Genomic DNA, 57,671 nt, shown 5'->3' on the forward strand with positions numbered 1-57,671 from the left:
AAGTCGTAACAAGGTAGCCGTATCGGAAGGTGCGGCTGGATCACCTCCTTTCTAAGGAGAATCCAATCTGCTCGCCGAACGCGTTTTCGAACCCGTTCGCAGTTGTGGCAGACGGATATGGTCGAAGGCCTTTTAGACTCCGTGGCGGAACCTCTCAGATCGCACATTTCCTATTAGAATTTTGAAGACGGACAAAGCAGCTTTAGTATAGCTGCACCTTGATCGGCAATTGGCCGGTCAAGGTCGTTCTCCGTCGTTCACTTTTGTTCGGGCCTGTAGCTCAGTTGGTTAGAGCGCACGGCTGATAACCGTGAGGTCACAAGTTCAAATCTTGTCAGGCCCACTCATGCGCGGGCTTGACTGAGTCGGACTTGGGGCGTTAGCTCAGCTGGGAGAGCGCCGGCTTTGCAAGCCGGAGGTCATCGGTTCGATCCCGATACGCTCCACAATGCTGTGGGGCGGCATCAATTTTTTGTTCTTTGCTTAAGTCTCCGTCGCGACAACCACTCCTGCCGAGTAGCGCGTCGTTAGAATGGAGAGCCGGAAGTGATTCCGGTCAACATCCTCCGGTGGATAATGAAGCCGGTGAGTTCCTACCCTGCGCAAGGGTAGTCATTCGATCTTTGACAATTGGAAGGAAAAATGTAACTTCGTTGAGAAGTACGTTTTCTCGAGCATAATCTAAACCGAGGATAGCGATTCAAATCCGGAAGTTTTGGGTAGCGGTTGGCATTCAACGGCAATACAAAGCTCTAAAAGGATTTTGATTAAGCTACTAAGGGCGTTAGGTGGATGCCTTGGCACAAGAAGGCGATGAAGGACGTGGTAAGCTGCGATAAGCGTCGGAGAGGAGCAAACATCCTTAGACCCGGCGATGTCCGAATGGGGAAACCTGATCAGGGTCATGCCTGATCGCATATGCGCCAACCCAGGGAACTGAAACATCTAAGTACCTGGTGGAAAAGAAATCAACCGAGATTTCCAAAGTAGCGGCGAGCGAAATGGAAAGAGCCTAAACCCGCGTTGTGTGAAAGCGTTGTGGCGTTGCAGCGTGGGGGTCATGGGACGTGACAGGACTGCACAATCAGTCTGAAAGAGTTACCAAGCTAATAAATAGTCGAACTGTCTGGGAAGTCAGAGCGTAGAGGGTGAAACTCCCGTAGGCGAAATTTATTAGTCTCTTGTCAATGTTCCCGAGTAGGGCGGGGCACGTGAAACCCTGTTTGAAGTTGGGTGGACCATCATCCAAGGCTAAATACTCTCTTGTGACCGATAGTGAACCAGTACCGTGAGGGAAAGGTGAAAAGCACCCCGGGAGGGGAGTGAAATAGTACCTGAAACCTAACGCTTACAAGCTGTAGGAGCTCCGCAAGGAGTGACTGCGTACCTTTTGCATAATGGTCTGGCGAGTTACTCGTCACTGGCAAGGTTAAGTGTCTCAGACACGGAGCCGCAGCGAAAGCGAGTCTTAATAGGGCGAAGAGTCAGTGGCGGTAGACGCGAAGCCGAGTGAGCTACGCATGGCCAGGATGAAGTCAGGGTAACACCTGATGGAGGTCCGAACTATTTGGGGTTGAAAACCCATTGGATGAGCTGTGCGTAGGGGTGAAAGGCCAAACAAACTCGGAGATAGCTCGTACTCCCCGAAATATATTGAGGTATAGCCTCAGGATCTGTGACTACTGGAGGTAGAGCACTGGAAGGGTTAGGGCCGTCACCACGGTACCGTCCCCTACCAAACTCCGAATGCCAGCTAGTTGAATCCTGGGAGTCAGCCTATGTGGGATAAGCTGTATGGGCGAGAGGGGAAGAACCCAGACCGCCAATTAAGGCCCCCAAGTGATACCTAAGTGATTAAAGAGGTGGGTCCGCAAAAACAACCAGGATGTTGGCTTAGAGGCAGCCACCATTTAAAGAGTGCGTAATAGCTCACTGGTCGAGTAGATCTGCGCTGAAAATCCACGGGACTCAAGGTATCCGCCGAAATTGCGGGATCAATTTATTGATCGGTAGGGGAGCATTCCAGTTGCCGACGAAGCGGCCGTGTGAACTGCCGTGGAGGTCCTGGAAGAGATTATGCCAGAATGAGTAGTGAGAAAACAGGTGAGAAACCTGTTCACCGTAAGCCCAAGGGTTCCTGGGTAAAGTTAATCTTCCCAGGGTTAGTCGGTCCCTAAGTCGTAGCCGATAGGCGAAGACGATGGAAACCATGTTAATATTCATGGACCGCCAAAAGTTCGTTTGTACGATGGGGTGACGCAGGAGTGAAAGGACAGCCGGGTGTTGGATATCCCGGTTCAAGGTCGTAGGCTGGTCTGTAGGCAAATCCGCAGGCCAAGGCTGAAAGCCGAATACGAGGGCTCAGCCCACAAAGTGTCCCTAATCATGCTGCCAGGAAAAACCTCTAAGGAGAATTGAGGCGACCGTACCCGAAACCGACTCAGGTGGGCGAGGAGAGTATCCTCAGGTGCTCGAGAGAACCAAGTTAAAGGAACTCGGCCAACTAACTCCGTAACTTCGGAAGAAGGAGTGCCCGCGCAAGCGGGCCGCAGTGAAGAGGCCCAGGCGACTGTTTACCAAAAACACAGGACTCTGCGAAGTCGTAAGACGACGTATAGGGTCTGACACCTGCCCGGTGCTGGAAGGTTAAGGGGATCTGTCATGGCGCAAGCCGGCAGCAGTGAACCGAAGCCCCAGTAAACGGCGGCCGTAACTATAACGGTCCTAAGGTAGCGAAATTCCTTGTCGGGTAAGTTCCGACCTGCACGAATGGTGTAACGATCTGGGCGCTGTCTCTAACTTGGACTCGACGAAATTGCAATCTCAGTGAAGATACTGGGTTCCCGCGGCAGGACGGAGAGACCCCGTGGACCTTTACTATACCCTGACACTGACATCTAGCTTCGGATGTGTAGGATAGGTGGGAGGCTTTGAAGCTGGCGCGCTAGCGTCGGTGGAGCCAACGTTGAAATACCACCCTTTCGCTGTTGGATGTCTAACCTAGGCCAAGCCAGAGACACTGTCAGGCGGGTAGTTTGACTGGGGCGGTCGCCTCCCAAAATGTAACGGAGGCGCCCAAAGGTTCCCTCAGCACGGTCGGCAATCGTGCATAGAGTGCAAAGGCATAAGGGAGCTTGACTGCAAGACATACAAGTCAAGCAGGTAGGAAACTAGGGCTTAGTGATCCGGCGGTAGTGAATGGAAATGCCGTCGCTCATCGGACAAAAGGTACCCCGGGGATAACAGGCTTATCGCCGCCAAGAGTTCACATCGACGCGGCGGTTTGGCACCTCGATGTCGGCTCGTCACATCCTGGGGCTGGAGAAGGTCCCAAGGGTTTGGCTGTTCGCCAATTAAAGTGGCACGCGAGCTGGGTTCAGAACGTCGTGAGACAGTTCGGTCCCTATCCGCCGTGGGCGTAGGAATCTTGAGGAGTGCTGTACTTAGTACGAGAGGACCGGTATGGACGAACCTCTGGTGTACCAGTTGTGGCGCCAGCTGCAGCGCTGGGTAGCTAGGTTCGGATCGGATAAACGCTGAAAGCATCTAAGTGTGAAACCGACTCCAAGATTAGGATTCCCTGAAGATCCCTTGAAGATGACAAGGTTGATAGGCTACAGGTGTAAGCGCAGTAATGTGTTCAGCCGAGTAGTACTAATAGATCGTTCGGCTTAATCAATTAAATTGTCTTCGGAAGCCAACCGCTTCCCGAAGCTTCCACTGAGAATCGCAGACCTCGGAATGCTTGAGAAATCGGCTTCCGACGAAGTTGCATCCTTCCAATTGTCAACGTTTTTTTCCGCTGGTCATAGAGAAAGGGCCACACCTCTTCCCATTCCGAACAGAGTCGTTAAGCCTTTCTTCGCCGATGGTACTTGCTGGGCAACTGGCTGGGAGAGTAGGGCATCAGCGGGAATTTTCTTGAAGCCTCGCAGCACTTGCTGCGAGGCTTTTTGTTTGCTGCCGTAAACCCATGTAAATTAAATGTCCAATTCTGCCCTGTAGCAATATCGCTTGACAAAAACTATAGAAATCAGTAAATTACGGCGGTTCTGGAACATCCCTAAAGCAAATGAGGTATTTAGAGAGGTTGCCAGAGCAGAATAAACGTAGAGAGGGTATGATGAAGAAGCTTTTGATTCTGATGCTTGCGCTGACCGTTGTTGCACTTCCCGCGCTGGCAGGTGAAGGTCACGACCATGCGATAGTTAAGCCTGCAGCCGACGATGTCCAATTGGGCACTCTGCATGTGGCTAATAACGTCGTGTCGCTGCATGACGGCCAGAAGACCGCTTTGTGCGCCTGTGGATCGAACTTTGACGTTACTGAGAAGTCACCGTCTTTTAGCTTTAACGGTGGGACATACTATCTTTGTGGCGAAGGCTGCAAGGCGAAAATTGAAGCGATGGACGAGGAGACAAAAGCGGGGGAAATGCCGGGACTCCAGAAGGCAGTGCTGACTTCGGAGCATCTGATGTCCAACGAGATGATCAAGGACGGAAAGAAAATGGCGACCTGCGCATGCGGTCAGACGTTTGAAGTCAAGGCCGAGACTCCCAGGGTGATTGCCGACGGGATGTGCATGGGCGCCTGCTGTGGCGGCTGTGCCCAACATGTCCTGAAAGCAAGCGCAGAAGAGCGTGCGGCCATGATGAAGAAAGTCATGCACACAGATCATTCCCATTGAAACTTGCTTCAAAAGTAGTAAGAGCCTCCCAGCGGGAGGCTCTTTTGTTAGATGGTGGTTGAAATTGGAGCACGGAATGGGTAGATTCGGGATATGAGACAGCTAATTCTGGTGTTTGCCCTGTGCTCGATTGTCATCTCGGCCGAGGCGAGTGGCCCTCTGGCTGGATTTCCATTGTCAAGCCACCCTTGGTACGAATTCATGGAGAGAAGGGAGACTTCGGGAAAGATTCGAATCCAATCGTCGACGCGACCCTATTCCGTCCTCGGGTCTTCAGGGTCTGACTTGATTGGCTTCGTCAGTGACAGTGGTTCCTATGACGACGAAGAGAAACTGACAAGGGAAGTCGGGCGCTTTGCGTGGGAGTTGAATTCGCACCTGCGGATCGCGCGTGGTGGCTATGCCCTGCCGGAATTCACAGATACGACGAGTCACCAATATCCCAAGTGGCCGCGCGTTCTGGGAGTGTTATTCGAAGATGGCACCCACACATACACCTATGTAGCTCCCGAGGATTCCGTCGCCTTCAGCTTTCAGCCCGTCTATGGCCTTGAGATCATTGAAACTGACGATGAGCGAGGCAAAGTTTCACGATTCACCGGCGGCTTTCGTGTGACGGCCGGATATGGCCGACGGCTTTACGGCTTCGTGGATTTTCGCGATCACACGGAATCGGGGAATGGTCCGTATGATTCGCGGGAACGACTCTACGAGGATCGTTGGGCCGCCGCAGATCTGAAGGGTAACAGCAGTACGTCGTACGACGTCTCGGAATCGATGCTACAGTACTATGGCAGGCATCTCTCTGTTTCTGCGGGTCGGGGGCGACATAGATGGGGGCCAAGTTACTTCGGAGGATTGCTGCTGAATGACTTCGCTCCTCCATTCGATTACGCACGATTCGACTTGAATGTCTCACGAGTAAGCTACACATTCCTGCACGGCTTCCTACACTCCATGCAGACCGGAGACAGTTTATACGTGAATCCGGACGGTCGGCCGCGCACGTTGGGTGCAGAGAAGTATCTGTCCGCACAGCGAATCGAAGTTACGCCTCGTGACAATGTCCTGCTGGGATTTTCGCAGTCGGTCGTATACGGCGATCGTGGTCTGCAGTTGGGATATCTGACTCCGCTGAACTTTCTCTACAGCGTACAGCACTCGAATGACGACAAGGACAATCTGTTGCTGGCACTGGATGGCAAGTGGCGGCCGATTCCAGGGCTTAAGCTCTATGGTGAGCTGCTGCTCGACGACGTTTTGGTTGGAGATCTCTTCTCCGGCACGGGGAACAGCAAGAATGCCTATACTCTTGGAGTGCATGGAATGATCCCGAGCAACTTCTGGAATCACTTTGACGCTCGGTTCGAGTATACCAAGATTCGCCCGTTTGTATATTCGCACTTCTTCGACGTGAACACATATTCGCACTGGACTTCTCCACTTGGCTTCACGCGCGAACCGAATAGTGAGTTTATGACTGCGCGGCTTGGTGGAAGCTTTTATCCGTTTTTCTGTTCGTTGACATACTCGCGTCAGAATCACGGCGCAAACACTGAAACAGAAAACGTCGGCGGATCGATTGACGCACCCAATTACGCCGGCAATGACAAGGAATTCCCGTTTCTCGCGGGCCTCTTTGAGCGAAGCGAGGAGTTGATCTTGAGTGCCCGCTACGAGATTCTGCCGAACCTGAATGTGATCGCACAAATCGCGGAAGTCAAGAAAAGCCGCGCGCAGGACCGCACAGAGTGGCGGGCGGGATTTAGTTGGAATCTCTAACGGACTATCCGGCAACAACGCTAATCGTTGGCGCGTCAGGCGATTTAGTCGAAGTTGGCCGGGAACTTGGTGCCCGTGGCGAAAGAATTGCCTTGTTGTCCCGTGATGCTGCGATGCTCAATGGCTTCAGAGAGCGACTGGAGCATCGCGGGGTGGAGTGCGCTGTGATTGAAGCGGACGTGACAGAGTCGGAATCCGTTTTGACCGCTTTTATGCGTTTAGGCAAGTGGTCTGTGCGTTTGGATCGCATGATTTACAACGTAGGAGCAGTTTCCAATGAGCGTGCGGTGGAAGTCAGTGAGTCAGAATTGGCTCGTGTGATGGGAGTGAATTTCTTCGGGTTCGTGAATTGTTTTCAGCTCGCATTGCCCATGTTTCAGCGACTGGGCCGTGGCCACGTTGTGACGATATCGAGAGTAACAGAGAGTGACGAGAGTGCAGTGTCTGTTGCGTATGCGGCAAGCAGGGCATCACTCCAAATCTATGTCAACGCCTTGCGCAATGAGCTTGCCGAGAGACACATCGATTTCACAGATGTTCTGCTTGGTCGAGGTCTTGTTGCAGGCGAGACTCAAGAATTGAGGTGCGAAGAAATTGTCGCTGGGTTGATGCGCGTAACGGAAGAGCGACCTGCGCGATTTATCATTGGCAAGATTGGTTAGGAAATATTGAATTAACAGAGTATTAGAGATGAATTGGTCAATTGAGTACTGTGTAGTTTGAAACTACGGTCCCAAGGCGGTCAGTTTGGCCGAATTTGTTCAGAAACAAGGATTTCCTGCCCCAGAACTTATCAAGTCAGGAGGCGGTGCGTTCGAGATAAGAAGAGACGGACGCCTCCTTTTCTCCAAGTTCAAAGAGCACCGTTTCCCAGATCCAGAGGAAGTGCTTAAATTACTTGCAAGTAAGTGAAACCATCGGCACCTGTGATTCTCAAGAAATGTGTCAGGAGCAATTGACAAGTCCTCTCTTGAGCAATATATTGTGTTTGATGGCGTGTGAAGCACACATTACGAAGTTTTATAACCTTTCGCGGGTCGTTGTAGATCGATTAGGAACAGAAGGTTAACCCCAAATCACTCCGTTCTTCAAGTAGGATGACCATGCAGTTGGTAACCACTTTTCGGGTGCTGGTGTTTGTTGCCTTAGCCTCCGTGGCTTCGGCAGGGGTGATGTATGTTCCTGCAGGCCCAGTAAGCGGTAAATGGAGTGGCGGTGACTCAGTCGTCGTTGCATCCGGAGCATATGTCCCTCAAGGCGAAGAGCTTGCAATTGAACCCGGTGTTCGAGCGTTCTTTGAAGGGTTGGGACGCTTTGAGGTTCAGGGACGCCTCGTCATTCGCGGGGTCGCCGATGACCCTGTGATCATCTACTGCGTGAATGGTTGGCGCGGGATGCGCTTCTCCGGCAGTCCGGTCAACAACGTATTGCAATACGTGCATTTCTCGCCACAGGCCGGGTTGGCACGACAGGCAATTGAAGTGAACGGCATGGCCGGCTCGAAATTGACGATTGAGAATTGCGATGTCAGCGCGAATAACGGCTGTCTGCGGGTAAACGGCGGCGAGCTGTCTGCACTTGACAATCATTTCACGACGCACGGACTGGCCTCTAAAGTTGTCGAGCTGTCAGCGCTGCATGGACAGATCTCGCCGGACTGTGAATATGCGCCAGGCAACATTTTTCGCGGAAACTTCATCAAGGCAAGTGTGGCTGGAGCAAATCCGGGTGAACCACACGATCCGTTGTCTATGACCACCGGGTTGTTAGTGGATCAGTCCACAAACATCTGCTTGTCGGAAAACGACATCGTGGTAATCGCTCCGTTTATCGTTGTGGGCGCGCGATTCCTGAATCGCCCGACCGCAGGAGCGCAGATTTGGAGAATGCATCAGTTTGTGATTTATTCCGAAAGCACGACAGAGACGGCGCTCGGAATCGTCAATGAAGTAGACGGGGACCTCGAAGTCACCAAGTCAACGCTTGCTGTAAGGGGAAGCGGCGGCTATATCTCGACGTGCTATTTTGTGTCACGTACTGCTCACATACTTGTGAATTCCAGCACTGCAGTTTTGGGTAGCGAGCGCGATGTGTATTTTAACACCAGCGGCGTGGGCCAGATAGATGCGGACTATGTGATCAAGTGGGCGATCGATGAACCGAGTTTGGACGACATCACTGGCGATACTGTGCCCGGCGCAGCGGACGAATTCTACCATCTCAATAACAATCCCAATATTCGGGAAGGGGATTCGGTCTGGACTGTTAATCCGTTGTTTGCAATGATCGGAGACTGGCGGAACTGGAACAGCAGCGATGATATTCGCAGGTTCTTTGGTTTGACGCAGGCTTCTCCGTGTATCGATCGCGGGGACCCGCAACGCGGTCAGGACCCTGATCTTACGCGTTGGGATATCGGGCACGGCTATTATGACCAGAGTACGTCATCCGCTGATCCACTGCCCGGAATAGTCGAAAGTTCACGTTTGCTGGCGGCCTATCCGAATCCGTTCAATCCAGCAACGGTTTTGCCAATCGAGGTTGCAAGGCCGGGGATTCTTCGTGTCATCGTATGGGACATCTTGGGTCGTGTGGTCCAGCAGCGCGAGATAGCTGTCTACCAGCCCGGCTTGCAAAACGTGCATTTTAACGGTGAATCCCTGGCATCAGGGATGTATCTGGCTCAAGCGGAGTTTGATGGGAGAGTCTTGGGGAGCCAGCGATTAGTCCTTATTAAGTAGCTGTTCCGATAGTGTTTATGCGGATCGTTGGGTTTCCTGACGATCCGCTTTTTTTGCTCGGCCATCGTGCAAATCATGTGCACAGATAGTTGACTTGCACGCAAATTGTTGATACCTTCAAAGTATGAAAACGTTGTTCGCAATAGCGATAATCACAGGATTGATTTCGAGCTGCGGCTGGACGCCGGAACGTTCAAATCCCTATGACCCGCAGTCAGACCGTTATGTGGAACCGCCGATGGCAAACCGTCAGCCGAAAATTGACACTTTGATCGTGAATACGGAGTGCATCAATCTGCCGATTGACGATGACTGCGGAGTGATTATCAAGGCTGCCATCAGTGATGCGGATGGAAACCTCAATATTGACTCAGTCATTGCTTCCATCAATGGCCGGCGATTCGGCAAACTTGCCTATGATGCCACTGGACAATTCTGGCAATTGAAGCGGCGCGAAACGGAACTTGATTCAGCGGCGGAAACATACGTGGGAAGCAATGTTCTTGTCACCGCGATAGACGACTCCGGTGCGGTCGCGCAACGTTCCTTGACCTTCCCGAACCTCTTCGTGGACTATCCCACCACAAATTGGCCGCGTGATCTTGAATGCGTCTGTCCTGACTATCTCGATTTCTCGTGGATTCGCTGGAACGGTCAGGGTCAGCCGCGCAACTACGAGTTGAGATTTTATTACGCGAATATCGTCGAGATTCCGCAGATTACGATTAGCAACATCGCAATTGCCGATACGTTCAGGCACGTGGATCCACGCTTTGAACCCGCAGACAATAACCCGCTCGTATTCTACGGATGGCGACTTTTCATTTACGACCAGCTCGGTAACAGCGCAGGCTCGGAACCCAAGACATTCAAGTACTTCAACATTTGCACAGACAGTTGTACCGGCCCATAAGCGGCAGGTAACCTTACTAACTACTCTCATGGAAAGTTCAGCACGACTTCCCGGTCCCGCGGGATTGGCGTCACATCCGGCGCTGCAGCGCGAACAGCTGCAGGCGCTCTACGATATCTCACAGGTGCTAAACACGATATGGGATATCGATTCCCTGCTCGAGCGGATCATGGATATTGCTTTGCAAACGGTCGCCGCGGAGCGCGGTTTTCTTGTGCTGCGCGAAGAGGGTGAAGGCAATAAGTTGTCGGTCAGAACGGCAAGAAATATTGCGCCGGAGGCAGCTTTGTCCGTGACCGAGATCAGCAGCTCGATCGTAACCGGTGCAATTGAATCGCAGCAGGGTGTGTTGACAGTTGACGCGCAAACCGATCCTCGATTTGCAGGAGCGGAGTCGGTGATCTTCCACCAAATCCGTGCGGTGATGGCCGTACCTTTTGTGCTGCGCGGCAAGATCGTCGGGGCAATTTATCTCGACAGCCGGAAGAACCGCGAAGGTTTTACGGATGAGTCCCTTGCTTTTCTGAAGGCGTTTTCCAATCTGTGCGCGATCGCAATTGAGAATGCGCGTTTGATGGGCAGTCTGCGGGATGAGAATTACCAACTCCGCAGTGAAGTTCAGCGGACCTATCAGTTTAAGGAAATCATCGGCAACAGCCCAAAGATGCAGGAAGTCTTTGAGTTGTTGAATAAGATCATTCACGCGGACATATCGGTCTTGCTCGAAGGAGAGTCGGGGACCGGCAAAGAACTTGTTGCCCGCGCCCTGCACTACAATGGCCCGCGCCGAGATCGAGCTTTCATGGCCCAGTTTTGCGGGAACTTGTCAGAGACTTTGCTCGAAAGCGAGTTGTTCGGCCACAAGCGGGGAGCATTTACAGGTGCGGTGTCTGACAAAAAGGGTTTGCTCGAAATTGCTGACGGCGGGACGTTCTTTCTCGACGAGATTGCCGATATTCCGGCTTCGATTCAGTCAAAGCTTCTGCGATTCCTGCAGGACGGCGAGTTTCGCAGAGTGGGGGATACGGAAACACGCAGAGTGAATGTGCGCGTGATTTCCGCCACAAATAAGCCGTTGGCGAAAGAAGTGGAGAAGGGGAATTTCCGTGAAGATCTGTTTTATCGCCTAAATGTCATTACGATTAACATGCCTCCTCTCCGCGATAGGGATGGCGATTTGCCTGTATTGGTGAGGCATTTCCTTCACAAATATGCGGTGAAGACCGGTACGCAAGAGAAGAAAATTATGCACGAAGCGATGCGAATGCTTGCCAGCTACCATTGGCCCGGCAATGTCCGTGAACTTGAGAATGCGGTGGAACGCGCGATCGTGCTGGCGGGTGATCGAGACATTTCTCCTGAAGAGTTGATCATTCCGCGGGTGATTAAGGCGCCTGGCGGCTCCCGCTCGCTCCGCGAACACGAACGCGAATACGTGTTGCGCACACTTGAAGAAATGGGCGGGAACAAGACGAAAACCGCGGCGGCACTTGGCGTCTCCTTGAGATGGCTGCACTATAAGCTTGCAGAATGGAAAGATGGGGGCAACTAAGGGTTGGCTCGTTACCCGATAGCCCGGTAAGATGTTAGAAGAGCGTCTGAAGCTTGTCCGAGAACTCTCCCGAAGCGGTGTCGCCACGGTTTGGGAGGCATGGGACAACAGCCTCGACCGTAAAGTCCTGGTTAAGTCAATTCATCCGCAGTTTGCGCGAGATGCCGATCTGCGGATTCGTTTTGAGCGAGAAGCACGGGCGATTGCGCGGCTTTCCCACCCGAACGTAGTGCAGATCTATGATATTCAGTCGGATGAGGATGCGCTCTCGCTGTTGCTGGAGTTTGTGGAAGGTGAAACTCTTGGCAGTCTGCTCAAGCGTCGTGGCGCCCTTCCGTTCTCGATCGCTCTGCGAATAACTACGGACGTTCTCGCGGGTCTTGAACAGGCGCATGCACAAGGGATCATTCACCGCGACCTGAAACCGGACAATATCCTCATTGCGCGCACCGGAGTCGTAAAGATCACAGATTTCGGCTTAGCGAGTCTACAGGATTTGCCCGGTGTAACGATGGAAGGCGCGGTTGTGGGTACTCCCTCGTACATGGCGCCGGAACAGGCGCTGGGAGGGGAAACCAGCGCTCAGACAGACTTGTTTACGTGCGGTGCGGTGTTCTTTGAGATGTTGACAGGCCAACGGTTGATTCCCGGTGAGAGTCTTGGAGAAGCGTTTCAAAGTGTCATGAAGTATCGCTCCCCGGACTTGACAGTTCTCGGTTCAGTGATACCTCCGGCAGTTCGACCACTGATGGATGCGTTGCTGGAGCGCGACCCGACGCGCAGGCCAGAAAGTGCCGGTGAAGCGCGGAGGCGGCTCTTCGTGCAGTCCCCTGAGCCTCCGGCCGATCAGAGCGCACTGATTAGTTTTATGGCCGGCACAGATTGGACGCGCCCGGCCAATGAGATTCTTTTGAAAGCAGGCCGTCATTCGCGCTATTGGGCCTTCATTGGAGCTGGAGCGCTGGTGCTCATCCTCGCAGGAATCTGGGCACTAACATTTCGAAGTAGTCAGATGATTACTGAGAGGCCGCCGATAAGTGTTTCTCAGGATACAGCCGTAGCGGGGAAGGTTTCCACGCCGGACTCAATATCCTCTCCACCGCAGGATCCAACGCGTGAAGAGCCTCGTCCTGAGTTTCGTGCGATCCCAGTGGAAACGACGATTGCCAAGCCCCCCAAACCGGTCGTGACGGAAGCTGCAAGGCCTGCCTTTGCCACTATCACCAGCAATCCTTGGGCGCGGGTGTTCTATGGCGACTCTTTGCTTGGTACGACGCCGCTTGCCGCACCGATCGAGCTTCCATCGGGTCGCGGAACGTTCCTTTTCTTGAATGACGAAATAGGGCTACCTGTCTCTCAGCAGTTGGAACTGAAAGCTGGAGACACTCTGCACATCTCAGTCAGGTTGCATGATTACTTGGGACGCGTGCGAGTGGTTTCTGTTCAGCCGTGGGCAGATGTGTATGTCGACGGGCAATTCATCTTCAAGACACCGTCCTCCAGAGTGCTCTTTCTTCCATTGGGTAAACACTCTCTCGAACTCCGCCATCCAACTCTGCCGACATATCAGACGGATATTGTCTTTGAACCTCGCGACCCCGTGTTCGAGGTTCGCGTGGACCTCACTCAACTGTAAATTTTCCTCCTAAGAAACCTACCTTGTTGCATAAGAAATTATAAATTAATATCTTATGTTATCTGCAAACTGGGAACCTTGCTTGCCTCGATTGCGTATATTGGGGCGTAACTGCTATATAATTCACCTCTAAGCAACTGTTTTCGTAATCCATGATTGAACTTCAGGATGTGACGAAATCCTACAGCGGCGTCAAGGCTGTGGACGGCGTATCGCTGCAGGTCCCTAAGGGCCAAATACTTGGGTTCTTGGGGCCAAATGGCGCGGGCAAGACCACGACGATGCGCATGATTACCGGATTCATGCCTCCGACATCCGGCGCCATAACCGTGGATGGGCAATCCATGGAGGACCATTCTCTCGCGATTCGGGAGAAGATTGGGTATTTGCCGGAAATGGCGCCTGTCTATCAGGACATGAACGTATTGGACTATCTTCAGTACGTATGTGCCCTTCGACGAATTCCGCCCGAGCGTCGGCGCGATCGCATCAAGGGTGTCATCGCGCGTTGCGGATTGGACAGTGTTCTAAGTAAAGACGTCGGACAGCTGTCCAAAGGATATCGCCAGCGTGTTGGATTGGCACAGGCGATTATTCACGATCCGCAATACCTGATTCTTGATGAGCCTACTGCAGGACTCGATCCCAATCAGATCGTGGAGATCAGAGCGCTCATCAAAGAATTGGGACGGGAAAAGACCATCATCCTGTCCACGCACATACTCTCTGAGGTGCAAGCGACCTGCTCCCGAGTGATTATCATCAGCGGGGGCAGGCTTGTTGCAGACAACACGCCGGACGGTTTGCAGGCTGGATTGTCCGGCAGGACAGTATTGATGCTGACGCTGAAAGGTAGCGCGGACGGCGCTGCAAATAAACTGAAGTCGCTTCCCGTCGTCGAAGAGGTTCGTCCTGTGCCGACCGGAAAGTCCGGCGAGACCCGACTTCGGGTGGAGAGTGCTCCGAACGCGGACATTCGTGAAGAGGTCTTCAAGCTCGCTGTCCGTGAACAATGGGTTGTGCTCGAGATGATTCCGGAAACCCAGAGCCTCGAAGAAGTCTTCCACAAGCTGACGGCAGCCTAAGCAATCGAAAACTAAACCGCACCTTGATCATGCACAACATTATGGTCATCGCCCGCAGGGAATTCAAGTCATACTTCGATTCGCCGGTCGCGTATATCGTGCTGATGTTCTTTCTGACCATCACGGGCTATTTCTTTACGAGCAATTTGTTTTTGGCCAATCAGGCCGATTTAAGAACGCTGTGGGGCATTATTCCCCTGCTATTCGTGTTCTTTATTCCCGCGATTTCCATGAAGCTCCTGGCCGATGAAAAGAAGACCGGGACGATCGAATTGCTCTATACCTACCCGATTCGCGATTCGGAGATTGTACTGGGCAAGTACTTTGCCGCGCTCGCGCTGCTGGGTGTGCTGTTGCTGTTTACGATAATCTATGCGATTACCGTGAATAGCTTGGGGAACATGGATGTCGGTCAGGCATTTGCTGGCTATGTAGGGCTGATTCTAATGGCTGCCGCCTACCTCGCAATCGGGGTATTTGCCTCGTCGGTCACTGACAATCAGATCATCGCCTTCATTCTCGCACTCTTCATCTCCTTTTTCTTCTTCATTGCCGACAAGATTCTCTTCTTTTTGCCGAGCGGCATTGCCGGAATCTTTGAATATCTCGGCATAGAGTACCACTTTCAGAATATCGCCCGTGGCGTTATAGACAGCCGCAACGTACTGTATTTTCTGTCGGTGATCTTCTTTGGCCTGTTAATGGCAAGCCACTCTCTCTCTCGCCGTCGCGGGGATTAGCTACAAGTATTGATTTGCAACTCTTCAACCACAAACCGCAAGCCGTCGGAACTGCGTTGAAATGAAAAAAACCTGGTCAATCGGAAATGTATCCACTTTGCTGGTCATCGCTGCAATTCTTGTTGTGGTGAACTTGATCGGTATGAGGCTGTTTGCCCGTGCCGACCTGACCGAGCAATCCATCTACACATTGAGCGACGCGTCGCGTCGCGTGGTCGGCGGCCTTCAGGACCGACTGACCGTGAAGGCGTACTTTACCAAGGATCTGCCGCCGCCGTACAATGCAAACTCACGGTACGTGCGCGATATTCTGGAAGACTATCGCACCTATGGTCGCGGCAATTTCCATTACGAGTTTGTTGATCCGGCGGATGAAGCTGAGCTTGAAAAGGAAGCTCAGCAGTATCGAGTGCAGCCGGCGCAGGTGAACGTCATGGAGAAAGACGCGCTGCAGTTGAAGCGCGTTTATATGGGCCTTGTGCTGATCTACGGGGACAAGCACGAAACTATCCCGCTCGTGCAATCCGTCGAGAATTTCGAATACGAAATGACTTCGACAATTAAGCGGCTGGTAGCAGAGAAATTGCCGAAGGTTGGTTTCTTGACGGGCTTCGGGTCACCGGAGCTAAGTGATGCGTTGCGCACGATCTCGACTGGTCTGTCCAAACATTTTGAAGTTGTTCCGATCAGCACAAAGTCGGGAGCCGAGTTGATCCCGGAGGATGTCAACGTCCTGTGCGTCGTTCAACCAAAGGAGCCGTTTGACGACTGGACAAAGTTTGTCATCGATCAGTTTATCATGCGCGGCGGCAGCGTTGGATGGTTTATCAACAAAGTGAATGGCGATGCCTCCGCCTCGCAAGCGTCCGACATTCCACTTGATATTGACGATTGGACACGCCGCTACGGGTTCACCATTGCAAACAATCTCGTTTTGGATGCCAATGGCGCGATGATCAACATCCAGCGTCAGCAGGGCATGTTTATCATGACAAATCTGGTGCGCTATCCCGCGTTCCCTGAAGTTGTCAACTTCAATGACAAGAGTCCGATCACGAAAGGCTTGAGCACAGCTACCCTGTTCTTCCCGAGTTCCGTAGATACCGTCGCGCCTTCTGAAGGTTCGGTCGAAACCGTGCCGCTGATGTGGTCTTCAGAGTTCACGATGCTTCAGGTCGGGCAGTTCGACATTTCGCCGGACACGAGGCGCGAACGAGCGCAGTTCTCCGGCGGTAAGAAGATGCTGAGCGTCGCGTTGCAGGGAACGTTCCCCTCTTATTTCAGAGGCAGAAGTGTTCCCGCGCCGGCAGATGGAGTCTCGATGGCTCCTGCACTAAACATTTTAACGGAAAGCTCCAATGCCCGCATGGTTGTTGTCGGGGATGGCAATTTCCTTCAGGGACAATATATGCAGCAGGGCGGACCGAATCTCGTATTGTTCCTCAATATGATCGACTGGCTTTCTCAGGATACAGACTTGCTTGCAATTCGGTCTCGTGAAGCCGCCGTTCGTCCGCTGGATCCGAACATCACGGATGAGACAAAACAGCGGGTGAAGCTGGCGAATCTGATCGGTCCGCCGGCACTTGTGCTATTGATCGGCGTTTGGCGATGGAATCGCCGCCGTAATCGGAAAGAGGTGACGCTATGAACCGAGGTCTCCTTCTGATTGTGGTGCTGGCCGGATTGCTGGGCATCTACTGGTTTGTAAGCTCGAAGGAGCCAATTGCGAAAACGAATGTCCCGATCATTCAGGCGGATAGCGCGGCAGTGACGTACCTTAAGATCATCTCCGCACAAGATACCGTCGAGTTGCGAAAGGAGGGGGATGGGTGGAAAGTCTGGGGCGCGAATCCCTATCCGGCGAACGAGCAGAATGTGGGGCGAGCGCTGGCCCGCTTCGCCCAAATGAGCAAGAAAGCAATGATCACGGACAAGCCCGACCGTTACGAAGAGTTTGAGGTTGCCGGAGACAACGCAGTCCACTTGACGGTAACGAGTAACGGTAAGGAACAAGTGCTTCACCTTGGCAAACCCGGCCCGACGTTTCAGACCAGTTATGCTCGAGTCGAGGGCGACAAGTCCGTATGGGAGATAGGCGGCAATCACACTTCCTCATTCCGGCGACCTGCTGCCGATTGGCGAGACAAGACGATCACTACGTTTGCGATGGACAGTGTGAGCAAAGTCACCATCACCTATCCTACTACACAACTTGTGCTCGTGAAGAGTGATACCGCGTGGACGGCAACGGAGAACGGCAGCGCGTTTGAAGCGTCAAAACCTCAAATTGAGCGAATAACGCGGTTGCTTTCTCGGATGAGCACGGTTGAGTTTGCCGATACCCTGAGCGAGGCGACGTTTGCAAATCCCGAATGTAGCTTGAATGTGGAATTGCAGGATGGCAGCAGGATTGAACTGAAGTTGGTCAAGCGCGATGACAAGCAGTATTACATCCGCAAGACAGGCGCAAAGTCCGACTTTGTCATATATAACAGCACGGCTGAAGTCTTGATGAAGAAGAAAGACGACTTGATTGAGAAACCTAAAGCAACGAGCTAAGCTCCGATTTCGACAGAGCGAGCAGAAAGTTGCGACGCCTCCGGTTTGCGCCGGAGGCTTTGTCTTTTCTGGTGAGGAGAGGTTCCGGAAGTGAAATCTCTGCTTGGTCTCCTGCCGTACTTGCGCGTCTACCGGACACAGATTGCGTGGGGCTGTGCCGCTGCGCTTCTCTCGACCGGTATCGGTGCCCTCGCTCCCTGGATTCTGAAACTCGCAGTTGACGATTTAAAAGTCGGAATCACCTCCGGCAAGCTTGCTTTGTACGCAGGTCTATTCGTGGGGACAGCTTTGGTTGGCGGCGTGTTTCGCTATTATATGCGCATGCTACTGATTGGCATGTCTCGTCGCGTAGAGCAGGATTTGCGGGACAAGGTCTTCGCACACTTGCAGTCCCAATCGATGCTGTTTTATACACGCCATAGGACCGGCGACTTGATGGCGCGCATGACGAATGATCTGGACAGCGTTAGGAATGTATTGGGGCCGGGATTCATGTATCCTATCGACACGACGCTGACTGCAGTTTTCTCCTTGATTCTGATGATCATGATTTCACCGAAATTGACTCTGTTGACCCTTCTGATCATGCCGCTGGTCAGTTGGTCGGTGTTCAAACTCGGCAAAGTGACACATCGCCTGACGACTGCTATTCAGGAACAGTACTCCAGACTTTCTGATCAGGCTCAAGAAAATCTTTCCGGCGCACGTGTAGTTCGCGCTTTTTCGCAGGAAGATCAGGAGATTCGAAAGTTCGACGAATTGAATCGGGAATACGTGCAGCGAAATCTTGCGATGACACGTGTTCAGGCGCTGTTCTTTCCGCTGATGGGATTCCTCTTCGAACTGGGAGCGGCGGCAATACTGCTCGTCGGTGGCTACGGAATCATCCGCGGCGAAATGACTCTTGGTGATTTTGTCGCCTTCGTGGGGTATTTGGGTATGCTGGCGTGGCCGATGATCGCAGTCGGCTGGGTTGCCAACCTGCTTCAGAGGGGAGCGGCGTCCATGAAGCGAATTCAGGAGTTGCTGGATACGAAACCAGATATTGCTTCACCATCGATTGTCAAAGTTCCGAAGTTGCGTCGCGGTGCAATTCAATTTGATCATGTAAGTCTCTCTTACGGTTCAAGCGAGTCCGTGCTGAAGGACATCAATTTCACAATTGAGTCAGGGCAGACGGTGGCGTTTGTCGGGGCGACAGGGGCAGGAAAGACCACACTGATCAACTTGATCCCGCGTCTTATTGATCCATCGGAAGGTCGCGTGCTGATTGATGGAATCCCGACGACAGAGTGGGACTTGGCCGATTTGAGGAAAATGGTTGCCATGGTGCCTCAAGACGCGTTCCTGTTTTCGGAGACCGTTTTCAACAATCTCGTTTTTGGAAATCCGTCGGCAACATTCGAGCAAGCCATGGCTTCCGCGCGAGTGTCACGGATTGACAAGGACGTCGAAACTTTCGTCAAAGGCTACGAAACAATGGTCGGTGAGCGCGGAGTAACCTTGTCAGGTGGACAAAAAGGCCGCTTGGCGTTAGCGCGAGCGCTGGTGCGTGATCCATTGATTCTCATCCTCGATGACGCCTTGTCTGCCGTCGATACCCACACCGAGGAAGAGATTCTCTCGGGGTTGCGCGAGTTCATGAGGAACCGCACATCGCTCTTGATATCGCATCGCATCTCAACTGTTCGGGACGCCGACCAGATCTACGTCCTTGATGGCGGTGTCATTGTGGAAAGAGGGACGCACGCGGAACTACTATCCTCAAACGGTTATTATGCAGACATGGAACGCCGTCAGCGGTTGGAAGAGGAATTGGAGTTGACGACGTGAGTGAGCCGAGGAAGTCAATGGCGGAAGATCGCGATGTTATGGGGAAGGCCTACGACTCGGTGCTTGTGCGCAGACTCTGGGGTTACGTCGGCGATCAGAAGGGAAAACTGTTTCTTGCAGTCTTGTTGCTGTTATTGGGAGCCGCAGCCGAACTTGCAGGTCCCTGGCTGTCCAAAATTGCGATTGACAAGTATATCGCGAATGCCGATGTCCCCGGGCTGCTGAAGATCGTCATCCTGTTTGTCTTTGTGGCTGCCGTGGCAGGCGCCCTGCGCTGGAGTCAGGTTTACCTGACGGGCGAGGCCGGGCAGCTGATCATGTATCGTATGCGTCGCGATGTCTTCGATAAACTGCAGCGGTTGTCGGTGCCATACTTTGACCGGAATCCGGTGGGTCGTTTGATGACCAGGCTTACCTCTGATGTCCAAGCGCTCTACGAACTCTTTGGCTCCGGCATGGTGGCGATTTTTGGAGATGTGTTCACACTCATCGGTATCACAGTCGTGATGTTTGTGATCAACTGGAAACTCGCTCTGATCACCCTTGCTGTAGTTCCGCTCTTGCTGATTGTGACGTTTGCTTTCCGCAAAGTTGTCCGCGACCTCTACCGGCAAACTCGGTCTCAGATCTCATCTCTGAACAGCTATCTGCAAGAGAACATCACAGGCATGCGCGTTGTTCAACTTTTTGGACGGGAGCAGCACAATTTTAACCGTTTTCAGGAGCAAAACGTTGCTCTCAAAGAGACATACCTGAAGACGATCTTCTTCTACGCGCTGTTTTTCCCCGGTGTCGAACTAATCTCGGCGCTTGCTGTGGGAGTGATCATTTGGGGTGGGGGGACTATGATGATTTCGGGAACTGTTACAGTCGGCACACTTGTGGCGTTCCTGCAGTATGTTGAGCGGTTCTACCGCCCCGTACGGGACCTTGCCGAAAAGTACAACATTCTTCAGGCGGCAATGGCGGCGTCCGAGCGGGTCTTTCAAGTGCTTGATGAGCCGATCGAAGTGTCGGACAGCAGCTCCTTGCCGATAGCATCCGAGCTTTCAAGGCAATCTCATTTTATTGAGTTTCGCAATGTGTGGTTTGCCTATAAGGACGAGGAGTGGGTGCTGCAGGATCTAAGTTTCGTCGTGAAAGAAAGTGAATCTATTGCGGTGGTCGGGGCGACTGGCGCGGGCAAGACGACCATCATCTCGCTTTTGCAGCGCTTCTACGACGTGCAGCGAGGGGTGATACTGATTCACGGACGGGACATCAGGGACTATCCTCTGGCAGAGCTTCGGGCTAAGCTTGGCATTGTCCTTCAGGACGTGTTCATATTTGCAGGAACTGTTGCAGACAATATCAGATACGGCAAACCTGATGCCACAGACGAAGACGTTGTTGAGTCCGCTCGTTTGGCATACGCCAATCGCTTCATTGAGAAGCTCCCGAATGCTTATCAAGAGCCGATGGTTGAGCGCGGTGCCACACTTTCAACGGGACAGAGACAACTATTGGCATTTGCTCGAGCGTTGCTCCGGAGACCGGAGCTCCTGATCCTCGACGAAGCGACCGCTTCTATCGATACGGAAACTGAGCAGCTCATCCAACAGGCTATCCGTCGCGTGCTGGAGGGCCGCACGTCGATCATCATCGCACATAGATTGTCCACGATTCAAAGCTGCAACCGTATTCTTGTAATGCATCATGGCCGTCTGCGGGAACAGGGGACGCATGAAGAGCTGCTGGGAATCGGCGGCATTTATCATCGACTTTATCGCCTTCAATTTGGCCACATTGCAGAGGCACCTGCTGCATAGCGGCTCCCTTGACTTTTGGGTGATTTTGCGCTAACTTGATAAGATTGCACCAGCCTTATCAATCTCTTTGTTTTTTCTGAATTAGCGCAATGTCTATTACCCACTCTCAGCTCGAGCATTTGGCAAAACTGGCACGCCTTCGGTTGTCCGAAGAGGAGCTTCTTGGGTTAGAAAAAGACCTGAATGCGATGCTGGCATACTTTGACCAGCTTCAGGAGGTTGATACGTCTGAGGTTGAGCCGATGGACCATGCCGGCGAGGGGGGGCATTTGTTAGAGGATGATACTCCTCACGAGTGCTTGCCTCGTGAGCTTGCGTTACGGGATGCCCCTGACCGCACCGAGGAGTTCTTTCGCCTCCCCCGCGTGCTCGGCAAATGAGCAGGGTCTTGGCAGTTATTCCGGCACGTTACGGCGCAACGAGGTTCCCCGGCAAGCCGCTGGCATTGCTGCACGACAAGCCGATGGTACAACACGTCTGGGAACGCTGCCGCGCGGCCAGCGGTGTCGACCATGTGGTCGTTGCGACAGACGATAGCCGAATCATGGATGCCTGTCGCGCGTTTGGAGGCGAATCAGTGATGACTGACTCGTCATTGCCGTCCGGCACAGATCGAGTTGCTGCTGCGGCGCAGCACTTTGTCGGCTACGATCTTGTTTTGAATGTGCAGGGGGATGAGCCGGCGATCGAACCGCAAGTCGTGTCGGCAGTCGCCAATCTGATGAGGAGTCCGGGTGTAACTATCGGTACCGCAGTTGTTCCTCATTCTCTCGAAGTGATCAGTGAATTAGACAGCGCGCACGTGGTCAAGGCCGTCTTGGCGGAAGATGGACGTGCCCTGTACTTCAGTCGCTCGATGGTGCCCTTCGTTCGCAACAGGCTGGAAACAACGGTTCACTTCAGACATCTCGGTATCTATGGATTTCAGCGGGATGTTTTAAACAAGCTAATCTCCCTGCGTCCCTCTCCTCTCGAAAGAGTCGAGTCACTCGAGCAGCTTCGATGGCTGGAATCCGGTTACACTATTCATACTGTCTCCGTTCAGAGTAATTCAGCAGGAATCGATACCCCCGAAGACCTCATCCGCCTCGTTCATAGAAATCCTCATTGATTATGTCGCCGTCAAAAGTCTTGCGTAAGAGAAGTCACACTAAGTACGTCTTCATAACGGGCGGAGTCGTCTCGTCCCTCGGCAAAGGCATTGCCTCAGCATCGATCGGCAGGTTGCTCAAGGCACGCGGACTGAAAGTTTCCATGATGAAGCTGGACCCCTACATCAATGTTGATCCGGGAACAATGAATCCGTTTCAGCATGGCGAAGTCTACGTGACAGAAGATGGAGCGGAAACTGATCTTGATTTGGGGCACTACGAGCGCTTCATTGATGAAGACATGTCCCGCGCTAACAACGCGACGACCGGCCAAATCTATCATACGGTGATTTCCAAGGAGCGCAGAGGCGACTACCTCGGTGCGACCGTACAGGTGATTCCGCATATCACCGGCGAAATTATCGAACGCATGCTGGCTGTGGCGCGCAGTTCGAAACCCTATGATGTCGTGCTTGTTGAAGTTGGCGGAACGGTGGGCGATATTGAAAGTCTGCCGTATATCGAAGCCATTCGCCAATTCGGTTTGGAGCTTGGCCACAAGAACTGCGTCTACATTCACCTGACGCTTGTGCCGTTCATCCAGACTGCTCAGGAAGTAAAGACCAAGCCGACGCAGCACTCCGTCAAAGAGTTGCGGGAGATCGGCGTTCAACCCGACTTCCTGCTCTGTCGCACGGACAGGCCGCTGGATCGCAAGGTCAAAGAGAAGATCGCTCTCTTTTGTAATGTTGGAAAGGACGATGTCTTCGACGTTCCTGACGTGGACACGGTTTACGAGCTGCCGCTGATTTTGGAGCGTGAAGGTCTCGGTCGGCGACTGTTGGACAGTTTGGGTCTGCGCGCCAAGGAGCCCGACTTCTCACATTGGCAGTCGGTGGTTAGGAAGATTAAGCACCCGAGCGGGCATGTTAAGATCGCGATTGCGGGGAAGTACGTTGAAGTACGCGATTCGTATAAATCCATTATTGAATCGTTCGTGCATGCCGGTGCGCATCACGGTGTGCACGTTGATCTCCAGTGGGTCGAAGCTGAAGAATTTGAGACTGGAGATGCGGAGAAGTTGATGGCCGGGTGCTCAGGTCTTTTGATTCCCGGCGGATTTGGCGAACGCGGCATTGAAGGGAAAGTGCTTTCTGTCCAATATGCTCGGATCAATAAGATCCCGTTTTTTGGAATCTGTCTGGGGATGCAGGCCGCTGTAATTGAGTTTGCCCGAAATGTCTGCGGTATGCGCCGCGCACATTCGACAGAGTTCGCGCCGACGACAAAGTATCCGGTCATAGATCTCTTGCCGGAGCAGCGCGGCATGAAGCAAAAAGGTGCCACGATGAGGCTCGGCAGTTATCCTTGCTTCCTGCAAAGGGGGTCGCTTGCGCACGCGGCATTTGGAGCGGATGCAATTACGGAGCGGCACCGCCATCGATTCGAGGTGAACAATCGCTTTCGTGAGCAGTTGGATCAAAAGGGATTGCGTTTCACAGGCATATGGCCCGGAGGGGATTTGGTTGAGATAATTGAGTTGCCAGACCACCCTTGGTTTCTGGCCGTTCAATTTCACCCTGAATTGAAAAGCCGTCCGACGCAACCTCATCCGTTGTTCCGCGACTTTGTCGGGGCCTGTATCAACTACGCGAAGCCGAGCTTGAAAGATAACAATTCGGCAAAGAAACTTGTAACGGTGATAGAGGAGTAGGAGTGCAGCGCACTCATCGAGCAACATTAATACCCGGCGACGGAATCGGGCCTTCCATTTCCGAGGCGGCAGTTGCCATCATAGAGGCAACTGGCGTGATCATTCAGTGGGAAGTGTGTCATGCTGGTCTTGCTGCCATTGCTGCTGGCAAGGACCCGTTGCCAAAGGAAACGAGTGATTCAATAGATCGAACCGGAGTTGTGCTCAAGGGACCGATTACCACGCCCGTTGGCGGAGGGTACAGAAGCGTAAATGTGGCGCTTCGACAGCAGTACAACCTGTTTGCGAATGTTAGACCTTGTGTATCCTTCGAAGGCATCAACACGCCGTTCCCGAACACAGATATCGTAGTGGTCAGAGAGAATACAGAAGGCCTTTACACCGGTCAGGAGATGTACGTTGACCCCGATAAACGGGCCGCAATCGTTGTGGCATGCAACACGCGGTCTGCGATGGAGAAAGTCTGTCGATACACGTTTGAGTGGGCTCGCAAGCATGATCGAAAGAAGGTAACCTGTGTACACAAGGCAAACATCCTGAAGGTGTTCTCCGGGATTTTCCTTGAGTCGTTTCGGGAAGTTGCTGCGGACTATCCCGCGATTAATGCCGAAGAGAGAATCATCGATGCGGCGTGCATGGAGCTGGTGCGTAAGCCGCACAATTATGACATGATTGTGACGACGAATTTGTTTGGCGACATTGTCTCCGATTTGACAGCCGGACTGATCGGTGGGCTGGGGCTTGCGCCGGGAGCAAACTACGGCGATAAAGCTGCAATCTTCGAAGCGATCCATGGTAGCGCTCCGGACATTGCGGGCAAAGGGATAGCCAATCCGATCTCGCTTGTCCTTGCTGGAGTAATGATGCTCCAGCACATTGGTGAGCATGAAGCAGCCGCGAAAGTGGACAAAGCAGTGCGCGCAGTCTTGAAAGAAGGCAAGTATCTAACGCCGGATCTTCTTCCAGGATCCTCCCACGGTACTGCTGACATAACCAAAGCGATCATTGACAAACTTAGCTGACATTGGCAACGGGTTTTATCCCTTGGCGATAATCGCAGGCCCTTGCGTTATTGAGTCAGAGGACTTGTGTCTGAACATCGCAGAGGAATTTGCGGGAATAGCCACGAAGACTGGGGTACTTCCGATCTTCAAGGCAAGTTTCGACAAGGCAAACCGAACATCAGTAACGAGCTTTCGCGGACCCGGCTTGGAAGAGGGCCTGCGTATTTTGGAGAAGGTCCGCAGCAAATCAGGATTGCCCGTCACAACGGACATTCACTTGCCCGAGCAGGCTGCACCAGTCGGCGAGGTAGTCGACATCCTTCAGATTCCGGCGTTCTTGTGTCGCCAAACGGACTTGCTGGTCGCGGCCGGAAAGACGGGCAAAGCCGTGAACGTGAAGAAGGGACAGTTTGTAGCACCGCAGGACATGCGGTTTGCAGCCGACAAAATTGCCTCAACCGGCAACAGCCGGATCATGTTTACCGAGCGAGGTTCAAGTTTTGGATACCGTGACTTGGTAGTGGACATGAGATCGTTGGTGATGTTGGCCGACCTCGGCTATCCTGTGGTCTTTGACGCGACGCACAGCGTGCAACGAATGGGCGGAGATAGCGGCGTTTCGGGGGGAGCCCCTCGTTTTATCGCTCCTCTTGCCCGCGCAGCCGTCGCGACTGGTGCTGTTTCGGCTGTGTTCATCGAAACTCATCCTGATCCTGAACACGCGCTGTCGGACGGCTCCAATATGCTACCACTGAAGGAGCTTGAGCAAATGATAAGGCAGTTGGTCTCAATAGTTGAATCGATTGCCAGCGGACAGAAGTTTCAAGCCGGGAATCTGGCATGAACGCTCATCTGGACCGCATCCGTTTGCTTGGCATCCAGATGTACGCACATCACGGTGCGCTCGAAGAAGAGCGGACTCTTGGGCAACTCTTTGAAATCGACTGTGAAGTTGCTGGAGATTTTGGCAGAGGTGGACGGGGTGGCGGCGACGACTTGCATTGGACGGTCGACTATACGCTGCTGTATCGCGAAGTTGAACGGGCATTCCTTGCGCAGTCGTACCAACTTTTGGAAACGTGTGCCTCCGAATTGGCACAGGCGCTCTTGTTGAAGTTCAAGGCGATAGAAGAAGTTGTGCTTCGTGTTCGCAAGCCGCACGTACCGATGGGGGGGGTCCTGCGCGGAGTAGAAGTGGAGATCGTGCGCCGCCGAGGTGATTGAACACGCGTACATAGGCTTCGGAAGTAATCTTGGCGATCGCACGGAGAGTTTCGAACACACATATGCCGAACTTGAGCAGCGTGTAGGAATCCTTCGAGTCTCTTCTGTCGTTGAGTCGCGTCCGGCTGAGAATGTCGAGGGCGGGAGCTTTCTAAACGCGGTGTTTGAATGCCCGCGCATGGGCGGCGCACCCGAATTTCTGCGTACGCTTCAATCGATTGAACAGCGACTTGGCGGAGTCACGGACAAGCAGGGAGCGGCTCGCGCGTGCGATCTCGATTTGTTGCTTTGGGGTGAAACAGTGCTGGATAGTGAAGAGCTTACTTTGCCTCACCCCCGGTTGCATCTCCGCGATTTCTACCTCGGTCCGCTCTGTGAACTGATTCCTTCAGAAACACACCCGCGATTGCGAGTCAGGTTCATTGATTTGCTAAAAAGTCTGGAACACACCAACATTATCAGAAGCTTGGACTCCAACGTACCTTAATGTATACCAAGCATCGCTATATTGCAATTGAGGGTGTAATCGGTGTCGGCAAGACATCGCTGGCAAGAATACTCTCTGAGAAATTGAACGCCCGGCTGGTGCTTGAGAATCACGAAGAGAATCCGTTCCTCGCTCAGTTCTACAAGGATCCTCGACGATACGCATTTCAAGCTCAGATTTTCTTCCTGCTGTCTCGGTTCAGGCAGCAGCAGGAGCTGCCGGAACCGGATTTCTTTCACTCCGCACTGATTTCGGACTACATTTTCCCGAAGGATCGCATTTTCGCATATATTAACTTGAGCGAGAATGAGATTGCGCTTTATGAGAAAATTATGGGCCTGCTGGAAGTTCGCGTCAGAAAACCGGATATCGTTCTCTATTTGCAGAGTTCTACGGAACGGTTGCTGAAGAATATACGGACACGAAGCCGGCCCTATGAACGGGACATTTCGGAAGAATATTTGCGTACTTTGAATGAAGCGTACAATCACTTCTTCTTCAGTTACGACGAGACACCGCTGCTGATCATTAACACGACGCAGCTTGATTTTGTGAACAATTCAGCACACCTTGCCGCCATAACTGCAGAGATTGAACGTGAACAGGTCGGAACCCGCTACTTCAACCCGGTGGATATCTAAGATGTTGAGAATGCTCTTGATAGTCATTGCTGCTGTGTTGGCGGTACGGCTTTTGCTGAACTTGTTTCGACCACGGGGTCCTAACACGAGAGTGGGCGGCAAGCCTCACGATCAAGCAGGTGGCCGCAAGTATGATGACATTGAAGATGCAGATTTCAGGGAGATCAAATAGATGAAGCGCGAGATCGTCAGTACCAGGTCAGCCCCTGCGGCAATTGGACCATACAGTCAAGGGGTCAAGGCAAGCGGTAACTTCGTGTTTTGTGCCGGTCAGATTCCGCTCGATCCTTCGACGATGGAGATTGTCGGAAGCAATGCTGCAGAGCAATGCGCACAAGTTATGCGGAACATCGGTGGATTACTGGCCGCCGCAGGCACGACATTTGAAAGTGTTGTCAAGACCACGATCTTTCTCAAGTCAATGAGCGACTTTTCTGCCGTGAATGAAGTCTACGCAGCGCATTTCAAGAGCGATCCACCTGCACGGAGCACGGTCGCAGTAGCTGGCCTGCCGAAAGACGTGTTAGTGGAAATTGAATGCATCGCCCTTCTGCCGTAGTTGCCTTGCTCGCCTGCCTCGCTCTCTCTGATTTGGCAGTTGCGCAATTAGGCACCGATCCCGGTAAGCCAAAGAAGAGCACAACAGGTGCGGTGTTTCGCTCTCTGGCAGTTCCCGGGTGGGGTCAATTGTACAACGAAGCCTATTTAAAGTCGGCTGCGTTCTTGATTACGGAAGCTTCATTCATGATTGGCATTTCGCGCTATAATGACCGTATGATGGCCGCGAAGAAGGCTGACATGTTCGAGAATGAACGGTTCTATCGTAGCAGCCGAAATAAGATGATTTGGTGGTTTGCTGCCGTCAAACTGCTGTCACTTGGCGATGCTTATGTTGACGCTCAATTATTCAAGATCGATATCTCACCGTCGCTGACGCCGGAGGAAAGTCCGGGGATGATGCTCAGCGCAATGGTTCGCTTCTAACTTCTTTATTTATGCCGTTTCTGGATAGGTTTGTTGTTGCGACGCTTCCACTGGTTCCGAAACGCGTCGTACGCATTATTGCATCGCGATACATCGCAGGCGAAAAACTTGAAGACGCGGTCCGCGTGGTGAAAGATCTGAACTCCCGTGGACTGAAAGCTACTGTTGACGTCTTGGGCGAGTTTGTCTCGGACCCTGCACAAGCTTCGCAGGACATTGACGCCTACCTGAAGCTACTCGATGCGGTAGTAGAGCATAAGCTCGACACAGGCGTTTCCGTGAAGCTGACTGCGGTAGGTTTGTCCATCAGCCCCGCCCTCGCTCGCAAGAACTTGCGGGTTCTCTTGGATGCTGCCGCGCAGCACAATACCTTCGTGCGCATTGATATGGAAGATTCGCCGTATACCACTGAGACTCTGGCTATCTACAACGAGTTCAGATCACAGTACAAGCTCGGGATCGTGATCCAGGCGTATCTCAAGCGTTCGATGGATGATGTGAAGCGATTGATGGACGGTGGTCCGACTAACATCCGCCTGTGCAAAGGTATCTATGTTGAGCCGGAGTCTATTGCCTACAAAGGCAGACGGGAAATTCAAGATAACTTCCTGAGACTTCTTGAAGTCATGTTTGCCGGCGGTGCGCAGGTTGGAATCGCAACCCACGACCGTTTTCTTGTAGATGAATCAGAGAAGATCGTGAAGTCGTGCGACGTACAGCGAAAGAACTACGAGTATCAAATGCTCTTGGGAGTCTTGCCGGACTTGCGCGATGAGATTGTCTCCCGTGGACATCGCATGCGAATCTACGTCCCGTATGGCGATGCATGGTACGGATACTCGACCCGCCGTCTCAAAGAGAATCCTGCGCTTGCGGGACACGTATTCAAAAGCATGTTGGGTTTTAAATAGAGTTAGAATTCCTGCAAACTGAGGCAGAATCTGGGTCACCGCGGTATTTCGTGAGGTGACCCTCTCTCTGAGGAGCTATGACGATTCGCGAAGACTGGCTGAATACCATCACCTGCGGCGACTGCTTTGAGCTGTTGCGGCAATTACCGGACGAGTCCGTCGATTTAGTTGTGACGGATCCGCCGTATGGCATCGACTATCAGTCGAATCGCCGTGTCGCGCGTGAGAAGCTCCCGAAGTTTGCGAATGATGTATCACTCGAATGGGTCGCCGAATGGGTGGACGAGATTCATCGTGTGTTAAAGCAAGACACGCATTTCTACTGTTTCATCCGTTTTGACACATATCCCGTCTTTTACACCGAGATTGCCCGTCGCTTTGACGTGAAGAACTGTCTGATCTGGGTGAAGAACAACCACGGAAGCGGAGATTTAAACGGGTCATACGCGCCACAGTATGAAATGATCGTGTTCGCCGCAAAAGGTAAGAGGCATTTGAACGGCAAGCGCGATTCTGATGTGATGGAATGCGACAACGTACCTTCGGCGCAACGTTTTCACTCGACACAGAAGCCAGTGGAACTGCTGCGTGTCTTAATTGAGAAGAGTAGCGACCCGGGCGACATTGTGCTCGATCCTTTTGCCGGAACTGGCAGCACAGGACTTGCATGTCAGGCCGCCAGTCACCATGAAGGCGATGGACACGAACGGAACTACCTGCTCTTCGAACTGAACGCGGAGTTTGTCAGGAAGGCGCGACAGGGGGGGCTTGGAAAGCAGCAGACGTTGCTTGATGTCAAGCGTGATAAGTCGAAACTGCCGGATCGCAAGCTGCGTTCTACCGCCAGACCGCGCCGACATAATGCACGGAAAGATCAGACGCTCTGGCTTCCACTCGACTAAGCTAAGTGTTTTGTGCAGAAGGGCCCGTCTAGTGACGGGCCCTTCTGTTTTCAGCAAAGTCAACGCTTGCCAATGCGGTCAACGAATAACTCCCAGCGATTTCCCAACCTTTTTGAAAGCTGCGATCGCTGTATCGAGATGATCACCGTCATGCGCCGCGGAAATCTGCACGCGAATTCGTGCTTGGCCTTTGGGAACGACAGGGAATGAAAAGCCGATGACGTACACGCCTTCCTCAAGCATCGCTGCGGCCATTTCCTGTGCTTTGTGCGCGTCGTAAAGCATGATTGGCACGATAGGGTGCTCACCGGGTTTGATGTCAAAACCAGACTTTGTCATAGCCTCTCGGAAATACTTCGTGTTCGAGTGGAGCTTGTCACGAAGCGCGGTCGTTTCGCTTAGCATATCAATGGCAACCGACGCACCGGCGATGATTGGCGGAGGTACGGTGTTCGAGAACAAGTATGGACGCGAACGTTGCCTGAGTAATTCTACGATTTCCTGTCTTGCCGCCGTGAATCCTCCTGACGCACCGCCCAGCGCCTTCCCTAAAGTAGACGTGATGATGTCCACTCTCTGCATGACTCCATGATGCTCGTGAGTGCCGCGGCCATGCTTGCCCATGAATCCTGTGGCATGCGAGTCATCCACCATGACCAGCGCGTTGTATTTCTCCGCAAGGTCGCAAATTTCGGGAAGCGGAGCCAACGACCCGTCCATCGAGAACACGCCGTCAGTCGCTACAAGTCGAAAGCGTGCATCCTGTGCTTCCTTCAGACGCGCTTCCAGATCCTGCATATCGCAGTTCTTGTAAATGTATCGCTTCGCCTTGGAAAGACGGATTCCGTCAATGATCGAAGCGTGATTGAGAGCATCTGTGATGATAGCGTCTTCTTCCTTCATCAGGGTTTCGAACAATCCGCCATTGGCGTCGAAACAGGAAGAATAGAGAATCGCATCATCCATGCCTACGAATTTCGCAAGCTTGTTCTCAAGTCGCTTATGAATGTCTTGTGTCCCGCAGATAAAGCGGACGGAAGACATGCCGTATCCGCGCTCATTGAGCGCGCTTTTTGCGGCCTCGATGAGTGCGGGGTGATCGCCCAGACCGAGGTAGTTGTTGGCACAGAAATTCAGTACGTCCCGTTGTTTCACGCGTATTTCCGCGCCCTGCGGGGACTCAATGATCCGTTCGGATTTGAAAAGACCCGACTCTTGAATACTGGAGAGCTCTGTAGCTAAGTAGTCCTTAATGGTATTGTACATAATTCACTTTACCTATTGCAATCTTACAGGGAGAACGACGAACTGCAGGCCGTGAAACATCAATCGGCGCTGTAAGGTCATCGGAGTTTCGTTGTGAAGGATCCGCGTCCAGAAAGTATCTTTCCAGAAAAGGAGCCGTGCTGCGAAGAAGACTGAATTCGAATAGTCCTCATGAACTTCAAGACAAAGACGCTCGATCTCAGCCATATAATCGATCGCGCAACTTGTTCTGGCTTCAGCTTTTAGGCCGTACGAACGGGCAAGCGTGACGTACTTCTCTGTTTCTTTCTGCACTTGAGCGTTCAAGGCTTCGAGCTCTTGTGCACCCTTGAAGCGTCCGGTGTCAATGGCGCCGACGGAGACGAACACGAACTGCTTGAATCGTCCTCCAAACAAACGCTGAGTTGAAAGCAGCAAGTGTATTCCCTGTCCGCTGAATCTCTGCACCAGCACCACGGCAGTCGGCTCACTCGGTTTGAGCGGCTCGGCCCTTACGGTGGAATCGCCAAGGTCAAGCGTGCCGAGAATGTCGTCCAGCTCTTTCACCTTCGCTTCAACTTGCCGATAGTGGTTTCGAATTTTCAAACAGAGCGCCAACAGAAGAATCGTGATCAGAATGACCAGCCAGCCGCCTTTGGTGAACTTGATGCCGACCATCATGACCAGCAGTAGAGCACTGACCAGCAGACCAATGAAACAGACGATAAAATGTCTGAACCATGTAGAGTCTTCCTTGCGCTTGCTCCACCACATCCGCGACATTCCTGCTTGGGCAAGCGTGAAGTCCATGAACACGTTGATCGCGTAGAGCGACACCAGCACCGTAATATTGCCCCGCGCGTAGAGAATGAACCCTGTGGCGGCGGCACCCATCAGCAGGATGCCATTCTGGGTGACAAGTCGTTCGGATAGATGCCCAAAACGGTGCGGCAGCCACGAGTCTTCAGCCATATTCGCGAGTACGCGCGGCCCGCCGATGAACCCCGTCTGTGCCGCAACGAACAGCAGGAGCGCCGCTGAAAACAACATTGTGGTCACGAAGATTGAGCCGATATTGAGGCCGGCGACGCTCCAACCTTCCGTGATCTGGCCGAACAGCATCGCATTCAACGTGCGATCTTCGTGCTCCGGAGTCTGCCACAGAAAGTAGTTCAAGAGCAGAAATGCGGCAAGAAAGGACAGAGATGTGGCCATGTAGATCATGGTCCGCTTGCCCGTCTTGACGCGTGGCTCCTTCAATGTCAGCATTCCGTTGGCCACAGCCTCGATACCGGTCAAGGTGCCCGCTCCCATCGAGAAGGCATGCATCAACGCGGCAATAATGAAGAACAAGCCCTCTTGACGATAAACATCCTGCCCATGTGCGATGCTCTCCGCAGCACGCGCCGGAAACTCCGGCAAATGGCTGAAGAAACCGTAGGTAACCAGACCAACGTGCGTCACCACAAAGATGAGAAAGATCGGAAGCAGAATCAGTATTGACTCTTTCAGTCCCCTCAGGTTCATGGTCACGAGCAGCAGGACTGCGCAGATCGCGACGATCATCCGATAACCGCCGTATTCAACCGGCAGAGTGGAGAAGATCGCGTCAACGCCTGCCACGACTGACACCGCTATCGTCAATACATAGTCGATAACCAGACCCGATCCTGCCAACGCGCCCGCTTGCGGCGAGAGCAGTTTCGAGGCAACGAGATAGCCTCCGCCGCCGGAAGGGAAAAACTCAATGACCTGCATGTAGGCCGCCGAGATGATCCACACCGTTCCCGCAATCATAACTGCCAACAGGGGAGCGAGAAAGTCTACGCCGCGAAGCGCGAGGAATGCCTCTTCCGGGCCGTAGTTAGCGGATGAAATTCCGTCGGCTCCCAGCCCCACCCACGCGAAAAACGCGATCAGCGACATGCTGTGAAACACCGCAGGGTCAAACGGATTCCGGCGTTTGCCCAAAACGGCACGCCTGATTCGTGTGCCCAGCGAGAGCTTCTCGTCAGTCACGGGAGGTGGGGAAGGAGTTCCTGGTCGGACCACTTAGGCAGCCTTGGGAAGTCCACCGGGATAGAGCACGACCTTCAAGCCCTCACCCGCAAGCTTCGTCTGAAAACCACGCTCGAAATCGGCTAAGGCGAAGTGGTGCGTGACGACTCGCTTAGCAGTCTTGAGGAACTCTCCCTGCAACAGGGCCAGCATATCCATCCAGGTATTGAAGATGCGCCTCCCGAAGATACCGTGAATCGTGATCCCTTTCAGGACGACGTCTGACGAGAAGTTAATGGACATGTCTCCCGACGGAAGCCCGAGTAGCACGAAGTGGCCCCCCATCCGCAGCACTTGCAAAGCGTCTGCATAAGCGGAAGGAGCACCGGACATCTCCAACACGGCATCCACGCCGCGCTTACCCTGATCCGCTGTGCAAATCTTCAAGAATTCTTGGTGTTGTCTCTCGTCACTCACGTTGAACACGGCGTCTGCGCCTTCATCTTTAGCGACTCTGAGAACGTAATCGGATATGTCGGTCACATAGATCTTCTTTGCACCCATGATTCGGCACAACGCCACAGCCAGAATTCCGAGTGGTCCGGCGCCGGTGATCGCCACGTCCTTACCGACTACATCCACGCTGCGAACGGTATAGACAGAATTGCCGATCGCATCAAGATAGGCCGCGACTTCCAATGGCAGGTCAGGGGGGAGGGGAACTATTGCGGATGCGGGGATGTTTACAAAGTCCGCGAAGGCCCCGGGTTGATCTATTCCACCGACTGTTTGCGAAAGACACCAATTGCCGTTGCCGGTGCGGCAGTTATAACATTGTCCGCAAGTCCAGTGCATTTCAGCGGAAACAAACTGGCCGACCTCCAAGCCCTCCACTCCTCGACCCATTGCTTCGATCTGGCCGCAAAACTCGTGGCCAATCGTCAACGGCAGACGGGAACGCATTCTGTTCATGAGAGATGGCTTGGCGGCATAAATGTGCACGTCAGTTCCGCAGATCCCGGTTGCGCGGACTTTGATAATGACGTCGTGGGGCGTTGTGGCTTCGGGGACTTTTGCGTTACTAAGATAAGTAAGGCCGGGATCGATAGAACTCTTCTGAATGGCTTGCATAGCAGGAACTTATGAGGTTGTAAAATGGGAGGCAATAGTGTAAGTATTGAAAATACCTAATCGCGCCGAATAAAGCAATGAGGATGCTCTGGGTCATCATTATCATAATTTAATATTTAATATATATTTACAATTGAAGCACTCGAGATAAGTGGACTCAAGTGGTGCAGTCGTATTAAAGACTTGGCGCCGAATTGCCGATACTTCAATCGGTAATAAGCCTTTAACGAACCGGGTGAGTCAATCATGAACCTGGACACATTTCCCTGTCAGAATCCAAGCTGCCCGGACTTCAACAAGACCGGCGCTGGTAATATCAATCTCTACACGCGTTACGGTCGCAAACAAGTTCGTCTGCTGATCTGCAAGACGTGCGGCCGGACCTTCAGTGAGCTCAAAGGCACGCCTTTCTGGGACAGCCGGCTCGATTGGGACACCATCGAGAAGATCTATCGCAGTCTGCTGAAGGGCAGTGGCATCCGTGCAACGGCGCGTGAATTCAATCTCTCCAAAAACACCGTCAAGCGCTATCTTCGCCTTGCCAATAAAGACTATCAGACTGTATTGAACTTCCTGCAGGAGCGGGGGGTGGTTTCCAACGGCGATTCACAGCTCCGTGAACTGTTGAATCAATTCACAAGCCGCCGCCAAGCCTCCGACCGCGCCTCGATGGCAGCCGTGTAACGGGTTCGGGCAGAATGTATTGAGGGCAAAGCGGCCCGCCACATGAGTGGCGGGCCGCTTCAATACTCACGGTTCTACTAATGCATTATCCATTTCCGCCCGGCCTTAGATGCGAGCACCAGCCGTTCTCCAAGTCAATCCAATACGATCCCCCGCCCGCGAAGACGAGCTGAGCGTAGCGGGTGCCATCGAAGTAGATGACGAACGAAAAGTGCACGGATCTCTCGACATCTCGACCAGGATTTGTGTGCGTGTTGATCCAGACTCCGTTGACGGCCAATTCACCGTCGAGCGGATACGGATACGCAAGCCGGTTGGTGTGCCATTCCAGGTCCGTCACGGTCCAAACATAGTGTGATTCGAACGTGCGCACGTTCTGACGGAAACGCGAGCGGAATTCACCCTCGGTGTTTCGCTCTCCCTGGCCGTTGACGGTCCAGACATCGAAGATTGGAAGCAATCCGTCAACTGCGATGGTGTCATAGTGGGCAACCGTCACCGAGCGGTTTCCGCTGTTACTCTCGCGCGTTCCTTCGACCGATAGCGTCTGCTCCATGCGCGCCGTGACACCCGGAATATAAAACTCCGACCACACGTCATTCACATCGTAGAAATTCCGGATCTTTACAAACGTGAAACCGTTACGCTGAACCACCAGCGTGTCGTCTAAGGCGCGTTCTCCTTCACGTTCGCTGACATTGAACCCGCCGCCCTCGCCGCGCCACATCCTGAGCATGCCTTCTTCATCACTTGCCAATGCGGTTCCAAAGTCCTCGGCAATGTCGTCTCTGTCTTCACTCGTAGGTTGAACGGACGGGGCACGATCATCGTTTTCACCCGAGCAGCCTGCTCCAAGCAGTATGGTCATTCCTGCTGCGATCAGAACTGCCATCATGCGGTTGCGTAGCTTGTTCATGTTTGTTCTCCTGCCTTTGTTCATGTTCATCGTTCCTTGTGAAAAGAGCTTTCAGTCGGACTTGCCCAGCAATACGTTGTCATAGCAGTCACTATGTTGAACTTTCTGGATCTTTGCGAGGTTCCAACGGGGATCATAATAATTTAATAAAAATAGACTTATGACGACTTGCGAGCACACATTTCAGGGAATCTGCGGCAGGATCTCCTTCAGGCCTTGACTCTCTGCTACCCCGCTTGCTTCTCACCCGAAACTCCGCTAAATTCAAAGTTCGCATTGATATCGGGGCGTAGCGCAGTCCGGTAGCGCATCTGCTTTGGGAGCAGAGGGTCGCTGGTTCGAATCCAGTCGCCCCGACATGATAAAACAGGCACTTACGTGCCTGTTTTTCTGTGTAACACTACACATCCCGTCGTCCTCGCCTCTTTTCCCCCAACTTTCTCCTTAATATCAATCAGAACAAATATTTGTTAAGTCCAATAAAATGAAAATTTACCTTGACCATCCGTTCAAATTATCGTATATTGATCCCAGCTAACCATCCAGGATACCGAACCGGAGGAACCGGGCAGACTGGCCAACTGTGGCCCGCCCACGCTTCAGTGTCTTGGCGACTCAGCAACCACCTATCGTCTTGAACCAACTTAAGTAACTCCGATCGCGGGGCGAACACAAGCCAGCGCAATACAGACGACCACAGAAAACGGGGACCTGCCCCGTCTACCCGCTTGACTTTGCTCTTTTGATATTGTATCTTGTCCCTTGAACAGTTGTTCATGCCGGCCTTCGCCGGTTTCTTTTGACAGGTAATTTGAACATATGTTTAGACTCTTATGGATGGCACTGAATTGTTTGATCCCATAGAAGTTATCGCCCTCTTCCAGCACGGTAAGTTAACCCCGCTGAAGTTCCGTTGGCGCGAACGTGTCTACAAAGTGTTCCGCATCAACGGGACATGGAAACAGAAGGATGGTTCCTCTATGTATCACTTCTTTTCAGTCAACTGTGACGGTCCTGAGGTCTATGAGCTGTCCTTCAACAACGAATCCCAAGCCTGGCGGATGGAACGCCTGAGACACGAAACATAACAGATGCGTAGCGGCGGCACACCTGCCGTCCGAAGTGAGCAGAACTATGAGCAAAGTCATCTTCCACGTCGATCTCGATCAATTTTTCGCCGCCGTCGAGATGCGTGACAATCCAAACCTGCGCGGCAAGCCGATTCTGGTCGGCGGATCTCCCGGCGGACGCGGCATCGTCACGACGGCGTCTTACGAAGCCCGCAAGTACGGTGTGCGCTCAGGAATGCCCATGCACGAAGCTCTGCAGAAGTGCCCGCAGGCCATCTGTGTGCGCTCCGATACGAGCCGTTACGTGGATGCGTCGCGGCGGGTGCGGGACGTGCTGATTGATTACACCGACCGCGTGGAGTTCATCTCGATTGATGAAGCCGCCATGGACGTGACCGACGTCGTCTGGCATTGGCCGGGTGTCGGAGCATTGGCCCATGAAATTCAGGAGCGCATCGAACGCGAAGTGGGAGTCACGGCATCCGTCGGCGCGGCGGCTTCGCGCTGCGTGGCGAAACTTGCCTCAGGTATGAACAAACCGCGCGGCTTCACGCATATTCCGCCGTCGAAGATTGGCGAAATCATGGGACCGCTTCCGATTGAAGAGATGAACGGCATCGGCCCGGCCACCAGTCACGTCCTGCACGGCTTGGGGATTCGCACGCTGCACGAACTGGCCATCTATCCGACGGAGATTCTGCGCAGGAAGCTCGGCGTGCGCGGCCCCGAGCTGCAGCTGCTCGCGCGGGGCGGAGGCAACAGCACCGTTATGCGCAGTGACGAGCTGCCTCCGGAAAAATCCATGAGCCACGAGACGACGTTCCACGAAGATCAAACGTCTGCCGATGCAATTCTCGGGCGAATGATGTTATTGGCTGAGAAAGTTGCCCGCCGGATGCGCACAGCCCGTTTGACGGGTCGCGTGGTGACGGTGAAAATTCGCTACAAGGGCTTCGAAACGGTGCATCAGCAGAGAAAGCTCGCGCGCTTCGTCTACATGGAGTCGGATATCTTCATGGCGGCGAAAAAGATATTCGAAGAGATCTATGATCCTTCGCGGCCCGTGCGGCTGGTCGGAGTGGATGTTTCACAGTTGGTGCCGATGGCGCGTGTGCTGCAGCAGGAGCTGTTTGCTCCGCGTCAGGATCGCGACGCGCTGACCCATGCCTGTGACGACATCAAGGAGAAATTCGGTGCAAATCTGATTGGCTATGCGGGGAATATGTTGGGCCCCAAGGATCGCTTTCACTCGGCTCGGCGGGGCCGCGAATTCGGTGCAATTTCCTTTCGCTTTAACGGGATGAACGGCAGATGACAAGCATGTGACGGAGTCGAGAACAGGATGCAATGCGGCCCGGGTGCATCACCCGGGGATCTGCCCGGGCCGCGACCAAAAACTCAAAACTCCCGGTGTGCGGCACCGGGAGTTTTATTTGACCACAACATGACTTCAGCCCCTTTGGCACAAAATGCGTTGTGGTATGAAAGCTCAGCGAGGTATCCAAGGGGCGGATCCGGCAGCGTGAAAGGAGGTGTGCTGTTCTATGCCTCTAATCTGAGGCAAGCGCATGCCAACGCAGACAATCACGACCCAAAAGCAAAGAAAGCTGCTAATCTCAGTTATCAGGAATCCGAATATTCACTTGACTTTCGTTGCGTCGTGATGCATTATTAGGCAATAACTTCCAGAATTGGGGCGGATTCATGCCTCACATCGACACGCGACTCCCTAAACACGATTGAGCAGGGCAGCCGCGTTTTTTTGTGGTTTATTCTTGGGAAGCACAGTGCGAGGAGCGGAGCCATGAAGCAAATAGTCATAACAGTATGTATTGTCTTGGCCGGAGTGACATCACTTGCTGTTGCTCAGAAGATGAAGACAGTTTCCAAGACGGACAACAATCAGCAGGAAGCAACAGTGAAGGCAACCGCTCGAGCTGTTGACAATAATGCCGGCACGGTAAGCTCCAAGGGGACATTGCCCGATTCGATTCAAGTTATACAGCTCGATAGACCAGCGACTTCCGGCAGTTCTGTGTCGGTATCTCAAACGTCGCCGATAAACTCGGTCGCCTCTGATCTAATTCTACGCGATGTGCAACGTCAACCAGGAGACCCGCATCTTGATCAAGGGGCGGACAATTGTCCGACGACGGTAATCACCTACACGGATTTCTTTGACACCGGTACTACGGTTGGCAGGGCAAACAACCATACACCGAGCTGTTCCTACAGCAATGCTCCAGACGTCGTGTACGTCTACATGCCACCTGTGACAGGTTGGACAACAGTGTCGCTTTGCGGGTATCAGTTGACGTTTGATACAATTCTGGAAATTTACGAGGGGCCGTGTCCCGGGACCACTTGGCTGGCTTGCAACGACGACTACTCCGGATGCGGGTTGCAATCGCGACTTGACATTTACATGTATGCCGGCACACAGTATACAATCTGGATTGACGGCTACAGCACAAATGCGGGTGAGTATTGGATTAGCATTGACGGCCCGAGACCTCCGGGCGAGCGCGGCGAATATGCCATTCCCCTGAACGTCCCCGGTGTGGCGACGGGCAATACTTGCATTTACAAGGATGACTACGGATTCAACTGCGCTGGACAGGATACGGCAGGAGATGTCATCTACCAAGTAGTGCCTAACCGCAACATGAACGTAACATTCAGCTTATGTCATTCCTCCTTCGATACCAAGCTCTACATAGCAGATACCGACTCCTCTTTCTATTCGATCATTGCCTGCAACGATGACGCGGCAAATTGCCCTTGCGCGTGGGGACCCTATCGCTCTCTGCTTGAGTGTGTTCCGTTACAGGCGGGGCATCACTATCTAATTGCAGTAGATGGCTACAGCTCAAACTGTGGAGACTACGTGCTGACTGCGAGCGAGTGCCCCGCCTGCAACGTCATTTCCATGCCCGGCGACATCCCTGAAGTGGCTGAGAACTGCGCAGATTTGAATTTTCACCAGAACGATCCGAATGGCGGATGGAACAGCACGCCTCACCAATTCAGTACTCTGCAAAACGGCAATATGATCTTCGGTCGTGTATTCACATACTTGCACAACGGGTCGCCCGCTCGGGATACGGATCACTATCTCTTTACATTGACAGAACGTGATACGCTCGAGATGTTCCTTTGGAATCAAGAATACCCGTTGCAGATCATGATCTGGGACACAACCACAGGTCAGTACATCGTGAACTACTCATCAGGCGGCTGTTTCAGTCCGTACTTTTTGCGGACTTCATATTGTGTGAATCCCGGGACATATGTTCTGTTCGTCGCTCCTGATGACTTTGCGGGTGCGCCGATTCCCGTGGACTATCGGATTCAAGTGAATTGGCGTCCGTGCGGACTCGTAAATGATGCGTGTGCGAACGCCCTGCCAGTCACGCTCGATTCACCTGTCTTTACTGAGGGTACAACGGTAGGAGCAACACTCGACTGTGCCACAAATATCTATCCTGAGGTGTGGTATTGGTTCTTCTTGAATGAGTGCGCGAACGTAACGGTGGAGTATTGCGGCACACCTCCGGTTGTCCCCAGTATGACCTACCTGTTCCGCGACGGGTGCTGCACGACGCCGATTCCTCGGCATGAGTTGAGCTTTCTTGTCTGTGAAGATGGTGAGCCGAGTACGACGTTTCGCGGCCTGGAACCCGGTCAATACTTTTTGCCAATCTCGCTCACATCGCCTTCAACTTTCTCGTTCCGGGTTACCACAGAGGACTACGTCCCGCCGAACGACCAATGCGAATACGCCGGATCAAATTGGATCGGCAACATTCCCGGCTATTATGACAGCCGAACAACATGCGCGACCTTGGACGTGCTTCCCGCCTGCGCCACTCCGGCGACAGCACCGGGCGTTTGGTTTGGCACGACAGGGAATGGCAGAAGGTTGACGGCCTCTACATGCAGTTCCCCTGACTATACCAATTTCGATACGCGTATGACGGTGTTTACTTGCGGGTGTGACGGCATGGTCTGCGTAGGCGAAAACGATGATACTCCAAGTTGCTCGTGGAGCCCATTGGCTTCAGAGGTGAGCTGGTGCTCGCGCATGGGAGAACAGTATCTTATTCTGGTACATGGATACGGTGCGTCCACGGGACGCTTCAGAATCACCGTTACTGACAATGGAACACCATGCTCGCAACCGGTGGCATGCTATGATCACGTTTTGACGGCTCCCGGCCAGGTCACAGGAACAACTGTCGGGCTGGGCAACGACTGCAATCTGGAGCCGACAGAGGATGCGCAAGTCAGAGTCGTCTTGCCACAGGCGGGTTGGTGGATGTTCTCGCTGTGCGGCTCGAACTTCGATACACGGATGTACATTGACACGATGCGCTGCGGTGGCACGCTGTTCTTCAACGACAACTATTGCGGACTTCAGTCGCAAATGTGTCTGTCACTTGTGCCCGACACTTTTTTCGTGACAATTGAGGGCAATAATGCTGCTGGCAGCTACGTGTTCTCTGTCTTCCAAAGCGGGCAGCCCGCGCCTGTGCAGGGGGTAATGGCGAGCGACAACCTTTGCACGGGCGTGCGAATAACGTGGATCGATTCGGAAGAAGATCAGCTCGGCTACAGAGTCCTGCGGGACGGGCTATATGCAGGGTCGACGGACCCCGATGAACTCGAGTACATGGATGTATTGTCTGACAACGCTTGGCACTTGTACAGTTTGCAGGCCATTAATGAATGTCTGGTAGGCGTCGCTTCGCAGCCGGATTCCGGAAGGAAACTTGTGCCAATCACAGCTGCAGTGTCGTTGACGAGTCCAACCAATGGCACAGCGGTGCTGAGCGGCGAATTGGTCGAATACTGTTGCACGACGCTGCCCGGAGCGACATTCTACTATTTCTTGTGGGACGATGATCCAGCCTTCACTTCCCCCTACGGATACGGAGAAAGTGACCCGTGTGTCACGAATTCCTTTTACATGCCGCTGGGAACATGGTACTGGAAGGCACGCGCGGAGAATGCTTGTGGACCGGGGCCGTGGTCGGCCGTCGGGACATTTCAGTTAGGTGAACTGGCTGCGCCGCAACTGACCATTGTCGTTGAAGGAAATCAGCTTCGCTTAAACTGGAACAGCAATCCTTTCGCGACGAGCTATGAGGTGCAGAGTTCAACGAACTCCGAAGGTGGTTATTCGTTCCTTGCCTCGACTGCCTCGAACACGATTACAACGAGCTACAGCTTGGACGAGAAGCGTTTCTATCGGGTTATCGCCCGCCGGACTGTTGTGGCAAGCAGAAGCGATTCGCAATCAAGCCTTGGAGGTAGTCAGTAGTCCAGATTCGATGAATCTTGGGCACGTTAACATAGGCGTTTGAGCTGCATCACTCGCAATCGCAACCAAGACTTGTGGACCGCGAGGCCATGACAGTACGTAAGCAGCTCTGATTGATAAACACTAATAATACAATGCTTTAAGTTAGAATAGTAGTGCAATTGCTGGTCTATGTTACCTTTGCTGTGCGGAAAAACGCACAACTAAACGGACCAGGGCGGATCGCGAGTCGGCAACACGCGAGGCAGTTGACAAAGCCGGTATTTATGTGTATATTCCGCGTTCAAATTCGAGGAAACTGGATATGAAACCCGATATTCATCCGACATACAGACTGGTTACGGTGGAGTGCGCCTGCGGAAACAGCTTCCAGACGCGCGCTAACCGTAATGAAGACATCATGAAAGTGGAAATCTGCAATGCCTGCCACCCATTTTTCACGGGTCAGCAGAAATTGGTAGATACGGCAGGCCGCGTGGATAAGTTTCTTAAGAAATATCAGAAATTTGCACAGAAATAGCCTGTTCCTAAGCTAAGTAGCTGGGCGGTGTCTCGCGGGAGATGCCGCCTTTTGCACATTTTAGGGGTCGCTCACAAGGCATTAAAATGAATCAAAATAGCACGAATCGGCGGGAAATGTCCGCCGAATTGGCCATGGGCGGACAGGCCCTGATCGAAGGTGTGATGATGCGCAGTCCGCACAGAGTGGCGATGGCGGCACGCAAGCCGGACGGGGGGATAGCCTTGAGGGCATACCCGTATCATCCCATCACACGGCGGAATAAGTTCTATGGACTTCCTGTTGTTCGAGGTGCGATTGGAATGGTGGAGGCACTGAAGATCGGGATTGACGCGCTGAACTGGTCGGCCGAGCAATCCGATCCGGATCAATCTGTGGCACAGAAGCAGCCCTCGCTTTGGGAGCGGCTGTTGGGACTGCTGTCGACCGTAACGGCCATCGCGGTAGGGTTGGGCATGTTCATGTACTTGCCTTATCTCCTTGCGAAGCTGCTGGTCGGCGGCGAAGAAAACCAAGTTCCATTTCACTTGGTGGCGGGTGCGGGGCGAATCGCGGCGCTGGTCGGCTACATGTGGGTGATCTCGAAGTTCAAGGACATTTACCGCGTTTTCCAATACCATGGTTCGGAGCACAAGACGATTTTCGCCTACGAGCAGGGTCAAACGCTCGAGGCGTCGCAGGTTTTGAAGCAGACCCGCTTTCATCCGCGCTGTGGGACGAGTTTTCTGCTGATTGTGGCCATTTCCGCGATTATCTTCTTTGTGGCCGTAGACAGCCTTGTGGTGACGTTCTGGGGGCCTTACAGGAACACGCTGACCCGATTGCTGGCGCACCTCCCGCTGATTCCGCTGGTCGCCGGCCTGTCCTATGAGTTTCTGCGGTTTTCGGCCAAGCACGTGCGGAATCCGATTGTCAATGCACTAATACAACCCGGACTTTGGCTGCAGAAGATCACAACCAAGGAGCCGGAGGGTGCCATGTGCGAGGTTGCTATCTGCGCGCTGGAAGAAGCACTCAGAGACCCTGTAGAGACAATTGAAGTGGACACGGTCTTCCCGCCGGGTTCCCATCCGCGGGCGAAGTCTCCGGCGGCCGTCGCAGCCATGTTCTGAGGTTTGGCCCGAGCCTTGCGAATTCGCCGGAGTGGGGCAGTGCGACAAGATAGCCGGGAGGCTTGCATTGTTCGCAAGAGGTTTGTATCTTCAGAGGTTAGCCGAGTGGAACCGCGAGTCATCGGTAAGGAATTAGAATGAAGACTATCAGTCAATTACTACTCTGTGTGACCCTGCTGACCTGTGCAGCGTGGGCCAACGAAGACCCCTACGCTTCGCCGGACTGGGGATACAGTTTTAACAATGCGCACTATCTGCCTCATGCGGCTCCGCCTGCACTGGAAGCGTTCTGGCACAAACTGATTCCGATGGTTGAAGCGCGCCACACGGCAGAGTCGGCTTATCTTCGTGAATATTCGGCCGAATTGCTGGATTACGCGCGTGAAGTGAAAGGCTCGCTTGATGGTGGCTCGAAGTATCAGCGGCACTTCTACAACAAGGCGGCGAGTGATCTCGTGCGCAGTTGCAGGGAGCTGCACAAGCTGAGCTACGGCGGTCCGTCACATGCGCTGTATGCCGAAATGCGCTCGGTGGAAGAAGCCTATATCCGGCTGGCAAATTTGTGTGAATAAATCTCCCTCCGGGAGACTGGGAAGCGGGTCAGCCCGCCCGATTTGGGCGGGCTGATTTGCTTCAGCCGCAGCGGTGCCGCCGATCAGTCGTCCATTCATTCACCAAGCTACTCAATGCTCATCCCATGCCCCATGCAGTCGCAATAGGGTGCCGTATTGGCCTTGGCAGCTCCGAGTTCGAATCACTGAAGACTCTTATGCCAGCAGTTGTCTACCAGTAGTTGGCTGAGAAGCGCAGCTAAGGGCACAGGCAAAGCTGACAAACACACTTTCCAAACACACGTTTATGAATATTGGCATCATCGGTGCCCCGCAATCGGGGAAGACCACCGTTTTCCATCTTTTGACCGGCACAGAGCCTGATCCAAACGCGCTACATAAGCGCGAGACGCTGCGCGCGGTGACACAAGTTCCGGATGCGCGCGTTGACAAGCTTGCGGAGATGAGCGAGTCGCGCAAGGTTATCTACACGACAGTAGAGTATCTCGACACGCCCGGACTCGAGGAGGGCGCGTCGAAGCAGAGCTGGTTTGAGGGAGTGTTCTCGGGCGAACTCAAGAACGCTGACGCGCTGGCGCTGGTCGTGCGCGGGTTTGAGCTGGCTGGAGCGCTGGAATCGGCGGATCCGCCGCGCGACATCCGCCGAATACAAGACGAACTTATCTTCAGCGATCTGATCGTGATTGAAAAGCGGCACGAAAAGCTGCAGAAACAGGTGCGGGTGAAGTCTCCTACCGCTCAGGAGACTATGGAGCTTGAGGTGCTCGAACGTGCCAAGGCGCAGCTTGAAGCGGGACGTCCGTTGCGCGTGCTCGAGCTTGGTGTCCACGAAAAGAAAGCACTACGGGGATTTCAGCTATTGAGTGAGAAGCCAATGCTCGTCGTGTTGAATCTGTCAGAAGGGGATTTGAGTAATGCCGATGCATTGGCCGCTAAACTCTCGGGGACGTTTGCCCACGACGGAATGGCTGTGATCGGACTTTCGGCGAGTATCGAAGGAGAAATCGCACGCCTCGACGCCGAAGAGCGGGCAGTTTTCATGAGCGATTTGGGAATCACCACTTCGGCGCGCGATCGAATCATCCAAGCCAGCTACAAACTGCTCGGTTTACAGAGTTTCTTGACAACAGGCGACAAGGAAACACGGGCGTGGCCGATTCACATTGGAGAGACGGCGGTGGAGGCGGCAGGTGTGATTCACAGCGACCTTGCCAAGGGATTCATTCGGGCGGAGGTGGTTCATTACGACGATTTTGTGCGTGAAAGCGGTTACGCAGGCTGCCGGACGAAAGGATTGATCAGACTCGAGGGGAAAGAATACGTCGTGAAGGACGGGGACATTCTGGTCATCCGGCACAGCGGATAGCAGGAGAACTTCAACCACTACTTGAAGACCCGATGCGCAAGCATCGGGTCTCTTTTTGCAATATAGCTGAGTCAGTTGCCGAACTCAAACACATTCAGCGCGGAAACCGCACAAAACGCGCTGAAATACGTGTGGCGGGGGACTTAGCGTCATCGCGAGTCCGCAAGCTCCGCAAAAGCGTGGCATGCACTTTGCGAATTCTCGGCGTGATGCAAAAGGCACCGCACAGCATGTTGACAACAGAAAACAGCAGGCAACGGCACATATGAGTTCGCGGCTTCCCAACTTGCTAATCAGCAACGAGCTGATCACGCAGGAACAATTTCTGATCTTCAAGTCGCGTCAGAAGGACTCGGGCAATTCGGTTGTCACCGAACTGACAAAATTGGGTGTTGTCAGTGAAGACCAGATTGCGCAGTTCATTAGCACCTATTACAGCCTTGAGCTTGTGGATCTTGAGAAAATTCAAGTTCCAGATTCTGTGCTCAAGCTGCTATCGAAGGATTTCATCCAGAAGTACCAGGTTCTGCCGCTCAGTCGTTCGGGGAAGACCTTGCGAGTCGCCCTTGTTGATCCGAGTATTGATTTCGTTCTTGAGGACATCAAGTTTATCACCGGCTTCAACGTGCAGCCGGTGGTATGCACGGAGACTCAATTTCTGCGTGCGATTGAGCGCTACTACCAGATGGGTGGGACGCTCAACAAGATTCTGGCGGACATGGGAGACGACACCGGCGTTGAAGTGGTCGCTCAGTCCAACGATCCGGAACTTGACAGGCTTAAGGAAGAAGTCGAGACCGCGCCGGTTGTCAAGCTGGTGGACGGCATTCTAACCGACGCGATCAACAAGCAGGCATCGGATATTCATCTCGAACCCTATGAAACGCAATTTCGCGTACGATTCCGTATTGACGGAGTACTGGTCGAGGTGATGTCTCCGCCGAACCACTTGAAGGCGGCAATTTCATCGCGCATCAAGATTATGGCCAAGCTTAACATTGCAGAGCGGCGCGTGCCGCAGGACGGCCATATCAAGATGAAGCTTGGCGAACGAACAGTCGACTTGCGAGTATCGACACTCCCAACACTGTTTGGCGAGAAGATCGTGATGCGTATTCTGGACAAGTCCAATCTTACGCTCGATCTGACTGCGTTCGGCTTTTCAGAAAAAGCGTACGCAGACTTTGAAAAGGCAATTCGAAGTCCGCACGGGCTGATCCTCGTCACAGGTCCGACAGGATCAGGAAAGACGACGACGCTTTACAGCGTATTGTCCAAGATCAATACTCCAACAGTAAACACGATGACCGCGGAAGATCCCGTAGAGTACAATTTTGCGGGACTGAATCAGGTTCAAGTGAAGGAAGAAGTGAATCTCACCTTCGCTACGGCATTGAAGGCATTCCTGCGACAAGACCCGGATATCATCATGATTGGTGAGATTCGTGATCAGGAGACGGGTTCAATCGCGGTGCGAGCCGCACTGACGGGCCACTTGGTGTTGTCCACTCTGCACACGAATTCCGCAGCGGCCACCATTACACGTATGGTGGATATGGGATTGGAGAGATTTCTTGTGTCCTCATCGGTCAATCTCGTGGTTGCACAGCGTCTGCTTCGCAAGATCTGCAAGAAGTGCAAGATTCCGGTCGAAGTTCATCCCGAAGCTCTGCGCGAAGTCGGGATGGATCCCGAACACTACAAAGGCCACACGTTCTATCATGGCGCCGGCTGCCTGGAATGCAACAGCACAGGGTATCGGGGACGTACGGGAATCTATGAGGTCATGCCGATGACGCCAAGGCTCCGGGAAATGGTACTTGAAGGGAAGAACACGCACGAAATTGAAGAACTTGCGGTAAAAGAGGGCATGCTGACCTTGCGGATGGATGCGGTCGAGAAGTTCAAGAACGGCGTGACAACAATTGAAGAAGTTTTGAGAATAACGGGAGAGGGCCATTAACGATGGGCAGACGGCTACAACTGTACCTCGAGCGACTGTCTCTCGATGAACTCCTTTTCCTTGAGACGGAGATTGAGCGTCGAAAGGCGAAGTTCAAGCGAGAGTATTCAGTTCTTGCTATCCAGACAGAGCAAAAGCTTCTGACTGTCATGCAGCGGCAGACGCTGGGTCCGATCGTTCGAGAGCTCCGCCGCCACTATAATGAGAGTGCTGCGGCCGGCGGCGGGCTGTTGCTGGCGTTCACCCCGGAGGTCACGGTACTATTGCATCGCGACGTGAGCGGAGCTTCCGTTGCCGCAACGCAGTTACTTACCGGTCTGGCAGAAATCAATGGGAAGATCAGCAACGAGTCGCATCGAATCTCTCTCAAGCTCGGATTAGCGACAGGCGTGGATGTGCTGGCTGCCGGCTCTTCACGTTGTGTCCGCGGCTCGTCGCTCGTTCGGAGAGCGAGTCAGTGCGCCTGGAAGAGTCCGGCGGGATCGATGCTCATTGACGAGCGATCCTCTCAACTGTGGGAACCTCGAAGCGCACCTGTTCGAATTCCGATCGAGATTGAAGGAACTCCTCTTTACAGGGTGTTGCCGTCAGAGGTCCGGACGTCATCTGTGGAGGTTAGTGACGAGAGGCTACAGGAGTTTCTAAACCAAGCTATCAGCTTGGGAATAACAACACTAAAGTACGGCTTGCTTCGCGAGGATGCCGGTGATTCAAGCAACGGAGCATGGTCCAAACCAGTAGCCCGCGCCGTTATTACAGTAGAAGCTTACGACGCGAACTCTGAAAAGAACCTTACTTTTCAAACGCGTTGTGCGCTCACGGAGTACGCCAACAAAGTCGACCATATTCGACGCATGATTAGCAACAAGGGACTAGGATTAGTCAAGCATGAAGAAGCATCGCAGATTACCGCATAAACTTGGGAGCATCAGATGACCGGCAAACTTGATGTTCGGAAACTGCTTGAGGAGCTGATTCACTCAAAGGGAAGCGACCTGCATCTCACGGTGAATAGTCCACCGCGCGTAAGAGTGGATCAACAATTGGTCCCGCTAAAATACGATCCCTTGACTCCGGAAGACTGCCGGGCATTGTCATACAGCATTCTGACGGACAAGCAGCAGAAGCGACTGGAGCTTGAATTTGAGGTTGACTTTGCTTTCGGCATCGAAGGTCTCTCGCGGTTCCGCGGAAATGTTTTCTTTCAGCGCGGCTCCCTGACGACAGTTGTGCGTGCGATTCCGTATCAGATTCCGCCGATCGAACAACTGCGTCTGCCGAGGATCTGCCAAACATTCTCGAACAAACCAAAGGGATTGATCCTTGTAACTGGGCCGACCGGGTCAGGAAAGTCAACGAGCCTGGCGGCGATCATTGATCGCATAAACACCGAAAGACCAGTCCACATCATAACTGTAGAGGACCCGGTCGAATACGTTCACTCTCACAAACGAGCACTCATCAATCAACGGGAAGTCGGCGCCGATACTAAAAGCTTTGCAACAGCACTGAAGTATGTGCTCCGCCAGGATCCTGACGTCATTCTCGTCGGTGAAATGCGCGATCAAGAAACGATTCAGGCTGCACTGACGGCTGCAGAGACCGGTCACCTTGTCTTTGCAACGCTTCACACGAATTCTGCAACGGAGTCGGTGAATAGAATCATCGACGTGTTTCCTCCTCATCAGCAGGGTCAGGTCAGAGCACAGCTCTCGATGTCCTTGGAAGCAGTGATGACACAGAAGCTCATACCTCGAAAGTCGGGACAAGGCGTGGTGCTATCTGCGGAGGTAATGATTCTGACACCTGCAATTCGTGCACTTATTCGAGAAAGCAAGGTGCATGAGATGTACGGAATCATACAGGTGTCTCAGAAGTACGGCATGCAGACGCTTAATATGTCACTTTACGATCTTGTCATGACGAAGCAAATCAGTCCTGAACGCGCGCTTATGGTAGCTAACAATCCTGAGGAACTTCAAAGGATGATTGGCGGAACCGGGCAACAATCAGTGAACGTTCCGGGCCGGCCAACTCCACAAACACGTTAAGCGCGGAAGACTTATGCCAGTATACCTCTACACAGGCCGCGGCGCCGGATCGAAACAGATTAATGGCGAGATCGAGGCTCAAGACAAGCAGGAAGCGATATCCAAACTTCGCCAGCGGCGAATCGTAGTACAGGAACTTCGCTCAAAGCCCAAGGATATCAAGGTCGGCGGTATTGGCGGCGGAGTTGGCGTAAAGGACCTGAAGATATTCGCGCGCCTATTCGGAACGATGATCAACGCAGGTCTTCCGATCGACCAGTGTCTGCAGATTCTTGTTGATCAAATGCAGAACAAAAGATTTCGTAGGACAATTGCGGAAGTTCACAACCAAGTGGCAGGCGGAGAATCCTTGTCCGAAGCGATGAGCAAACACAAGGATGTGTTTGACAATCTGTTTGTGCACATGGTGAATGCGGGCGAAACCGGTGGTGCTTTAGCCATGGTCTTCAATCGACTCGCTGTCTACCTCGAGAAGGCCGATGCCCTGCGCCGGAAGGTAAAAGGTGCGATGATCTATCCATCGGTGATTGCCTGCGTAGCAATAGGAGCAACGATCTTCCTGCTCATGAAGGTCATTCCAGTGTTTGCAAACATGTTCAAGGATTTGGGTGCGGATCTGCCAAAACCGACGCAGTTTGTGCTCACGCTCTCGAACATTGTTCAGCAGACGTTCTTTCCTGCGCTCGGTGTTGCAGTCGTAGGCTTCTTCATATTTCGTCGATGGCACAAGACGCAGAACGGTCGCGCCACGGTGGATAAGTTCCTGTTAAAGACACCCGTCATTGGGGGAGTGATCAGGAAGTCCGCCGTAGCGAGGTTTACGCGGACGCTTGGGGTATTGATCTCGTCCGGTGTTCCAATTCTGCATGGACTCGAGATAACTGCGCGGACTGCGGGCAACGTCGTCATTCAGCGCGCAGTCGAAAAGGTCAGGAAGGAAGTCAGCGAAGGACGCAATATCACGCAACCGTTGCTCGAGACAGCCGTGTTTCCGGCCATGGTGTGTCAGCTCATTGCGGTCGGTGAACAAACCGGGCGGTTGGCAGAGATGTTAGAGAAGATTGCGGACTTCTACGATGAGGAAGTCGATGCGGCTGTAGCGGCAATGACGTCATTGATTGAACCGATTGTCATCGTGTTGATGGGTATTGTAATTGGTGGTCTGCTTGTATCGATGTATCTGCCGATGTTCGACATGATCGGTGCCATTAAGTAACAACTTGCAGGTCTACGGAGTAAATGAACATGTTACGTGAAAAGATCCTGCTGGTAGATGACGAGCCAGCGCTGCTGTCGTACTTGGAAGAAGTAGTTCGAGAAGAAGGCTTCCGAGTTACGAAAGTCAACTCAGCGCAAGAAGCTCTCGCGGCACTGGAAGAGGAAGTGTATCTGCTGGTCATCACAGATTTGAGGATGCCGGAACTTGACGGTCTGGAGCTTCTGCGCAGGATCAAGGAGCGCGATCCGCAGCTGGGAGTGATTGTGATGACGGCGTTCGCTTCGTTAGAGACAGCAGTTGACGCACTCCGGCTTGGGGCGATGGACTACATAACGAAGCCGCTGCACGTGCAAGAGATCCAAGTCGTATTGCGCAAGGCGGTGGACAGCATTCACCTCAAGCGCGAGAACAGGCGCCTCAAAGCACAGCTTGCCGTCGAGTCAGGCGAACCGAAGATCATCGGGAGCTCTTCAGAGACGCAAAGTATGCTTGAACTGGTCAGGCGAGTCGCACCATCGGACTCGACAATTCTGATCACCGGCGAGTCTGGAACAGGCAAGGAGCTTATCGCGCAGGTTCTTCACTACTACTCGGAACGCTCGCGAGGTGAGTTCGTCACAGTCAATTGTGCTGCTCTGCCTGACACTTTGCTTGAGAGCGAGCTGTTCGGGCACCGACGCGGCAGCTTTACAGGAGCCGTGCGAGACAAGGACGGCCTGTTCAAGGTAGCCAACGGAGGCACGCTGTTTCTGGACGAAATCGGCGACATGTCGCCTTCCCTGCAAGTGAAGCTCTTGCGCGCCCTGCAGGAGCGGGAGATTCTGCCGATTGGTGCGACGAAACCGATCAAGATAGACGTACGGGTAATTGCTGCAACAAACGCGGACTTGGATCAGAAGCAGCATACCGGTGAGTTTCGGCCAGACCTGTACTACAGACTCTCGGTGATTCCGATACACATAAAGCCGCTAAGAGAACGTCCGGACGACATAGCGGATCTTGCTGAGTATTTTCTCGAGCGATCGTGCCGCAAGATCTCAGTGCCCAAGCGTCGGTTTTCGCCGGAAGCGCAGCGAAAGCTGTTGCATTACTCGTGGCCCGGGAATGTTCGTGAGCTTGAGAATACCATTGAGAGGCTTGTGATTTTGAGTGATCACGAGCTGATAGATGTTGCCAGTCTACCCGCACGAATCGTGGGTGCAGAACAGCGAGTGGCGGCAGCACAGGCGCGTTCATTGGCAAACCAGACATTGGACGAAATGGAGAAGTCTTACTTGCTGCAGGTCCTCGAAGAAACTGGCTGGCAGAAGAAACGAGCCTCAGAGATTCTTGGAATTGATCCGTCGACTATATATAGGAGGCTTCAGAGGTATGGTATCAGGCCACCGCAATAGGGAAGAAGTGGCGGTTGGCAAACCGATGTTGCGGATGACAGTTCCAAAGTCCAACGTCTCGCAATTTGCAAGGAGTCAGTAATAGTGCAAGTCATTGAAAAGTATAGTTGCAGTCAAAGCGCTTGGTGTGGCATACACGTTGCTTGAATCAGTGCTGAACGTGGAAGTATCACCAAGTGTCCGTTTAAGCCAAGTTAGGAGAAAATCATGCTGAAAGCAATCCGTAACAAGAAGAACCAGAAGGGATTCACGCTCATTGAACTCTTGGTCGTGATCGTGATTATCGGTATTCTGGCTGCCGTTGCCGTACCGCGCTTTATGGGTGCGCAGGATCGCGCGCGTGTCGGTGCCGCTCGCGCTGACCTTGACCTGTTCCGTCAGGCCCTGGGAATGTTCGAAATTGACAACGCCGACTATCCGGGCGCGCTGACGTTAGCGACTGCACCGACCGTGTTGGTCGATCCGCAAGGGAACCCGTATATGTCGCTGCCGACGGGCGACAATTTCGCGAGCTTCACCTATACTTACGACGGTGCGGCAAGCCCGACGTCCTATTCGATTGATGTCGTTTGTCACGACAACGGTGGAACGACGCTTACTGCGACTCCCGAAGGTATCCAGTAAAGCGCAAAGCGTTGAAACGAAAACCCGCGACCAAAGTCGCGGGTTTTCGTTTTGCAACATGCAAGTTCGATCGTCGGCCTTGCGTATGGTGGGCAAGAAACTGCGAAACAAGTTGCAGGGCCGCTGGTTCTATGAGACAACAGGCAACAGAAAAATCAAAAAAACAAATAGATACCGACATTACGCGGCATGGCACATGCCTTGCAAACAGTTTCATGGGCATAAAGATAACAAGGGAAAAGTTCCCGGAGCACTTGATTGAACGCGGGCAAGGTATCTGAACTGGAAAGGGCGTTCGTTGTAGCGGAATCTGCAGCGATGCGAGAGCTTTTGAGAAAAGCTGAACGCATAGCACCCTATCGAACAACAGTATTAATCAGCGGCGAGTCGGGTACGGGGAAAAACGTTGTTGCCAAAGCGATTCACCTAAATGGAGGCATGCGCAACCACTCTTTCGTTTCTGTGAACTGCGCGGCCTTGCCGGAGACGCTCTTTGAGTCAGAGCTGTTCGGTCACGTAAGAGGAGCATTCAGCGGAGCGGTCAGAGACAAGCCGGGATACTTCGATGAGGCACGGGGCGGGACGCTTGTCCTTGATGAGATTGGCGAATTACCGATGGGAGCCCAAGCCAAACTGCTACGAGTGCTGCAAGAGGGAACGTTTCGTCGGGTTGGGGCAGTCGATGAATGCCAGACGGACGCTCGAATCATCGCGACCACTTCAAGAGATATCGAGCACGACGTCTCCTCTGGCCGTTTCCGAGAGGACTTATTCTATCGACTAAATGTAGTCCCGCTGCATGTGCCACCTCTCCGAGATCGTAGGGAAGACATTCTTCCGCTTGTCAATCACTTTCTGCTCGAGGCAGGAATTGATCGGGGCATTGACGGCCTGTCCCAAGATTCCGTTGAACGGCTCCTGACCTACATGTGGCCTGGAAACGTCAGGGAGCTGGAGAACGCTGTAGAACGATCTGTGATCCTCTACGGCGGAGCACAAATAGAACTTCCCCGTTCAACCTCGTCTCGTGTTGAAGCAGACGAATTGTCTGTTACGCTTCCGGACGACGCACTTAGCATAAAGCAAGCCCTCGCTCAATTAGTGCCGGAAATTGAAAGCGCATTGATAAAGCGAGCATTGAAGTTAGCAGGAAACAATCGAACGCGTGCGGCAAAACTGCTGGAAATTTCCCACCGCTCGCTGCTGTATAAGTTGAAGAATTATAACTGTGGATAAAGCGCAAGGAGTGCATGTGATGCAGCGCCGTTTGCCAGTACAGTTTTGGTTACCGATGGGTACGTTGCTCAGCGTAGCCCTGTGGTACGGATGCGAACAGAAGGGCGATTTCAGCCCGGTTTCATCTGCGAGAGACAATCTCGCGTTCATCGAGGCTATCATCATTGATCCGCCTGTGATCATGCCGCAGGCTACTGCTACAATCGAGGCGCGGATCGTGAATGAACAGCAAGAGCCGGCTCCCGGCGAGAACGTTCGGTTCACCGCCACCCGCGGCAGTTTCGGTGCCGCAGGACCGGATACGACAGTCGTTACCGATAACTACGGCAAGGCAAGGACAAGTTACACGGCGCCGGCGGACACCGGCAATGTGTCTTTGCACGTCGAGTTGTTAAGTATGCAAGCAACGCAGACCCGAACCATTTCGGTGACCACCACAGGTTCTGATCCGAACGGACTTGTTTCCGCGATTGCTGACGACGACACTCTGTTTGCCGACAATGGAGCATCCAGCACTCGCATACGCGCGCGTGTTCGGACGGCATCGAACAATCCGGTCGGCGGCGCAGAGGTGAATTTCTCGACGTCGCTCGGCGTAATAACCTCACCAGCAGTAACAGACGCGCAAAGTGGAACCGCAATCGCGACATTGACTTCGACTGAAGCTATTGGACGGGCCATGGTTGTCGCGAGATACAATGAGAACTCCGACACTGTGTACGTCGACTTCCTGCAGCCGTATGCTGCTCAGTCCATTCAGGTAAATACCTCGCTTGCAAATTTGACAGCAGGTGTCGACTCGACTGTGGTCAGCGCACGTGTGATTGGAGAGGACGGGCAAACCCTTCGCAGTAACGTTATGGTGACGTTCAGTGCGAATTCAGGAAGTTTCTCGGCACAAGCCGTGACAACACAAGAAGGTATCGCCACAACTGTCTATCGTGCGCCGGTGACGGCAGGACCGGTGACCATCGTCGCTTCAACTGGCGGCGTAACCGGAAATGCCATGCTCAGCATTCAGCCAGGCCCCCTCGCGTCACTGACGCTGTCGACAACGGCGGACACGCTCTGGGCCGACAACTCCAGCGAAACGGTCGTACGCGCCCTCGCCCGTGATACATACGGTAACACTGCTTTGGCAGGTACAATTGTCGCGTTTAGTGCATCTGGAGGAAGCATCTCCGAGTCAGCATCAACTGACGCAAACGGCTACGCGATTGCCACTTTTCGTGCTGGGCTGAATCCGGGTAATGCTACAGTATCGGCACTAAATGGCACTGTAAATGGGAGCACAAGTGTCTATCTGAGATCCACGACAGCAGAGCAGATATCCTTGACGGTGAATCCACGTCAACTTGTGGCAAATGGCTCGAGCACCTCAGTTCTTCGCGCTTTAGTCCTTGATTCGCAGAACCGTCCCGTTTCAAATGGAACAACCGTGGTATTCACGTCTGAACAAGGGCAGTTGGGTGGCGCAGCAGCCGCGACCAGCAAGGGAAACGCAGCGATAAGCGGCAGTGGGTCGAGTAACCAGTTTGCACAGCCATGGGAGCGTGTGCGAGGATCAGTATCTGAGAAGGCGCTTCGTGGTCCGGACCGCAGAAATCCGATTTTCAGCGTCTACAGCGCTGTGACTGACGGTGGATATGCGATTGCAACGCTTACAAGCTCGACCGTCACGGGAACCGATCTTGTCACGGCAAGCACAAACGGGCTGTCTGCTGAAGAGACAGTAACATATGTAGCGGGTACGGCCGCGACTGTGACAGTCACGCCGGGTGTGACACAGATTCCCGCTGACGGAATCAGCAGCACGCCGATCTCCTGTCGAGTGTATGATGCATACGGGAATGCTCTTGCAGGCGGAATTCCCATTTCTGTCACATCAACGCTGGGGACGCTTCAACCAACATCCGGCTTCACAAATTCGTCGGGAATCTTCACAACAAACTTGACGAGTTCACGGCAGGTTGGACACTGTGCAATCGTTGCAACCTCAAGTCAAGCAAGCGGGTACGGCGAGGTTGAGTTCACTGCGGCAGAAGTAGCAGGCGTAACACTATCCAGCGGTAGTTCTTCAATTCTAGCAGACGGCACCTCATCAACCGTTGTCACGTGCGTAGTAAGAGACGACTTCAATCAGCCCATCAGTGGGCGTGCCGTCAACTGGAGTACCACTGCCGGAATCGGATCACTACAGGTCATCACTTCCGTCACGAACAACGACGGTCTCGCAACTGCGCGATTTACGAGCGGTGCATCAAATTCGGATGCCTCACAAATAGTGACTGCCGAAGTTGACGGCGAGTCAGGATCGTACGCGCTGACCATGCGCGGAGTAACCGTTCTCATCCAGTCAAGTCATGCAACCCTTCCTGCGGACGGCATAACAACCACCGATGTGCGGGCGACGGTTCGCGAAACATCGAGCGGTGTTGCAGTTGCTAATGTCACAGTAAGATTTGCTGCGACACGGGGAGCGATTGAACAGTTTTCGCTGACGAACGAAAGCGGCATCGCAACTGCAGTCTACCAGACTTCGAATGAAGCCGGTGATGTGCAGATCAGCGCGACCTACGGAAGTGCGCTTCGTGCCGAAACGAGTATCACTCTAACGAGCACGGAAGCCCAAGATGTAATCGTGAGCATTACAAGCCGTCAGTTGCTTGCAAACGGGGTCGCAAGCACTCAAGTTCAGGGGCTAGTGCGGGATGCAGGTGGATATCCAGTGCCGAATACTCTGGTGACCTTTACAGCGTACTCCGGCGGCACTTTCACGCCGCAAACATCGCTTACAAACGCCAGCGGCATCGCTTTGTCAACGTTCACTTCAGTCGCCTCGGAGACAGACTTAAACGCATCAATTGAGGCAGCAATTGAGCGAAGCGCAACCGTCGACTCGATCGCGCTCTTAGGAGTCAACCTGTCGGCAAGTGGAAACGCGCAGATG

47 protein-coding genes, 3 tRNA genes and 3 rRNA genes (1 of these 53 running past the window's edge) are annotated in these 57,671 nt (G+C 53.2%); 49 read left to right on the forward strand and 4 right to left on the reverse strand.

Annotation, left to right across the window (positions count from 1 at the left end; all coding sequences use genetic code 11):
• The 32 genes from KJZ99_11535 to KJZ99_11690 all read left to right on the forward strand — a co-directional run.
• Positions 1-51: ribosomal RNA gene (locus KJZ99_11535) — 16S ribosomal RNA — on the forward strand; the annotation flags it as partial.
• Positions 52-269: 218 nt separating this feature from the next.
• Positions 270-343 (forward strand) — tRNA-Ile (locus tag KJZ99_11540).
• Between the two features lie 30 nt (positions 344-373).
• A tRNA-Ala gene (locus KJZ99_11545) sits at positions 374-446 on the forward strand.
• Between the two features lie 319 nt (positions 447-765).
• A 23S ribosomal RNA gene (locus tag KJZ99_11550) occupies positions 766-3,679 on the forward strand.
• Positions 3,680-3,798: 119 nt separating this feature from the next.
• Positions 3,799-3,915 (forward strand): 5S ribosomal RNA (rrf, locus tag KJZ99_11555).
• 205 nt (positions 3,916-4,120) lie between these two features.
• Positions 4,121-4,687: a hypothetical protein gene (locus KJZ99_11560; protein ID MCL4306538.1), complete on the forward strand. Its 567-nt coding sequence runs from the start codon at positions 4,121-4,123 to the stop codon at positions 4,685-4,687.
• Positions 4,688-4,780: 93 nt separating this feature from the next.
• Entirely contained in the window at positions 4,781-6,469 is a 1,689-nt protein-coding gene (locus KJZ99_11565; GenBank protein MCL4306539.1) for a hypothetical protein, read from the forward strand.
• Positions 6,457-7,131, forward strand: coding sequence for an SDR family NAD(P)-dependent oxidoreductase (locus tag KJZ99_11570; protein ID MCL4306540.1), 675 nt, complete (start codon positions 6,457-6,459; stop codon positions 7,129-7,131). Before KJZ99_11565 ends, KJZ99_11570 begins: the two co-directional genes overlap by 13 nt.
• Positions 7,132-7,216: 85 nt before the next feature.
• Positions 7,217-7,381: a hypothetical protein gene (locus KJZ99_11575; protein MCL4306541.1), complete on the forward strand. Its 165-nt coding sequence runs from the start codon at positions 7,217-7,219 to the stop codon at positions 7,379-7,381.
• Positions 7,382-7,572: 191 nt separating this feature from the next.
• Positions 7,573-9,210, forward strand: coding sequence for a T9SS type A sorting domain-containing protein (locus tag KJZ99_11580; protein ID MCL4306542.1), 1,638 nt, complete (start codon positions 7,573-7,575; stop codon positions 9,208-9,210).
• A gap of 124 nt (positions 9,211-9,334) precedes the next feature.
• Positions 9,335-10,123 carry a hypothetical protein gene (locus KJZ99_11585; GenBank protein ID MCL4306543.1) on the forward strand — a complete coding sequence of 263 codons (789 nt, stop codon included), beginning with the start codon at positions 9,335-9,337 and terminating at the stop codon, positions 10,121-10,123.
• 28 nt (positions 10,124-10,151) lie between these two features.
• Positions 10,152-11,675: a sigma 54-interacting transcriptional regulator gene (locus tag KJZ99_11590; GenBank protein MCL4306544.1), complete on the forward strand. Its 1,524-nt coding sequence runs from the start codon at positions 10,152-10,154 to the stop codon at positions 11,673-11,675.
• Positions 11,676-11,706: 31 nt separating this feature from the next.
• Positions 11,707-13,311: a protein kinase gene (locus tag KJZ99_11595; GenBank protein MCL4306545.1), complete on the forward strand. Its 1,605-nt coding sequence runs from the start codon at positions 11,707-11,709 to the stop codon at positions 13,309-13,311.
• A 152-nt stretch (positions 13,312-13,463) separates the two neighbouring features.
• The gene (locus KJZ99_11600) at positions 13,464-14,396 is read left to right on the forward strand and encodes an ATP-binding cassette domain-containing protein (protein MCL4306546.1); all 933 of its coding nucleotides are present in this window, start codon (positions 13,464-13,466) and stop codon (positions 14,394-14,396) included.
• Positions 14,397-14,425: 29 nt separating this feature from the next.
• Positions 14,426-15,136: an ABC transporter permease subunit gene (locus KJZ99_11605; protein ID MCL4306547.1), complete on the forward strand. Its 711-nt coding sequence runs from the start codon at positions 14,426-14,428 to the stop codon at positions 15,134-15,136.
• A 61-nt stretch (positions 15,137-15,197) separates the two neighbouring features.
• Positions 15,198-16,787, forward strand: a complete 1,590-nt coding sequence (locus KJZ99_11610) for a Gldg family protein (protein ID MCL4306548.1) — start codon at positions 15,198-15,200, stop codon at positions 16,785-16,787.
• On the forward strand, positions 16,784-17,698 hold the full coding sequence (locus KJZ99_11615) for a DUF4340 domain-containing protein (protein ID MCL4306549.1): 915 nt from the start codon (positions 16,784-16,786) through the stop codon (positions 17,696-17,698). The genes KJZ99_11610 and KJZ99_11615 overlap by 4 nt, the downstream gene beginning before the upstream one ends.
• Positions 17,699-17,788: 90 nt before the next feature.
• Positions 17,789-19,531, forward strand: coding sequence for an ABC transporter ATP-binding protein/permease (locus KJZ99_11620; GenBank protein MCL4306550.1), 1,743 nt, complete (start codon positions 17,789-17,791; stop codon positions 19,529-19,531).
• A gap of 17 nt (positions 19,532-19,548) precedes the next feature.
• Positions 19,549-21,339 carry an ABC transporter ATP-binding protein/permease gene (locus KJZ99_11625; GenBank protein MCL4306551.1) on the forward strand — a complete coding sequence of 597 codons (1,791 nt, stop codon included), beginning with the start codon at positions 19,549-19,551 and terminating at the stop codon, positions 21,337-21,339.
• 89 nt (positions 21,340-21,428) lie between these two features.
• Positions 21,429-21,719 carry an Asp-tRNA(Asn)/Glu-tRNA(Gln) amidotransferase subunit GatC gene (gene gatC, locus KJZ99_11630; protein MCL4306552.1) on the forward strand — a complete coding sequence of 97 codons (291 nt, stop codon included), beginning with the start codon at positions 21,429-21,431 and terminating at the stop codon, positions 21,717-21,719.
• A complete protein-coding gene (gene kdsB, locus KJZ99_11635; GenBank protein MCL4306553.1) occupies positions 21,716-22,450 on the forward strand; it encodes a 3-deoxy-manno-octulosonate cytidylyltransferase in 735 nt (244 codons plus the stop codon). The genes gatC and kdsB overlap by 4 nt, the downstream gene beginning before the upstream one ends.
• Before the next feature lie 2 nt (positions 22,451-22,452).
• Positions 22,453-24,144 carry a CTP synthase gene (locus KJZ99_11640; GenBank protein MCL4306554.1) on the forward strand — a complete coding sequence of 564 codons (1,692 nt, stop codon included), beginning with the start codon at positions 22,453-22,455 and terminating at the stop codon, positions 24,142-24,144.
• 2 nt (positions 24,145-24,146) lie between these two features.
• Positions 24,147-25,166, forward strand: coding sequence for an NAD-dependent isocitrate dehydrogenase (locus tag KJZ99_11645; protein ID MCL4306555.1), 1,020 nt, complete (start codon positions 24,147-24,149; stop codon positions 25,164-25,166).
• The gene (gene kdsA, locus KJZ99_11650; GenBank protein ID MCL4306556.1) at positions 25,150-25,992 is read left to right on the forward strand and encodes a 3-deoxy-8-phosphooctulonate synthase; all 843 of its coding nucleotides are present in this window, start codon (positions 25,150-25,152) and stop codon (positions 25,990-25,992) included. Before KJZ99_11645 ends, kdsA begins: the two co-directional genes overlap by 17 nt.
• Positions 25,989-26,372, forward strand: a complete 384-nt coding sequence (gene folB / locus KJZ99_11655; protein ID MCL4306557.1) for a dihydroneopterin aldolase — start codon at positions 25,989-25,991, stop codon at positions 26,370-26,372. The genes kdsA and folB overlap by 4 nt, the downstream gene beginning before the upstream one ends.
• Positions 26,365-26,859, forward strand: coding sequence for a 2-amino-4-hydroxy-6-hydroxymethyldihydropteridine diphosphokinase (gene folK / locus KJZ99_11660; protein MCL4306558.1), 495 nt, complete (start codon positions 26,365-26,367; stop codon positions 26,857-26,859). Before folB ends, folK begins: the two co-directional genes overlap by 8 nt.
• Complete coding sequence (locus KJZ99_11665) at positions 26,859-27,500, forward strand: deoxynucleoside kinase (GenBank protein ID MCL4306559.1); 642 nt, start codon at positions 26,859-26,861, stop codon at positions 27,498-27,500. Before folK ends, KJZ99_11665 begins: the two co-directional genes overlap by 1 nt.
• A 1-nt stretch (position 27,501) precedes the next feature.
• Positions 27,502-27,672 (forward strand): hypothetical protein, encoded by a 171-nt coding sequence (locus KJZ99_11670; protein ID MCL4306560.1) that lies wholly within the window; start codon positions 27,502-27,504, stop codon positions 27,670-27,672.
• Positions 27,673-28,059 (forward strand): RidA family protein, encoded by a 387-nt coding sequence (locus KJZ99_11675; GenBank protein ID MCL4306561.1) that lies wholly within the window; start codon positions 27,673-27,675, stop codon positions 28,057-28,059.
• Positions 28,038-28,484, forward strand: a complete 447-nt coding sequence (locus tag KJZ99_11680; protein MCL4306562.1) for a hypothetical protein — start codon at positions 28,038-28,040, stop codon at positions 28,482-28,484. The genes KJZ99_11675 and KJZ99_11680 overlap by 22 nt, the downstream gene beginning before the upstream one ends.
• A gap of 11 nt (positions 28,485-28,495) precedes the next feature.
• Positions 28,496-29,395, forward strand: a complete 900-nt coding sequence (locus tag KJZ99_11685) for a proline dehydrogenase family protein (protein MCL4306563.1) — start codon at positions 28,496-28,498, stop codon at positions 29,393-29,395.
• Between the two features lie 77 nt (positions 29,396-29,472).
• Entirely contained in the window at positions 29,473-30,297 is an 825-nt protein-coding gene (locus KJZ99_11690; GenBank protein MCL4306564.1) for a site-specific DNA-methyltransferase, read from the forward strand.
• Between the two features lie 78 nt (positions 30,298-30,375).
• On the opposite strand, the gene kbl is transcribed toward KJZ99_11690, so the two are convergent.
• From kbl to KJZ99_11705, 3 genes are read right to left on the reverse strand one after another with little or no spacing between them, the layout of a single operon-like run.
• Positions 30,376-31,563, reverse strand: coding sequence for a glycine C-acetyltransferase (gene kbl / locus KJZ99_11695; protein ID MCL4306565.1), 1,188 nt, complete (start codon positions 31,561-31,563; stop codon positions 30,376-30,378).
• Between the two features lie 12 nt (positions 31,564-31,575).
• Entirely contained in the window at positions 31,576-33,561 is a 1,986-nt protein-coding gene (locus tag KJZ99_11700) for an APC family permease (protein MCL4306566.1), read from the reverse strand.
• Positions 33,562-33,594: 33 nt separating this feature from the next.
• A complete protein-coding gene (locus KJZ99_11705) occupies positions 33,595-34,671 on the reverse strand; it encodes an alcohol dehydrogenase catalytic domain-containing protein (protein MCL4306567.1) in 1,077 nt (358 codons plus the stop codon).
• Positions 34,672-34,917: 246 nt separating this feature from the next.
• Between KJZ99_11705 and KJZ99_11710 the strand changes: the two genes are divergently transcribed.
• Positions 34,918-35,355 (forward strand): helix-turn-helix domain-containing protein, encoded by a 438-nt coding sequence (locus tag KJZ99_11710; GenBank protein ID MCL4306568.1) that lies wholly within the window; start codon positions 34,918-34,920, stop codon positions 35,353-35,355.
• A gap of 85 nt (positions 35,356-35,440) precedes the next feature.
• Here KJZ99_11710 and KJZ99_11715 read toward each other — a convergent pair whose 3' ends face one another.
• The gene (locus KJZ99_11715; protein ID MCL4306569.1) at positions 35,441-36,271 is read right to left on the reverse strand and encodes a hypothetical protein; all 831 of its coding nucleotides are present in this window, start codon (positions 36,269-36,271) and stop codon (positions 35,441-35,443) included.
• Positions 36,272-36,554: 283 nt separating this feature from the next.
• Here KJZ99_11715 and KJZ99_11720 point away from each other — a divergent pair.
• The 16 genes from KJZ99_11720 to KJZ99_11795 all read left to right on the forward strand — a co-directional run.
• Positions 36,555-36,628: transfer RNA gene (locus KJZ99_11720), tRNA-Pro, on the forward strand.
• Positions 36,629-37,119: 491 nt separating this feature from the next.
• Positions 37,120-37,359 (forward strand): hypothetical protein, encoded by a 240-nt coding sequence (locus tag KJZ99_11725; protein ID MCL4306570.1) that lies wholly within the window; start codon positions 37,120-37,122, stop codon positions 37,357-37,359.
• A 46-nt stretch (positions 37,360-37,405) separates the two neighbouring features.
• Entirely contained in the window at positions 37,406-38,656 is a 1,251-nt protein-coding gene (gene dinB, locus KJZ99_11730) for a DNA polymerase IV (GenBank protein MCL4306571.1), read from the forward strand.
• A gap of 489 nt (positions 38,657-39,145) precedes the next feature.
• Positions 39,146-42,664, forward strand: coding sequence for a hypothetical protein (locus tag KJZ99_11735; protein ID MCL4306572.1), 3,519 nt, complete (start codon positions 39,146-39,148; stop codon positions 42,662-42,664).
• A gap of 304 nt (positions 42,665-42,968) precedes the next feature.
• Positions 42,969-43,184 (forward strand): 50S ribosomal protein L31, encoded by a 216-nt coding sequence (gene rpmE / locus KJZ99_11740; protein MCL4306573.1) that lies wholly within the window; start codon positions 42,969-42,971, stop codon positions 43,182-43,184.
• A gap of 86 nt (positions 43,185-43,270) precedes the next feature.
• Complete coding sequence (locus KJZ99_11745) at positions 43,271-44,296, forward strand: DUF1385 domain-containing protein (protein MCL4306574.1); 1,026 nt, start codon at positions 43,271-43,273, stop codon at positions 44,294-44,296.
• A gap of 137 nt (positions 44,297-44,433) precedes the next feature.
• Positions 44,434-44,868: a hypothetical protein gene (locus KJZ99_11750; protein ID MCL4306575.1), complete on the forward strand. Its 435-nt coding sequence runs from the start codon at positions 44,434-44,436 to the stop codon at positions 44,866-44,868.
• Positions 44,869-45,154: 286 nt separating this feature from the next.
• Entirely contained in the window at positions 45,155-46,234 is a 1,080-nt protein-coding gene (locus KJZ99_11755) for a YchF family ATPase (GenBank protein ID MCL4306576.1), read from the forward strand.
• A 265-nt stretch (positions 46,235-46,499) separates the two neighbouring features.
• Entirely contained in the window at positions 46,500-48,197 is a 1,698-nt protein-coding gene (gene pilB / locus KJZ99_11760) for a type IV-A pilus assembly ATPase PilB (protein ID MCL4306577.1), read from the forward strand.
• Between the two features lie 2 nt (positions 48,198-48,199).
• Positions 48,200-49,114, forward strand: a complete 915-nt coding sequence (locus KJZ99_11765; GenBank protein ID MCL4306578.1) for a hypothetical protein — start codon at positions 48,200-48,202, stop codon at positions 49,112-49,114.
• 15 nt (positions 49,115-49,129) lie between these two features.
• Entirely contained in the window at positions 49,130-50,248 is a 1,119-nt protein-coding gene (locus KJZ99_11770; protein ID MCL4306579.1) for a type IV pilus twitching motility protein PilT, read from the forward strand.
• Positions 50,249-50,261: 13 nt separating this feature from the next.
• Positions 50,262-51,464, forward strand: a complete 1,203-nt coding sequence (locus tag KJZ99_11775; GenBank protein MCL4306580.1) for a type II secretion system F family protein — start codon at positions 50,262-50,264, stop codon at positions 51,462-51,464.
• A 29-nt stretch (positions 51,465-51,493) separates the two neighbouring features.
• Positions 51,494-52,861 (forward strand): sigma-54 dependent transcriptional regulator, encoded by a 1,368-nt coding sequence (locus tag KJZ99_11780; GenBank protein MCL4306581.1) that lies wholly within the window; start codon positions 51,494-51,496, stop codon positions 52,859-52,861.
• Positions 52,862-53,068: 207 nt separating this feature from the next.
• Positions 53,069-53,485 (forward strand): prepilin-type N-terminal cleavage/methylation domain-containing protein, encoded by a 417-nt coding sequence (locus tag KJZ99_11785; GenBank protein MCL4306582.1) that lies wholly within the window; start codon positions 53,069-53,071, stop codon positions 53,483-53,485.
• 318 nt (positions 53,486-53,803) lie between these two features.
• A complete protein-coding gene (locus tag KJZ99_11790; GenBank protein ID MCL4306583.1) occupies positions 53,804-54,721 on the forward strand; it encodes a sigma-54 dependent transcriptional regulator in 918 nt (305 codons plus the stop codon).
• Positions 54,722-54,740: 19 nt separating this feature from the next.
• Positions 54,741-57,671, forward strand: partial view of an Ig-like domain-containing protein gene (locus KJZ99_11795; protein MCL4306584.1) — the 5' portion only. The gene runs 3,135 nt beyond the window's last position; the window shows 2,931 of its 6,066 coding nt (coding positions 1-2,931); the start codon lies at positions 54,741-54,743; the stop codon falls past the right edge of the window.

Source organism: bacterium (assembly GCA_023382385.1).
GTDB lineage: Bacteria > Electryoneota > RPQS01 > RPQS01 > RPQS01 > JABWCQ01.

What these genes read in the sequence shown, in the direction of transcription:
- KJZ99_11560 (MCL4306538.1), top strand. Translation starts at nt 4,121, where the DNA reads ATGATGAAGAAGCTTTTGATTCTGATGCTTGCGCTGACCGTTGTTGCA.
- KJZ99_11565 (MCL4306539.1), top strand. Translation starts at nt 4,781, where the DNA reads ATGAGACAGCTAATTCTGGTGTTTGCCCTGTGCTCGATTGTCATCTCG.
- KJZ99_11580 (MCL4306542.1), top strand. Translation starts at nt 7,573, where the DNA reads ATGCAGTTGGTAACCACTTTTCGGGTGCTGGTGTTTGTTGCCTTAGCC.
- KJZ99_11585 (MCL4306543.1), top strand. Translation starts at nt 9,335, where the DNA reads ATGAAAACGTTGTTCGCAATAGCGATAATCACAGGATTGATTTCGAGC.
- KJZ99_11590 (MCL4306544.1), top strand. Translation starts at nt 10,152, where the DNA reads ATGGAAAGTTCAGCACGACTTCCCGGTCCCGCGGGATTGGCGTCACAT.
- KJZ99_11595 (MCL4306545.1), top strand. Translation starts at nt 11,707, where the DNA reads ATGTTAGAAGAGCGTCTGAAGCTTGTCCGAGAACTCTCCCGAAGCGGT.
- KJZ99_11600 (MCL4306546.1), top strand. Translation starts at nt 13,464, where the DNA reads ATGATTGAACTTCAGGATGTGACGAAATCCTACAGCGGCGTCAAGGCT.
- KJZ99_11605 (MCL4306547.1), top strand. Translation starts at nt 14,426, where the DNA reads ATGCACAACATTATGGTCATCGCCCGCAGGGAATTCAAGTCATACTTC.
- KJZ99_11610 (MCL4306548.1), top strand. Translation starts at nt 15,198, where the DNA reads ATGAAAAAAACCTGGTCAATCGGAAATGTATCCACTTTGCTGGTCATC.
- KJZ99_11615 (MCL4306549.1), top strand. Translation starts at nt 16,784, where the DNA reads ATGAACCGAGGTCTCCTTCTGATTGTGGTGCTGGCCGGATTGCTGGGC.
- KJZ99_11625 (MCL4306551.1), top strand. Translation starts at nt 19,549, where the DNA reads ATGGCGGAAGATCGCGATGTTATGGGGAAGGCCTACGACTCGGTGCTT.
- gatC (MCL4306552.1), top strand. Translation starts at nt 21,429, where the DNA reads ATGTCTATTACCCACTCTCAGCTCGAGCATTTGGCAAAACTGGCACGC.
- kdsB (MCL4306553.1), top strand. Translation starts at nt 21,716, where the DNA reads ATGAGCAGGGTCTTGGCAGTTATTCCGGCACGTTACGGCGCAACGAGG.
- KJZ99_11640 (MCL4306554.1), top strand. Translation starts at nt 22,453, where the DNA reads ATGTCGCCGTCAAAAGTCTTGCGTAAGAGAAGTCACACTAAGTACGTC.
- folB (MCL4306557.1), top strand. Translation starts at nt 25,989, where the DNA reads ATGAACGCTCATCTGGACCGCATCCGTTTGCTTGGCATCCAGATGTAC.
- KJZ99_11665 (MCL4306559.1), top strand. Translation starts at nt 26,859, where the DNA reads ATGTATACCAAGCATCGCTATATTGCAATTGAGGGTGTAATCGGTGTC.
- KJZ99_11670 (MCL4306560.1), top strand. Translation starts at nt 27,502, where the DNA reads ATGTTGAGAATGCTCTTGATAGTCATTGCTGCTGTGTTGGCGGTACGG.
- KJZ99_11675 (MCL4306561.1), top strand. Translation starts at nt 27,673, where the DNA reads ATGAAGCGCGAGATCGTCAGTACCAGGTCAGCCCCTGCGGCAATTGGA.
- KJZ99_11680 (MCL4306562.1), top strand. Translation starts at nt 28,038, where the DNA reads ATGCATCGCCCTTCTGCCGTAGTTGCCTTGCTCGCCTGCCTCGCTCTC.
- KJZ99_11685 (MCL4306563.1), top strand. Translation starts at nt 28,496, where the DNA reads ATGCCGTTTCTGGATAGGTTTGTTGTTGCGACGCTTCCACTGGTTCCG.
- KJZ99_11690 (MCL4306564.1), top strand. Translation starts at nt 29,473, where the DNA reads ATGACGATTCGCGAAGACTGGCTGAATACCATCACCTGCGGCGACTGC.
- kbl (MCL4306565.1), bottom strand. Translation starts at nt 31,563, where the DNA reads ATGTACAATACCATTAAGGACTACTTAGCTACAGAGCTCTCCAGTATT.
- KJZ99_11705 (MCL4306567.1), bottom strand. Translation starts at nt 34,671, where the DNA reads ATGCAAGCCATTCAGAAGAGTTCTATCGATCCCGGCCTTACTTATCTT.
- KJZ99_11710 (MCL4306568.1), top strand. Translation starts at nt 34,918, where the DNA reads ATGAACCTGGACACATTTCCCTGTCAGAATCCAAGCTGCCCGGACTTC.
- KJZ99_11715 (MCL4306569.1), bottom strand. Translation starts at nt 36,271, where the DNA reads ATGAACAAGCTACGCAACCGCATGATGGCAGTTCTGATCGCAGCAGGA.
- dinB (MCL4306571.1), top strand. Translation starts at nt 37,406, where the DNA reads ATGAGCAAAGTCATCTTCCACGTCGATCTCGATCAATTTTTCGCCGCC.
- KJZ99_11735 (MCL4306572.1), top strand. Translation starts at nt 39,146, where the DNA reads ATGAAGCAAATAGTCATAACAGTATGTATTGTCTTGGCCGGAGTGACA.
- rpmE (MCL4306573.1), top strand. Translation starts at nt 42,969, where the DNA reads ATGAAACCCGATATTCATCCGACATACAGACTGGTTACGGTGGAGTGC.
- KJZ99_11745 (MCL4306574.1), top strand. Translation starts at nt 43,271, where the DNA reads ATGAATCAAAATAGCACGAATCGGCGGGAAATGTCCGCCGAATTGGCC.
- KJZ99_11750 (MCL4306575.1), top strand. Translation starts at nt 44,434, where the DNA reads ATGAAGACTATCAGTCAATTACTACTCTGTGTGACCCTGCTGACCTGT.
- KJZ99_11755 (MCL4306576.1), top strand. Translation starts at nt 45,155, where the DNA reads ATGAATATTGGCATCATCGGTGCCCCGCAATCGGGGAAGACCACCGTT.
- pilB (MCL4306577.1), top strand. Translation starts at nt 46,500, where the DNA reads ATGAGTTCGCGGCTTCCCAACTTGCTAATCAGCAACGAGCTGATCACG.
- KJZ99_11765 (MCL4306578.1), top strand. Translation starts at nt 48,200, where the DNA reads ATGGGCAGACGGCTACAACTGTACCTCGAGCGACTGTCTCTCGATGAA.
- KJZ99_11770 (MCL4306579.1), top strand. Translation starts at nt 49,130, where the DNA reads ATGACCGGCAAACTTGATGTTCGGAAACTGCTTGAGGAGCTGATTCAC.
- KJZ99_11775 (MCL4306580.1), top strand. Translation starts at nt 50,262, where the DNA reads ATGCCAGTATACCTCTACACAGGCCGCGGCGCCGGATCGAAACAGATT.
- KJZ99_11780 (MCL4306581.1), top strand. Translation starts at nt 51,494, where the DNA reads ATGTTACGTGAAAAGATCCTGCTGGTAGATGACGAGCCAGCGCTGCTG.
- KJZ99_11785 (MCL4306582.1), top strand. Translation starts at nt 53,069, where the DNA reads ATGCTGAAAGCAATCCGTAACAAGAAGAACCAGAAGGGATTCACGCTC.
- KJZ99_11790 (MCL4306583.1), top strand. Translation starts at nt 53,804, where the DNA reads ATGCGAGAGCTTTTGAGAAAAGCTGAACGCATAGCACCCTATCGAACA.